The organism is Amycolatopsis circi (genome assembly GCF_003385235.1).
GTDB lineage: Bacteria > Actinomycetota > Actinomycetes > Mycobacteriales > Pseudonocardiaceae > Amycolatopsis > Amycolatopsis circi.
This window is the reverse complement of the sequence record NZ_PQIA01000076.1, coordinates 1-45,804: the sequence shown is the minus strand read 5'-3', so window position 1 is coordinate 45,804 and position 45,804 is coordinate 1. Positions and strand designations below refer to the sequence as shown.

40 protein-coding genes and 1 tRNA gene are annotated in these 45,804 nt (G+C 67.8%); 26 read left to right on the top strand and 15 right to left on the bottom strand.

The genetic code is table 11. The features are described 5' to 3' along the window. Positions 1 to 497, bottom strand: a 497-nt coding sequence (locus D0D37_RS28205) for a hypothetical protein (protein WP_162834510.1), incomplete at its 3' end; no start/stop codon positions are given. A 429-nt stretch (positions 498 to 926) separates the two neighbouring features. On the opposite strand from D0D37_RS28205, the gene D0D37_RS28200 reads away from it, so the two are divergent. Together D0D37_RS28200 and D0D37_RS28195 are read left to right on the top strand one after the other, a co-directional pair. Then, entirely contained in the window at positions 927 to 1,898 is a 972-nt protein-coding gene (locus tag D0D37_RS28200; protein WP_425266976.1) for a lytic transglycosylase domain-containing protein, read from the top strand. Positions 1,899 to 1,968: 70 nt separating this feature from the next. Then, positions 1,969 to 2,862, top strand: a complete 894-nt coding sequence (locus D0D37_RS28195) for a LysR family transcriptional regulator (RefSeq protein WP_116203614.1) — start codon at positions 1,969 to 1,971, stop codon at positions 2,860 to 2,862. 4 nt (positions 2,863 to 2,866) lie between these two features. Here the strand turns inward: D0D37_RS28195 and D0D37_RS28190 are convergent, their stop codons facing one another. Continuing rightward, positions 2,867 to 3,601 (bottom strand): SDR family oxidoreductase, encoded by a 735-nt coding sequence (locus tag D0D37_RS28190; RefSeq protein WP_116203613.1) that lies wholly within the window; start codon positions 3,599 to 3,601, stop codon positions 2,867 to 2,869. Further along, on the bottom strand, positions 3,598 to 4,338 hold the full coding sequence (locus tag D0D37_RS28185) for an SDR family oxidoreductase (RefSeq protein WP_116203612.1): 741 nt from the start codon (positions 4,336 to 4,338) through the stop codon (positions 3,598 to 3,600). Before D0D37_RS28185 ends, D0D37_RS28190 begins: the two co-directional genes overlap by 4 nt. Before the next feature lie 180 nt (positions 4,339 to 4,518). Here D0D37_RS28185 and D0D37_RS28180 point away from each other — a divergent pair, with 180 nt between their 5' ends. The 7 genes from D0D37_RS28180 to D0D37_RS28150 all read left to right on the top strand — a co-directional run bounded on the left by D0D37_RS28180 (position 4,519) and on the right by D0D37_RS28150 (position 13,151). Then, complete coding sequence (locus tag D0D37_RS28180; protein WP_116203611.1) at positions 4,519 to 5,472, top strand: Ppx/GppA phosphatase family protein; 954 nt, start codon at positions 4,519 to 4,521, stop codon at positions 5,470 to 5,472. 205 nt (positions 5,473 to 5,677) lie between these two features. Then, positions 5,678 to 7,306 (top strand): peptide ABC transporter substrate-binding protein, encoded by a 1,629-nt coding sequence (locus D0D37_RS28175; protein WP_116203610.1) that lies wholly within the window; start codon positions 5,678 to 5,680, stop codon positions 7,304 to 7,306. Between the two features lie 103 nt (positions 7,307 to 7,409). Beyond that, positions 7,410 to 8,336 (top strand): ABC transporter permease, encoded by a 927-nt coding sequence (locus D0D37_RS28170; RefSeq protein WP_116203609.1) that lies wholly within the window; start codon positions 7,410 to 7,412, stop codon positions 8,334 to 8,336. Then, a complete protein-coding gene (locus D0D37_RS28165) occupies positions 8,329 to 9,285 on the top strand; it encodes an ABC transporter permease (RefSeq protein WP_116203608.1) in 957 nt (318 codons plus the stop codon). The genes D0D37_RS28170 and D0D37_RS28165 overlap by 8 nt, the downstream gene beginning before the upstream one ends. 5 nt (positions 9,286 to 9,290) lie before the next feature. Further along, complete coding sequence (locus D0D37_RS28160; protein WP_116203607.1) at positions 9,291 to 10,316, top strand: ABC transporter ATP-binding protein; 1,026 nt, start codon at positions 9,291 to 9,293, stop codon at positions 10,314 to 10,316. Next, positions 10,309 to 11,307 carry an ABC transporter ATP-binding protein gene (locus D0D37_RS28155; protein ID WP_116203606.1) on the top strand — a complete coding sequence of 333 codons (999 nt, stop codon included), beginning with the start codon at positions 10,309 to 10,311 and terminating at the stop codon, positions 11,305 to 11,307. The genes D0D37_RS28160 and D0D37_RS28155 overlap by 8 nt, the downstream gene beginning before the upstream one ends. Positions 11,308 to 11,435: 128 nt before the next feature. Next, positions 11,436 to 13,151 carry a S8 family serine peptidase gene (locus D0D37_RS28150; protein WP_116203605.1) on the top strand — a complete coding sequence of 572 codons (1,716 nt, stop codon included), beginning with the start codon at positions 11,436 to 11,438 and terminating at the stop codon, positions 13,149 to 13,151. Between the two features lie 48 nt (positions 13,152 to 13,199). On the opposite strand, the gene D0D37_RS28145 is transcribed toward D0D37_RS28150, so the two are convergent. From D0D37_RS28145 to D0D37_RS28125, 5 genes are all read right to left on the bottom strand, one after another. Beyond that, a complete protein-coding gene (locus D0D37_RS28145) occupies positions 13,200 to 14,723 on the bottom strand; it encodes an alpha/beta hydrolase (RefSeq protein WP_116203604.1) in 1,524 nt (507 codons plus the stop codon). A 69-nt stretch (positions 14,724 to 14,792) separates the two neighbouring features. Then, positions 14,793 to 16,313, bottom strand: a complete 1,521-nt coding sequence (locus D0D37_RS28140) for an alpha/beta hydrolase (RefSeq protein WP_425266975.1) — start codon at positions 16,311 to 16,313, stop codon at positions 14,793 to 14,795. Between the two features lie 156 nt (positions 16,314 to 16,469). After that, on the bottom strand, positions 16,470 to 17,990 hold the full coding sequence (locus D0D37_RS28135) for an alpha/beta hydrolase (protein ID WP_208720174.1): 1,521 nt from the start codon (positions 17,988 to 17,990) through the stop codon (positions 16,470 to 16,472). A 193-nt stretch (positions 17,991 to 18,183) separates the two neighbouring features. Then, positions 18,184 to 18,903 (bottom strand): ABC transporter permease, encoded by a 720-nt coding sequence (locus tag D0D37_RS28130; RefSeq protein WP_116203603.1) that lies wholly within the window; start codon positions 18,901 to 18,903, stop codon positions 18,184 to 18,186. A gap of 22 nt (positions 18,904 to 18,925) precedes the next feature. Continuing rightward, positions 18,926 to 19,810, bottom strand: a complete 885-nt coding sequence (locus D0D37_RS28125; RefSeq protein WP_116203602.1) for an ABC transporter ATP-binding protein — start codon at positions 19,808 to 19,810, stop codon at positions 18,926 to 18,928. Between the two features lie 135 nt (positions 19,811 to 19,945). Between D0D37_RS28125 and D0D37_RS28120 the strand changes: the two genes are divergently transcribed. Together D0D37_RS28120 and D0D37_RS28115 are read left to right on the top strand one after the other, a co-directional pair. Beyond that, complete coding sequence (locus D0D37_RS28120; protein WP_116203601.1) at positions 19,946 to 21,085, top strand: sensor histidine kinase; 1,140 nt, start codon at positions 19,946 to 19,948, stop codon at positions 21,083 to 21,085. Next, positions 21,082 to 21,684, top strand: a complete 603-nt coding sequence (locus D0D37_RS28115; protein WP_116203600.1) for a response regulator transcription factor — start codon at positions 21,082 to 21,084, stop codon at positions 21,682 to 21,684. Before D0D37_RS28120 ends, D0D37_RS28115 begins: the two co-directional genes overlap by 4 nt. A 40-nt stretch (positions 21,685 to 21,724) precedes the next feature. Here the strand turns inward: D0D37_RS28115 and D0D37_RS28110 are convergent, their stop codons facing one another. Continuing rightward, positions 21,725 to 23,215, bottom strand: coding sequence for a S10 family peptidase (locus tag D0D37_RS28110; RefSeq protein ID WP_116203599.1), 1,491 nt, complete (start codon positions 23,213 to 23,215; stop codon positions 21,725 to 21,727). A gap of 52 nt (positions 23,216 to 23,267) precedes the next feature. Here D0D37_RS28110 and D0D37_RS28105 point away from each other — a divergent pair, with 52 nt between their 5' ends. The 3 genes from D0D37_RS28105 to D0D37_RS28095 all read left to right on the top strand — a co-directional run bounded on the left by D0D37_RS28105 (position 23,268) and on the right by D0D37_RS28095 (position 25,522). Continuing rightward, complete coding sequence (locus D0D37_RS28105; protein WP_116203598.1) at positions 23,268 to 23,951, top strand: uracil-DNA glycosylase; 684 nt, start codon at positions 23,268 to 23,270, stop codon at positions 23,949 to 23,951. An 84-nt stretch (positions 23,952 to 24,035) separates the two neighbouring features. Further along, a complete protein-coding gene (locus D0D37_RS28100) occupies positions 24,036 to 25,364 on the top strand; it encodes an NAD(P)/FAD-dependent oxidoreductase (RefSeq protein WP_043836597.1) in 1,329 nt (442 codons plus the stop codon). Positions 25,365 to 25,448: 84 nt separating this feature from the next. Continuing rightward, positions 25,449 to 25,522 (top strand) — tRNA-Leu (locus D0D37_RS28095). Positions 25,523 to 25,825: 303 nt separating this feature from the next. Here D0D37_RS28095 and D0D37_RS28090 read toward each other — a convergent pair. The 5 genes from D0D37_RS28090 to D0D37_RS28070 form a co-directional block, all read right to left on the bottom strand. After that, on the bottom strand, positions 25,826 to 26,182 hold the full coding sequence (locus D0D37_RS28090; RefSeq protein WP_116203597.1) for a hypothetical protein: 357 nt from the start codon (positions 26,180 to 26,182) through the stop codon (positions 25,826 to 25,828). A 375-nt stretch (positions 26,183 to 26,557) separates the two neighbouring features. Next, positions 26,558 to 27,460, bottom strand: coding sequence for a hypothetical protein (locus D0D37_RS28085; protein WP_116203596.1), 903 nt, complete (start codon positions 27,458 to 27,460; stop codon positions 26,558 to 26,560). A gap of 180 nt (positions 27,461 to 27,640) precedes the next feature. Further along, positions 27,641 to 28,477 carry a hypothetical protein gene (locus D0D37_RS28080; RefSeq protein WP_116203595.1) on the bottom strand — a complete coding sequence of 279 codons (837 nt, stop codon included), beginning with the start codon at positions 28,475 to 28,477 and terminating at the stop codon, positions 27,641 to 27,643. 1,029 nt (positions 28,478 to 29,506) lie between these two features. Then, positions 29,507 to 31,225 carry a GMC oxidoreductase gene (locus D0D37_RS28075; protein ID WP_116203594.1) on the bottom strand — a complete coding sequence of 573 codons (1,719 nt, stop codon included), beginning with the start codon at positions 31,223 to 31,225 and terminating at the stop codon, positions 29,507 to 29,509. A gap of 146 nt (positions 31,226 to 31,371) precedes the next feature. Continuing rightward, positions 31,372 to 32,613: a PucR family transcriptional regulator gene (locus D0D37_RS28070; RefSeq protein WP_244223703.1), complete on the bottom strand. Its 1,242-nt coding sequence runs from the start codon at positions 32,611 to 32,613 to the stop codon at positions 31,372 to 31,374. A gap of 127 nt (positions 32,614 to 32,740) precedes the next feature. On the opposite strand from D0D37_RS28070, the gene D0D37_RS28065 reads away from it, so the two are divergent. From D0D37_RS28065 to D0D37_RS28035, 7 genes are all read left to right on the top strand, one after another. Next, on the top strand, positions 32,741 to 34,150 hold the full coding sequence (locus tag D0D37_RS28065) for a fatty acid desaturase (RefSeq protein WP_116203592.1): 1,410 nt from the start codon (positions 32,741 to 32,743) through the stop codon (positions 34,148 to 34,150). Beyond that, positions 34,147 to 34,338: a ferredoxin gene (locus D0D37_RS28060; RefSeq protein ID WP_116203591.1), complete on the top strand. Its 192-nt coding sequence runs from the start codon at positions 34,147 to 34,149 to the stop codon at positions 34,336 to 34,338. The genes D0D37_RS28065 and D0D37_RS28060 overlap by 4 nt, the downstream gene beginning before the upstream one ends. Positions 34,339 to 34,344: 6 nt before the next feature. Further along, positions 34,345 to 34,887 (top strand): RNA polymerase sigma factor, encoded by a 543-nt coding sequence (locus D0D37_RS28055; RefSeq protein WP_116203590.1) that lies wholly within the window; start codon positions 34,345 to 34,347, stop codon positions 34,885 to 34,887. Positions 34,888 to 34,894: 7 nt separating this feature from the next. Next, entirely contained in the window at positions 34,895 to 35,095 is a 201-nt protein-coding gene (locus D0D37_RS28050; protein ID WP_116203589.1) for a hypothetical protein, read from the top strand. A 243-nt stretch (positions 35,096 to 35,338) separates the two neighbouring features. After that, a complete protein-coding gene (locus tag D0D37_RS28045; RefSeq protein ID WP_116203588.1) occupies positions 35,339 to 36,586 on the top strand; it encodes a carboxylesterase family protein in 1,248 nt (415 codons plus the stop codon). Next, positions 36,583 to 37,809, top strand: a complete 1,227-nt coding sequence (locus D0D37_RS28040; RefSeq protein ID WP_116203587.1) for an MFS transporter — start codon at positions 36,583 to 36,585, stop codon at positions 37,807 to 37,809. Before D0D37_RS28045 ends, D0D37_RS28040 begins: the two co-directional genes overlap by 4 nt. Then, positions 37,784 to 38,686, top strand: a complete 903-nt coding sequence (locus tag D0D37_RS28035) for an MBL fold metallo-hydrolase (protein WP_116203586.1) — start codon at positions 37,784 to 37,786, stop codon at positions 38,684 to 38,686. The genes D0D37_RS28040 and D0D37_RS28035 overlap by 26 nt, the downstream gene beginning before the upstream one ends. A gap of 56 nt (positions 38,687 to 38,742) precedes the next feature. Here D0D37_RS28035 and D0D37_RS28030 read toward each other — a convergent pair whose 3' ends face one another. Continuing rightward, positions 38,743 to 39,138, bottom strand: a complete 396-nt coding sequence (locus D0D37_RS28030) for a VOC family protein (RefSeq protein ID WP_116203585.1) — start codon at positions 39,136 to 39,138, stop codon at positions 38,743 to 38,745. Positions 39,139 to 39,289: 151 nt separating this feature from the next. Between D0D37_RS28030 and D0D37_RS28025 the strand changes: the two genes are divergently transcribed. From D0D37_RS28025 to D0D37_RS28005, 5 genes are all read left to right on the top strand, one after another. Continuing rightward, a complete protein-coding gene (locus tag D0D37_RS28025) occupies positions 39,290 to 40,765 on the top strand; it encodes an amidohydrolase family protein (protein ID WP_116203584.1) in 1,476 nt (491 codons plus the stop codon). Continuing rightward, the gene (locus D0D37_RS28020; RefSeq protein WP_244223702.1) at positions 40,762 to 41,919 is read left to right on the top strand and encodes a M20 family metallopeptidase; all 1,158 of its coding nucleotides are present in this window, start codon (positions 40,762 to 40,764) and stop codon (positions 41,917 to 41,919) included. The genes D0D37_RS28025 and D0D37_RS28020 overlap by 4 nt, the downstream gene beginning before the upstream one ends. A gap of 47 nt (positions 41,920 to 41,966) precedes the next feature. After that, positions 41,967 to 42,845, top strand: a complete 879-nt coding sequence (locus tag D0D37_RS28015; protein ID WP_208720176.1) for a GNAT family N-acetyltransferase — start codon at positions 41,967 to 41,969, stop codon at positions 42,843 to 42,845. Continuing rightward, positions 42,842 to 43,948, top strand: a complete 1,107-nt coding sequence (menC, locus tag D0D37_RS28010) for an o-succinylbenzoate synthase (RefSeq protein WP_116203582.1) — start codon at positions 42,842 to 42,844, stop codon at positions 43,946 to 43,948. Before D0D37_RS28015 ends, menC begins: the two co-directional genes overlap by 4 nt. A 77-nt stretch (positions 43,949 to 44,025) precedes the next feature. Continuing rightward, positions 44,026 to 45,681, top strand: a complete 1,656-nt coding sequence (locus D0D37_RS28005) for a PucR family transcriptional regulator (RefSeq protein WP_116203581.1) — start codon at positions 44,026 to 44,028, stop codon at positions 45,679 to 45,681. Positions 45,682 to 45,804: the final 123 nt, after the last annotated feature.

Sequence of the window (45,804 nt, the reverse complement as noted above, 5' to 3'; positions counted from 1 at the left end):
GTCAGAGTGAGCCGGTGGCGGACGGTGCGGGTGAGCCGGTCACCGGTGGCGGGCTGGATGGTGTGGAGCCTGTTGGCGAGGAAATAGCCGGTTGTTCGGGTGGCGGCGCAGCCAACGTGGGCGGCGCGGGTGGAACTGCTGATGCGGCCGATGGCGGGACTGACGGCGGGGAGGCTCGCGAGGCCAGCGCTGGTGACGAGGCGATCGACGACGGTGGCGATGCCAGCGACGCGACGGCCGGTGAGGTGGTCGGCGACGGTGGTGCTGCCGGTGGCGCGGTTACCGGTGAGGGCGGAGCCGATGGCGAAACCGCCAGTGGCGCGACGGTCGATGGAGTCAGTGGCGACGGTGAGGCGGTAGGCCGAAGCGGTGCCGGGGATGAAACTGCCAGTGGCGCGGCAGTCGGTGCTGTCGGTGAGGTGTTGGTCTCTGGCAGCGGATTGGCTAGTGGTGAGGCCGAGGACAGAGCCGCCGAGGAGACCGGCGCTGTCGGTCAAGCCGCGGGCGGTGCTCTCGACAATCGCGAGTTGGGCGGGGCGAGCAACAGCGACATCGCAAGTGGCGACGGCAGCGGTGGTGAAGTAGCGGGCGAAGAGGTTGACGCCGGTGCGGACAAGGCGGCTGGCGCTGGACTAGCGGGCGACGAATCCGCGACCGCCCCCGGTTCGGCGGAGGCGGCTGCCAAAGCGGGCGGAACCAAGCGGACCCGGAGGCTTGTTGGGCCTCAGCCGGATAAGGCTCGATGGGCGAGTCGCGCGCGGGTGCGGGTTCGGCGGGGGCGTTATCGGGCTCGACGGGTGGCGTCGCGGCATCGGACGGTTGTCGCGGTGCTCGCGGGGATTCTCGGGGTGCTTCCGGCGACCGTCGGCGCGGGAGTGGTCGTCGGGTGGGTTGGGCGGATGCCGGTGGTGCATACAGCGGACGTTATGCCTGATCAGGGATACGACCCGGGGATTCGCGGGGTCGCTGTCGACGGGCGGTTGCCTGACGCGCCTGCTCCGATTCCCTTGCCTGCGTATGACCTTCCGGAGGGGCCGCTCGGGATTCCGGCTACTGCGCTTGTCGCGTATCGGCATGCGGCTGACGTGTTGGGGAAAGAGCAGCCGGGGTGTCATATCGACTGGGCGCTCATCGCGAGCATCGGGCGGATCGAGTCGAATCACGCGCGGGGCGGGTACGTCGACGCCGCGGGGACGACACTTCAGCCGATCCTCGGGCCTCAGCTCAACGGGACCGGTCCGTACGCGGCGATTCCCGACACTGATCACGGCGTTCTCGACCACGACCCGGTCTGGGATCGCGCGGTCGGGCCGTTCCAGTTCATTCCGGCGACCTGGCGGACCTACGCGGCGGACGGCAACGGCGACGGCAAGGCCGACCCCAGCAATCTCTTCGACGCCTCGCTCGCGGCGGCTCGCTATCTCTGCTCCGGCGGGCTCGACCTGGCCAATCCGGACCAGTTGCGGACTGCGATCTATCGCTACAACAACTCCGACGCCTACGTCACCACGGTCATTCTCTGGGCGGAGGCCTATCGGAAGGGCGTCGCGCAGGTGCCGGACAGTCCGGTTCCGGTCGGGGCACCTGGGGCGACGACGTCCAGTGCCGTGCCGACGGCTAATCCGGGGAATGGACCGAGACCGCCTGGGACGCCGGGGTCGTCGTTGCCGCCGGTTTCTACGGGCGGTCCGTCGGTGACGCCTACTGGGCTGCCGCCGGGTAGTCCGTCCGTGACTCCTTCTGGGGGTCCGACTAGTGGGCCGACGACCGGGAGCAGCACTCCGACGTGTGGTGCCAGCAGCACGTCCGCGTCGACGTCGGCATCGGCTACGACGACGACTCCCACCTGCGACTCGTCGAGCAACAACCCGTCGAGCGGCGCGGCGGCTGAAGGCTGACCAGGAAAAATAGCGGCTCGATCTTCTCCGGTAGCCTTGCTTACATCATTACAAGCCCGCGGGGGAGCCGATGAGTCTTCGTCAGTTCGAGTACGCCTTGGCGGTCGCCGAGGCGGGGTCGGTGACCGCTGCGGCCGAGCTGCTGCACGTCGCTCAGCCGTCGGTGTCTCAGCAGATTCGGGGGCTTGAGCGCGAACTCGGCGTGCAGCTCTTCTCCCGCACGCCCACCGGGCTGGTGCCGACCGTCGTCGGGCGCGCGTTTCTCAAGGACGCCGAGGTAGCGGTGAGGGCGGCGCGGCGGGCGCAGGCGACCGCGAGGGCGGGCGCGGACGAGCTGGTCGGCGAGTTGCTCGTCGCGGCGCAGATGGGGTTGGGGACTCGGCAGTTGCCGGGCGCGTTGGCTGCGTTGCGAAGGCGGTTTCCGCGGCTGGCGGTGACCGTTTTCGAGGAGCCGAACCCGGCTGAGCTGGAGCAGCTGGCCCGGCGCGGGGTGCTGGATCTTGCGTTGCTGGGGTCGGCGTGCGATGAGGGGCTGTACGAGGGGCATCACCTGGGCGACGAGGAGTTCGTGGTCGTTCTCGGCACCGGACACCGGTTGTTCAAGAAGGACCGGATTGCGTTGCGGGAGCTGGAAGAAGAGCAGTGGATCAGGTTCGATCCGGACAGTGCGCTCGATGCTCACTTGACAGAAGTGTTGCGCGACAACGGGATCGAGCCGACCGCGGTCGCGCGGGTGTCGCAGACCTCGACGGCCGTGCGGTGGGCCGCGCACGGGCTGGGCGTGACGCTCGTTCCGGCGTCGGCGGTGCCGGAAGGGCATGAGCATCTCGTACGGCCGGTGTTCCCGGTCGTGGCCCAGCCCGTAGTCGCGGCGGTGCGGCCCGGAGCTGGACCCGCGGAGATGGCGTTGCTCGAGTTTCTGCGGCAGGAGTCTTGGTACCAGTCCGCGGCTCCGGCTGCCTGAAGCGTCAGAGTTGCGTGTCGCCTCCGTCTACGACCAGTTCGATGCCGGTGGTGAAGGTGGCGTCGAAGGCCAGGAAGGCGACGGCACGGGCGATTTCAAAAGGGGTGCCCAGCCGTTTCATGGGGTTCGCCGCGGCCCGGGCGGCCTTGAACTGCGCGGCTTCCTCGTCCGACATTCCGGCTTCCAGGATCTCGGTGTCGATCGGGCCGGGGCTGATCGCGTTGACCCGGATGCCACGCGGGAGCAGTTCGACAGCGAGAGTGCGGGCCATCGATCGCAGTGCGGCCTTGCCTGCGGAGTAGACGCTGGTTTCGGCAAGGCCCATGACGTTCGCGGTCGAGGTGGTCAGGACGACGCCCGCGCCGGAGCGCAGCAGCGGCGCGAGCTTCTGCACGGTGAAGTACGCGCCCTTGACGTTGACCGCGAACTGCTCGTCGAACTGCTCCTCGGTCACCGATTCGAACGGTGCCGTCCGGGCGATCCCGGCGTTGACGAACAGGGCGTCGACCGGGCCGGGTACCTGGGCTGCCAGCGCGTCCAGGTCGGAGAGCGACGCCACATCGCCGCGGACGGCTGTCGCACCGGCACCGAGTTGGGCCAAGGCCGCGTCGAGGCGAGCCTGCGAACGGCCGGTGATGATTACGCGGGCGCCGCCGTCGGCGAACAATTTCGCGGTGGCGAAACCCATTCCGGTGCTGCCGCCGGTGATTACGGCAGTTTTGCCCTGATAAGCATTCATCGCGGGTATTCGCCTCCGTCGACGGACAGACCGCTTCCGGTCAGCCAGTTCGCTTGGTCGGACAACAGGAAGAGCACGGCGTTGGCGATGTCGTCGGGGTCGCCGTCTCGGCCCAGCGGGACCCCGGGGAGATCGAGACTGCCGGACGACAGGCTCGCCCACTGCTCCCGCGTCGCCACGCCGCCGGGGGTGGCGGTCCGGCCGGGGGACACGGAGTTCACCCGGACCCCGGACGGAGCCAGTTCGACGGCCAGGCCTCGGCTGTACGCCTCCAGCGCCGTCTTCGCGGCGACGTAGTGCAGGAAGGGCGGGAACGGCGGGCGGATCGCGGCGGTGGAGATGTGCACGATCGAGCCTGATCGGCGGTCTCGCATGCCGGGAGCCAGCAGCGCGTCCAGGCGGACCGCGGCCAGGAGGTTGACCGACAGCGCGTCCTGCCATTCGTCGTCGGGGATCGCCAGGGCGCTGGGGTGCGGACGCGCGCCGCCCGCGTTGTGGACCAGCAGGTCGACGCCGCCGAGGGCCTCTTGCGCGGCGGAGGCGATCGTCTGGGCGCCCTCCTGCGTGCGGACGTCGGCCTCGACGAAGGACGCGCCTTCCGGCACCGGGCCGGTCGAACGGGCCGTGGTGAGCACCGTCGCGCCGGCGGCCAGCAATTGCGCCACGATTGCCGCGCCGATTCCGCGGGAACCGCCGGTGACGACCGCGCGCTTTCCCGCTATCCCGTAATCGGGCATGCCAATAAACCTCTCGATAAAAGAAGGAGAAAAACCGCCGCGCAAGGAAAGGCGGCGAACACGTCAACCGTACGTTCGGAAAAGAGGGAAAGGCAAAGACCAAATGTCGACGAAGGGGCATAGGACCCGCCTATGGCCGCGTTGCCTGCGAAGCGCCGGAGACCAAGTAAAGTCGGAGCCATGCCTCGGGTAGCTGCGATCGACTGTGGGACCAACTCCATCCGTCTGCTCGTCGCCGAGTTGACGCCGCGCCACGACGGCACGGTCGACCTGCGCGACCTGCACCGCGAGATGCGCATCGTGCGGCTCGGCCAGGGCGTCGACGCCACCGGCAGGCTCGCGCCGGAAGCGCTCGAACGCACCCGCGCCGCGCTCGCGGACTACACCGTCGCCGCGCGGCGCAAGGGCGTCGAGAAGGTGCGCATGGTCGCCACCTCGGCGACCCGCGACGCGAGCAACCGCGACGAGTTCTTCGCGATGACGCGCGAGACGCTCGGCGTCGAGGCCGAGGTGATCAGCGGCGACGAGGAAGCCCGGCTGTCCTTCACCGGCGCGGTCGGCGAGCAGGACCCCGAAGACGGGCCGTTCGTGGTCGTCGACGTGGGCGGCGGCTCCACCGAACTCGTCCTCGGCACCTGGAACGGCCGCGAGGCCGAGGTGACCGCCGCGAAATCCGTCGACATCGGCTGCGTCCGGATCACCGAGCGCGCGCTGAAGGGCGACCCGCCGACCGCCGACGAGGTCGCCGCCGCCCGTGAACTCGCCCGCGGCATCCTCGCCGAGGCGTTCGACGTCGTGGACGTCGCGAAGGCCCGCACCTGGATCGGCGTCGCCGGCACCGTGACCACGTTGTCAGCGGTTTCGCTGGCGCTGCCCGAGTACGACTCCGAGCGCATCCACCTGTCGAAGCTGTCGCACGGCGAGATCGACCGGGTCGCGCAGAACCTCCTCGCGGCCGACCGCGAGACCCGCGCCGCGAACCCGGTCATCCACCCCGGCCGGGTCGACGTGATCGGCGGCGGCGCGGTCGTCGTCCAGGTGCTCGCCGAGGAACTCGCCGCGCGCGGTGGTCCGGACCAGTTGGTCGTCAGCGAGCACGACATCCTGGACGGCATCGCTTTGGCGCTCGCCTGAACGCTCCGCAGCGCCCCGGTGACCACGCGCGAACCCCGCGTCGGGAGCCGTAGCAAAATGACCGAAAGTCATCTACCTCACTTCGTTGTGGGCTGACTGGGTGACGGTCGGCGTTGTTATTCATGTGCAACCCGGTGATCCGGTGACGAAGGGCCGATCACGCTAGCCTCCATCTCGCTATTCGGACGCTAGAAACGGAGGGGACATGCGGGGTTCATCCAAACTCTGGAGCGCGGCCGCTGTCGTGACAACCTTGTCACTGCTCCTGACCGCCTGTGGGGGCGGCGGATCCAGCAGCGGGTCGTCAGGAGAGGCGGATCCGAACGGGACCTTCACGGTCTACGGCACGGAGCCGCAGAACACGCTGATCCCCACGAATACCAACGAACTCGGCGGTTCCAAGGCCGTCGACCCGATGTTCGCCGGACTCGTCGTGTACAAGGGGGAGAACGGCGAGCCGTCGAACTTGATGGCGGACTCGATCACCACGACCGATTCCAAGGTCTACGACATCAAGATCAAGCACGGCTGGAAGTTCCACGACGGCACCGAGGTCAAGGCGAAGAACTTCGTCGACGCCTGGAACTACGGGGCCAACTCGGCGAACGGCCAGATCAACAGCACGTTCTTCGAGAACATCCAGGGCTACTCCGACGTCCACCCCGCCGACAAGACGGCGAAGCCGACCAAGGACACGATGTCCGGCCTGGTCGTCAAGGGCGACTACGAGTTCCAGGTGACGCTGGAAGCGCCGTTCTCCGTTTTCGCCACCAAGATCGGCTACACCGCCTTCGATCCGCTGCCGGACTCCTTCTTCAAGGACCCCGCGGCCTTCGCGAAGCACCCGATCGGCAACGGCCCGATGAAGTTCGTCAGCCGCACGCCGAACGTCGACATCAAGCTGACCCGTTTCGACGACTACCAGGGCCCGGACAAGGTCAAGTTCAAGGACCTGGACGTCAAGATCTACGCCAGCCAGGAAACCGCCTACCAGGACCTGCTGAGCAACAAGCTCGACTTCATCGAGACGCTGCCGCCGTCCGCGCTCACCGCGGACAAGTACAAGACCGACCTCAAGGACAACCTGGTCACCGGGCACCTGCTGGGGATCAGCACGATCGCGGTGCCGTACTACGTCCAGGGCTACAACAACCTCGACCTGCGCCGGGCGATCTCGATGGCGATCGACCGCGACCAGATCACCAAGACGGTCATGCACGACACCTACGTTCCGGCGGACGGCTATGTGTCGCAGGGCATTCCGGGCTACCGGCCGGGCGTCTGCGGCGAGTACTGCAAGTTCGACCCGGCGAAGGCGAAGGAACTCTTCGCGAAGTCCGGTTTCAAGGGCAAGCTCACCATCGCCTCGAACGCCGACGGCGGCCGCAAGGAGCCGCTGGTGGCCGCGTGCAACAGCATCAAGAACACCCTCGGCGTCGAATGCGATTTCGTTCCGGCGACCGACTTCGGCCAGTGGCGCAGCATCGTGACCGGCCACAAGCTGACCGGCATGGGCCGTTCCGACTGGTCGGCGGACTATCCGTCCATTGAGGACTTCCTCAACCCGCTGTACCGGACCGGGGCCTCGTCGAACGACTCGACCTACTCCAACCCGCAGGTCGACGCTCTGCTGAAGCAGGCCGACTCGACGGCGGACAAGGACGCCGCGGTCAAGCTGTACCAGCAGGCCGAGGACTTGATCGCGAAGGACCTGCCCTCGATCCCGGTGTGGGACGAGAAGGGCGTCGCGGCCAAGTCGAAGCACACCAAGACCGTGGTCCTCGACTTCCGCCGCCGCGCGGACTACTCCTCGGTCGAGGTCCTCAAGAAGTGATGCGCTGACTCGTCCGTTCCCACCACGCGGCTCGTGAGTGCCTACGCCGGTCAGAACCGGCACAGGCACTCACGAGCCCGGCGCGCACTCCTAGGAACCACGCATGATTCGTTACGTCCTGCGTCGTCTGCTCCAGTTGATCCCGGTGTTCTTCGGCACCACTTTCCTGATCTACGCACTGGTGTGGGCCGTGCCGGGGGACCCGTTCTCCGGCAAATGCGGCCAGCAAGCCTGTCCGCAGGCCTATATCGACCTGATGACCGAAAAGTTCCACCTGAACGACAACCTGATCGTCCAGTACTTCAAATACCTCGGGAGCCTGTTCAGCGGCGACTGGGGCGAGACGTTCAACGGCTCCTCGGTCGGTGAACTGATCTCCACCTCCTACCCGATCACGCTGCGCCTCGCGCTCGTCGCGGTGCTCATCGAAGCGGTCATCGGCCTCTCCGCCGGCGTGCTGACCGGCTTGCGCGGCAAGGGTTTCCTCGACAACCTGGTGCTGGTCTCGACCACGTTCCTGATCTCGCTTCCGGTGTTCGTCACCGCGATCGTGCTGCAGATCGTGCTCGGCGTGAACCTGGGCATCATCGACGCCAGCGTCTCGGACAATCCGGGGTTCGGCGAGCTGATCGTGCCCGGCATCGCGCTCGGCAGCCTCTCGATGGCTTATGTCGCAAGGCTGACGAGAACGTCGATCGCGGAGAACCGGCACGCCGACTACATCCGCACCGCCATCGCCAAGGGACAGCCCAACAGCCGCGTCATCGGCATTCACCTGCTGCGCAACTCGGTGATCCCGGTGCTGACCTTCCTCGGCACCGACCTCGGCTCGCTGATGGGCGGTGCGATCGTGACCGAGGGCGTGTTCAACATCAACGGTCTCGGCGGCCTGATCTTCCGCGGCCTCCAGAACCGGGAAAGCGCGACCGTCGTCGGCGTCGTCGTGCTGCTGGTGCTGGTGTACCTGCTGATGAGCCTGATCGTGGACCTGCTCTACGCCGTTCTCGACCCGAGGATCCGTTATGACTGACCCGAATCTCGTCGGCGGCGGAGGAGTCGACGCGGCAGAGCTGTCGCATGTGGACAGCTCGGCCGACGTCGGTCCGAAGAAACCGCGCAGCCTGTGGGGCGACGCGTGGCGGCAGTTGCGCCGCAAGCCGACGTTCGTGATCTCCGCGCTGATCATCCTGCTGATCGTGCTGATCGCGATCGCGCCGGGGCTGTTCTCGCACCGCGCCGCCGGTTACAGCGATCTGACGCACGCCAACGAAGGCCCGTCCGCGGACGCCTGGTTCGGCTACGACAACCAGGGCTACGACGTCTACGCGCGGACCATCTACGGGGCCAGGGCTTCGCTGCTGGTCGGTGTTTTCGCGACGCTGCTGACCGTCGTTTTCGGATCGTTGATCGGCATTGTCGCGGGCTACTACGGCCGGATCGTCGACAGCCTGCTGTCCCGGCTCGGCGACATTTTCGCCGGGCTTCCGTTCGTGCTCGGCGCGATCGTCATCCTCACCACGTTCAACGCGCCCGGCACGAATCCCGGACAGGTCACCATCATCGTGCAGGTGGTGTGCTCGATCGCGGTGCTGACGTGGCCGGTGGCGATGCGCATCATGCGGTCTGCGACGCTGGTGGCCAAGCAGCTGGACTACGTGAAGGCGGCCCGCGCGCTCGGTGCGAGCACGCCGCGGATCGTGTTCCGGCACCTGCTGCCGAACACGATCGCGCCGGTGCTGGTGTACGCCACCATCGCGCTCGGTGCGGCCATCGGCGCCGAGGCGACGCTGGCGTACCTCGGCATCGGGGTGCGGCCGCCGGTGGTGTCGTGGGGCGTCATGATCAGCGACGCGCGCGACTATTTCCGCGCGGTCCCGCACATGCTCCTGTTCCCCGGTGCGTTCGTCACCGTCACCGTGCTCGCGTTCGTGATGCTCGGCGACGGAATCCGCGACGCGCTCGACCCGAAGTCGAGGTAGCCGCAATGTCCACAGTGTCCAGTGCGCCTGGTCCGACGGCGGAGAACGAGCTGCTGCTCGAGGTCGAAGACCTGCACGTGGAGTTCCGCACCTCCGACGGCGTGGCCAACGTGCTCAACGGCGTCGGGTATTCGGTGCACGCCGGGGAAACGCTTGCCGTGCTCGGCGAATCCGGATCCGGCAAGAGCGTCACGGCGCAGACCATCATGGGAATCCTCGACACTCCGCCGGGCGTGATCACCGGCGGGTCGATCCGCTATCGCGGCGAGGATCTGCTCACCGCGTCAGAGGACCGGCGGCGGCAAGTGCGCGGCGCGGAGATCGCGATGATCTTCCAGGACGCGCTTTCGGCGCTGAACCCGGTGTTCACCGTCGGGTTCCAGATCGAAGAGCAGCTGCGCGTCCGGCTGGGAATGTCCAAAAAGGACGCGCGCAAGCGGGCGGTCGAACTGCTCGACCTGGTGCGGATTCCGGCGGCGGAACGGCGGGTCAAGGATTATCCGCACCAGTTCTCCGGCGGGATGCGGCAGCGCGCGATGATCGCGATGTCCCTCGCGCTCGACCCGGATCTGCTGATCGCGGACGAGCCGACGACCGCGCTGGACGTGACCGTGCAGGCGCAGATCATGGACCTGCTCGCGGACATCCAGCGGGAACGGCGGATGGGGCTCGTGCTCATCACGCACGACCTCGGCGTGGTCGCGGAGGTCGCGGACCGGATCGCGGTGATGTACGCCGGGCGGATCGTGGAACAGGCCGACGTGCGGGAGTTGTTCAGCTCGCCGGGGCATCCCTACACCTCCGCGCTGATGGATTCGCTGCCCCGGCTGGACCTCAAAGGACAGACCCTGGAGACCATCAAGGGCCTGCCGCCGAGCCTGCTCGACATCCCGGCCGGATGCCCGTTCCATCCGCGCTGCAAGCGGGCCGTGGGGCGGTGCCGCGACGAGCGGCCGTCCTCGCACGCGCTCGGGTTCGGCCGGGTCAGTGCGTGTCACTTCGCCGAGGAGGTGGTGGAGAGCCGTGGGTGAGCCGATTCTCAGCGTGCGCGGACTGGTCAAGCATTTCCCGGTGCGCACCGGCGTGCTGTTCAAGCGGACGATCGGGCAGGTGAAGGCCGTCGACGGCGTGTCCTTCGAGCTGCAGCCCGGCGAAACCCTTGGGGTGGTCGGCGAATCCGGCTGCGGCAAGTCGACGCTCGCCCAGGTGCTGATGCGCCTGGAGGAGCCGACCAGCGGGGCGGCGACGTTCGAGGGCCGTGATCTGTTCAAGCTGCGCGGCGCGGAACTGCGACGAATGCGTCGCGAGATCCAGATCGTGCTGCAGGACCCGTACACGTCGCTGAATCCGCGGATGACGGTCGGCGACATCGTCGGCGAGCCCTTCGAGATCCACACCGATGTCGCGCCGAAGGGTTCGCGGGCGAAGAAGGTGCAGGAATTGCTGGAGGTGGTCGGGCTCAATCCCGAGCACGTCAACCGGTATCCGCACCAGTTCTCCGGCGGACAGCGCCAGCGCATCGGCATCGCGCGGGCGCTGGCGTTGCGGCCCAAGGTGATCATCTGCGACGAGCCGGTGTCCGCTTTGGACGTTTCGATCCAGGCGCAGGTGATGAACCTGCTCGGGGAACTGCAGGGCGAGTTCGGACTGTCCTATGTGTTCATCGCGCACGACCTGTCGGTGGTGCGGCACCTGTCCACCCGGGTCGCGGTGATGTACCTGGGCAAAATTGTCGAAATCGGTACCGAGGACGAGATTTACGAGCGACCGTCTCATCCCTACACGCAGGCGCTGCTGTCCGCAGTGCCGGTGGCGGACCCGGCGGTGCGCGGGCAGCGGCAGGTGATCCGGCTGGAAGGCGACGTGCCGAGCCCGATCGATCCGCCGTCCGGCTGCCGTTTCCGTACGAGGTGCTGGAAAGCCGCGGACATTTGCGCGACCGAGGTGCCGAAGCTGGAACCTCGGACGGACGGGCATCTGTCGGCTTGTCACTTCGCCGAGGTGAAGTCGGTGGTTCCGTAACAGCCTCGTGAGTGCCTAGGCCGGTTCTAACCGGCTCAGGCACTCACGAGCGATTCCTCCGGTTTGCCGATTGCCGTACGCAGTGTCCGCTATGTACGTTGCATTGTCGGTTTTCCTGAGGAGGACTCGTGAAAAGACCAAGGTTGCTCGCTGCGGTACTCGCGGTGCCGTTGTTCGGTGCGGTGTCCGTCGTCGCCCTTCCGGCGGCGTCGGCACAACCGGCCGGGCCGGTAACGGAATTCAGCGTTCTGGCGCGGGATGGCCAGAGCGTCGCCGCCGCGCAGCAGGCCGTGCGCGACGCCGGCGGTACGGTCGTCGCGACCAATACCGCCGTCGGGCTCATCACCGCCACTGCGCCCGCTACTGGCTTCACCGAGCGGGTTTCGGCCAACCGCGCGGTGTTCGGTGCGGCTAAGGCGAAAGCGATTGGCAGCGCGCCGAAGGCGGGCAAGAAGGAGAAGCCGGACGCGGTCGAGAAGGAAGGCCGCGGCAGTGTGTCGCGCAAGGCCGCGGCGAACAAGGCGGTCGGCACCGATCCGCTGGACGACCAGCTCTGGGGCCTCAAATCGACCCGCTCCGACCTCGCGCGCACCAAGCAGGCGGGCGACAAGCGGGTGAAGGTCGGCATCATCGACACCGGCGTTGACGGCAGTCATCCGGACATCGCCCCGAACTTCGACAAGGCCGATTCGCGCAACTTCACCAAGGACATCGTCGCGGACGTCAACGGCACCGTGGTCGACGGGCCGTGCGAGTTTCGCGGCTGCGTCGACCCGGTGGACCACGACGACAACGGTCACGGAACGCACGTCGCGGGCACGATTGCCGCTGCTGCCAACGGATTCGGCGTGTCCGGCGTGGCACCGAACGTGACGCTGGTGAACATCCGTGCCGGACAGGACGCCGGATTCTTCTTCCTCCAGCCGACTGTCGACGCGCTGACGTATTCCGGCGACGCGGGCATCGACGTCGTCAATATGAGCTTCTACGTCGACCCGTGGCTGTACAACTGCCGTTCGAACCCGGCGGATTCTGCTGCGGAACAAGCGGAACAGCGCACGATAATCGAAGCGACCACGCGGGCGTTGAATTACGCGCACCGCAAGGGCGTGACAATGGTGGTCGCACTCGGCAACCAGCACGACGAACTGGCCGCGCCGCACGATGACGTCACAAGCCCGGACTACCCGGCGAACGGGCCGCATCCGCGCAAGATCGACAACGCTTCGTGCTTCTCGCTGCCCGTCGAAGGCCCGCACACCATCGGTGTCGGCTCGTTCGGTCCGACACAGGCGAAGGCGGACTACTCGAACTACGGCACTGAGCAGATCTCTGTTTCCGCGCCTGGCGGTTACTTCCGCGATGGCTACGGCACGCCTTGGTATCGGACGGTCGAAAACGAAATCCTGTCCACGTACCCGCGCAACGTGGGTGTGGCGGCTGGAAACATTGACGCAGCAGGCAATGTGACACCGGCTGGGGTCGCGCTTGGCGTGCAGAAGGCGACTGCGGCTGACGGCCGGGTCGGCTATTACCAGTGGCTGCAAGGGACTTCGATGGCCGCTCCGCACGCGACCGGCGTCGCGGCGTTGATCATTTCCCAGTACGGCAAGAAGACCGGGCATTCGGTTTCGATGGATCCGGATGCGGTGCAGCGGGTGCTGGAAGGCACGGCAGCGCCGATCGCGTGCCCGGTGCCGCGGACGGTCGATTACCTGAAGGAGGGCCGAGATGCTTCGTTCACGGCTACCTGCTCGGGTGACGCGTCGTTCAACGGGTTCTATGGACATGGTTCGGTGGACGCTTATTCCGCGGTGACGCGGGGTTCGGCGTTCCTGCGCTGAACGGGCGGCGGTGGGGCGGGAAGTCCGCCCCACCGCTTCAGTGTCGTTTCAGTACTGCCGCAGCCGGTTCATGATCTTGCCGGCTGCCTGTTGTTGTTGCGGGGTAAGCGGTCGTGCGGCATTCGCCTCGGCTCCGCAGAATTTGTCCGTCGCGGGACGGGTGCCGTGCACGAGGTAGTCGATGACGGCGTTGAAGCCGCAGCTGTTCAGGGACGGGAGAGCGACGCCGTGGCCGCCTTGGTCCGCAGTGACCATTCGGGCCCGGTCGCCGAACCGCGCGCGGGTTTCCAGCGCGCCGGACAGCGGGGTTGCAGGATCGCGCAGGTTCTGCACCAACAGCAGATTCGATGGCCCTCGGTCGCTGAATTGCACTGCTGGTTCGACCGGCTGGTACGACCAGGCCGCGCAGGGCCAAACGTTCGCCGTCGCGCCGCCGAGCATCGGGTACTCGGCTCGGTCGTGCGCGACGTTTCGCTGATACGTCGAAATCTGCCGGGGCCACGCGTGGTCGCCGCACACCACCGAGAGCATCGTGCTCACCTGGCTCTGGATCGGACCGGTGGTGCTCGGCAGCGAATCGTCCGGGGGTGCCTGGCCCGTGCGGAAGGCCTGCCAGAGCTGTGCCAGCAGGGGGAATGCTGAGGTCTGGTAGATCAGGCTGTGCGTTGCCGACCGGAAGAGCGAACCGTCGTATCCGCCGGTGGGATGCTGGTCGAGTTTGTCCGCGAGCTGGAAGAAAGTCGCGGTGACTTCGGCGGGGGTGGCACCGAGGCCGTAACTCGAATCGCGCACGGCGGCCCACTTTGCAAAATCAGGGAAGCGGTCTTGCATTCCTTCGGCGAACCGACGTGATGCGGTGATGTCGTACCCGTCCGGCCCGAGAACACTGTCGAGTACTACGCGGTCGGTCCGGTCCGGGAACAGCGAGGCGTACACCCCGCCGAGGTAGGTGCCGTAGGACAAGCCGTAATAGGAGATCTTGGACTCGCCGAGTGCTGACCGGATCTGGTCCAGGTCGCGCGCGGTGTTCGCGGTAGTGATGTACGGCAGGATCGACGCGGACGTCGACGAGGCGCATTGCTGTGAAATCTGTTTGGCGGATACCGCGGCCGCGGTGACTTCGGCGGGGTTGTGCGCGTAGCTGGGCACGATGGTGAGGAGTTGTGCCGGTTTCAGGTCGCAGGTCAGCGGGCTGCTGTGGACGACTCCTCGCGGGTCGAAGCCGATCAGGTCGTACTCGGCGAGCAGGCTCGTCGGCAGGCCGAGTTGAGCCATTTCCAGCGGGTACGTGAGACCGGTACCGCCGGGGCCGCCCGGGTTGAACAGCAGAACTCCGCGTCGTTTCGCTGGGTCGCTGCTGGGCAGCCGGGAAATTTCGACGTTGATCTTCTTGCCGTCCGGCTTTCGGTAGTCGAGCGGTACTTCGACGGATGCGCATTGCAGTGCCGGAGACGCGACGTCTGCCGGACACTTGCCCCAATTCGCCGCGGGTCTAGCAAATGCGGCGGAGGCCGGAACCGCGGTCGCCGTCAATGCCGCGGCGGCGAGTACGGCGAGCAATTGTTTTCGCACAGTTTTCCTTTCCGCGCGGACAAACGACGGCGGGGCGAGAAGCCCGCCCCACCGTCGATCATCGTCGAGTCAGTACTGTCGCAGCTGATCCGCGATCTTGTCGGCTGCCTGTTGTTGTTGCGGGGTAAGCGATCGCGTGGCATTCGCTTCGGCGCCACAGAATTTGTCGGCTTCGGGTCGCGTGCCGTGCACGAGGTAATCGGTGACGGCCGCGAAGCCACAGCTGTTCAGATACGGGAGGCCGACGCCGTGTCCACCCTGGTCCACAGTGACCATTCGCGCCCGGCTGCCGAACGCCTCGCGGGTCTCGAGGGCGCCGGACAGCGGGGTCGCCGGATCACGCAAGTTCTGGACCAGCAGCAGGTTCGACGGTCCCTGATCGCTGAACTGCACCGGGGGTTCGAGCGGCTGCGCGGCCCAGTGCGCACAGGGCCAGACGTTCGCCTCCGCGCCGCCGAGCATCGGGAACTCGGCCCGGTCGTGCGCGACGTTTCGCTGATAGGTCGAAATTGACCGCGGCCAGGCGTTGTCCCCGCACAGTATCGAGATCATGGTGCCGCGCTGGCTCTGCTCCGAACCCGTGGCGGGCGGTTGCAACGGGCCGGGTGCCTGGTTGTCGAGGAGGGCTTGCCACGTCTGCGCCAGCTTGGGGAAGGTCAACGTCTGGTAAGTCAGGCTGTGCGTTCCCAGCCGGAAGAGCGAGCCGTCGAGGCCCGCTATCGGGTGCTGGTCAAGCCGGTCGGCGAGTTTGAAGAAGGTCGCGGTGACTTCTGCGGGAGTGGCGCCGAGACCGTAGATCGAATTGCGGACAGCGGCCCATTTCGCGAAGTCGGGGAAGCGGTCGTGCATTCCCTCGGCCAAACGCCGGGCCGTGGTGACGTCGACACCGGTCGGTCCGACGACGCTGTCGAGCACGACTCGGTCGGTCTGGTCCGGGAACAGGGACGCGTACACCCCGCCGAGATAGGTGCCATAGGACAAGCCGAAGTACGAGATTTTCGACTCGCCCAGCGCGGCACGGATCTGGTCCATGTCTCGCGCGGTGTTCGCGGTGGTGATGTACGGCAGGATCGGCGCGGAGGCCGAATTGGCGCATTTCTGCGCGATCTGCTTCGCGGCCGCCGAGGCCTGAACGACTTCCTCGCGGTTGTGCGCGTACTTCGGCGCGAGCAAAAGCTGCTCGGGACTCAGGTCGCAGCTCACCGGAGTGCTGTGGCCGACCCCGCGCGGGTCGAAGCCGATCAGGTCGTACTCCGCGAGCAGGCTTGCCGGAGCACCGAGATTCGCCCAGGTCAGCGGGAAGGCCAGGCCGGGTCCGCCGGGGCCGCCCGGGTTGAACAGCAGGACCCCGCGCCGTTTCGCCGGATCTGTGCTGGGCAGCCGGGAGATTTCGACGATGATCTTCTTGCCGTCCGGATTCCGGTAGTCCAGCGGCACTTCGAGCGAGGCGCACTGCAGTTGCGGTGGCGCGGCGACGTCGGCCGGGCACGCGCCCCAGTTCACCGCGGGTTTAGCGGAGGCGGCAGACGCCGGAACCGCGGTCGCCGTCAACGCGGCGGCGGCGAGTACGACGAGCAATTGTTTTCGCACTGTTTTCCTTCCTTTGTCGAGATCGATCGAACTCGGGGAACTCGGAGGGAAGAGGGCGCGAAGGTGATCGCCGAGGATCGGCATTCCCGCGCGGAAAAACGACGGTGGAGCGGGAAGCCCGCCCCACCGTCGATCATCGCCCCGCCCATCGTCGGTTCAGTGCCTCGTCATCCGGTCGAGGATCCTGTCGGCTGCTTGCTGTTGCTGCGGGCTGAGGCCTCGCGCGCTCGCTTCGGCAGTGCAGAACTTGTCGGTGTCCGGACGCGTTCCGTTCACCAGGAAGTCAGTGACGGTGCTGAAGCCGCAGCTGTTCAGGAACGGGAGCGCCGCGCCGTGGCCGCCCTGGTCCACGGTGACCATCCGGGCCCGGTCGCCGAACTGCGCGCGGGTTTCCAGCGCGCCGGACAGCGGGGTCGCCGGGTCGCGGGTGTTCTGGACCAGCAACAGGTTCGACGGTCCCTGGTCGCTGAACTTGACCGGCGTTTCGATCGGCTGCTTCGGCCAGTGCGCGCACGGCCAGACGTTCGCCGTCGCGCCGCCGAGCATCGGGTACGCGGCCCGGTCCCGTGCGACGTTGTCCTGATAGGTCGAAATCGTCCGCGGCCACGCGTTGTCCCCGCACAGAATCGAAATCATCGTGCCGACCTGGCTCTGTTCGGTCGGCGTCGGGGCCGGCCGCACGGTGCCCGACGGGACCTGGTTCGCGAGGAGAGCCTGCCACGCCTGCGCCAGCCTCGGGAACGACTGGTTCTGGTAGATCAGGCTGTGCGTCACCAGCCGGAAGTACGAGCCGTCGATGCCGGCCACCGGGGCCTCGTCGAGCTTGTCCGCGAGCTTGAAGAAGGTCGCGGTGACCGCGGTCGGCGTGGCGCCGAGACCGTAGGCGGAATTGCGAGCGGCCGCCCACTTCGCGAAGTCCGGGAAGCGGTCCTGCATGCCTTCGGCGAACCGCCGTGCGGCGGTGATGTCGTAACCGCCCGGCCCGAGAACGCTGTCGAGCACCACTCGGTCGGTTTGGTTCGGGAACAGCGTCGCGTACGCGCCGCCGAGGTAGGTGCCGTACGAGTAGCCGACGTAGGAGATCTTCGGCTCCCCGAGGGCGGCCCGGATCTGGTCCATGTCCCGCGCGGTGTTCGCGGTCGTCAGATACGGCAGCACGGACGCGGATTCCGAGGCCGCGCACTGCTGCGCGATGCCCTTGGCGAACGCGGAGGCGTCGACGACGTCAGCCTCGCTGTGCGCGTACTTCGGAGCGATCACTGTCTGGTCCGCGGTCAGGTTGCAGTTCACCGGACTGCTGTGGGCGACTCCGAGGGGGTCGAAGCCGATCAGGTCGTAGCGGGCGAGCACGCTCGTCGGGACGCCTGCCCGGACCAGGTCCAGCGGGAACGTCAGGCCGAGACCGCCGGGGCCTCCCGGATTGAACAGCAGCACCCCGCGCCGGGCCGCCGGATCGACGCTCCGCAGCCGGGAGATCTCGATGCCGATCTTCTTGCCGTCCGGATTCCGGTAGTCCAGCGGCACGTCGAGCGACGCGCATTGCAGTTGCGGCGGCGCGGCGACGTCGGCCGGGCACGCTCCCCAGTTCACCGCGGACTTGGCGGTAGCCGCATACGCCGGAGCGGCGGTCGCCGTCAAGGCGGCGGCAGCCAGTACGACGAACAGTCGTTTTCGCACTGTCTTCCAATCCTTTGCCGAGATCAAGCGAACTCAGGAAACTGACGGGAAAGTGCACGAAATCAAGCTGTGTTCGCGGACGCCGCGGTTCGGCCGCCGGTCGGGGCCGGCTTCCGGCCGAGTCTCCGCGCACACGTCGACGATCGAGATCGCCGCCGACGTTACTCCGATCTCCTCGGTGCCGGAAGGGGTTTCAGCGGCGCGGTTCCCAGCGGAATAGTCGGGTCGCCAGGGTGCCGCTGAGAATCAGCCACGCCGCGATCGGGCCGAGCAGGACTAGCGATTCGGTGACCGAGGCACCGCCATTCCAGGAATTCAATACGAGTTCGGTAGCCGCCCCGCCGGGGAGAAGTCGTTTCAGGAGGGAAAGCCGTTCCGTTCCGGTGATTCCGATCCAACTTGCTACCGCGAGGACGGTGAGGGTGATCGGCAGCGTGGTGACCTGGGCGTGCTCCGGCGAGTTTGTCAGACCGGCGGTGGCCAGGCCCAGCGCGAGCATCATGGCGACCGTCGCGACGACCGCGACCACCAGCAGCAGCGGGTTCTTCGGCAGTCCGGTGACCGCGCCGAGCACGGCGAGGATGACCGCGACCTGGATCGTGGTGATCACGGTGATCGGCAGGAGCAGGCCGACGAGAATGCCGGAGTCGCTCGCCGCGGTGGAACGCAATCGTTTGAGGAACAGGTTCTGCCGTCGGGCGGCGAGAGTGGTGACGGTGGTGGTGTACAGGCCGATCGCGGTGATGAAGGAAAGCGTCAGCGCCGCGATATAACCGAGGCTGCCGAGTTGTGCGAAGGTTTCGTGCTGGGAAATGAAAAATGCGCTGAATGCGATGGGCAGGATCAGCGAAGTGACCAATACCAGGCGATTTCGGAAGAGCTGGATCAGTTCGCCGCGGGCGATGGAGAACATGGGAAAGCCTTTCGGGAATGGGTTACGCGTTGCCGATGGCGCGGAAGACGTCGTCGAGGCGAGTCGGACCGGCTTCCAGTTCGGCCAGTTCCACCGCGCCGTCCTGTGCCCAGCCGAGCAGGGTGTGCAGGTCTTTCTGCAGGCCGAAGGTCTCGATGAGGAACTGGCCGTCTTCTTCGCGGGTCGCTTGCAGCGGCGGCATCGGCGCGTGCGGCGGAAGCCCGAAGCGGATGGTCGCGGGCAGCGTCCGAGTCAGTTCGGCAACGGTGCCTTCGCGGTTGAGCGTGCCCTGGTGCATCAGGCCGATGCGGTCGGCGCGCTGCTGCGCTTCTTCGAGGTAATGCGTGGTGAGGACGATCGTGGTGCCGTCCTCGCGGAGGCGGTCCACCGCGCCCCACACCGCGTCGCGCGATTGGATGTCCAGGCCAGTGGTCGGCTCGTCGAGGAAGACCAGGTCCGGCGTCCCGTACACGGCGGTGGCGAAGTCGAGTCGGCGCTTTTCGCCGCCGGACAGCTGCGACACCCTTGTCGTGGCTTTGCGGGTGAGGTCCGTGATGCCGAGCAGTCGCTCGACGTTGTCGCTGCGCTGAGTGAGACTGCCGATCAACCGGATTGATTCGCGGACGGTCAGGTCTGGCGAGAAGCCGCTCTCCTGCAGCATGATCCCCATCCGGGGACGCACGGCGGCGCGGTCGCGCGGGTCCTTGCCGAACACCCGGACCGTGCCTGAGCTGGGTGCCCGGTGGCCCTCGACGGTCTCCAGCGTCGAGGTCTTCCCGGCGCCGTTCGTGCCGAGCAGCGCGTACAGTTCGCCGCGGCCGACCTGGAACGACAGGTCGCGCACGGCCTGGAAATCGCCGTAAGTGAGGTTCAGGCGGTCGACATCGATGACTGGGCTTGTGGACATACCCCGATTCCAGCCGGTTCCGCTGGCCCGGAGTAGTGCGGTCGCGTCAGCCGAAGACATGACACTGCGTCACTGGTAGGCGCTGCGCGGCTGCGGCATGCTGGGGCCGAACCGCCCGGCCGAAACTGGAGCACCATGACCGAGATCCGTCCGCCGCGGCCCCGCCGGATGTCCTGGTCCGGCGACGCGGTCCAGGACCGGCTGCGGCGGCTCAACCTCATCACGGTGATGCCGCCGCTGCTGGTGGTCGGGGTGCTGCTGATCGTCGTCAGCAGCCGGACCTGGTGGCACGTCGGCATCCAGGCGATCGGGCTGCTGGCCGCGGCCGCCACTGCCGAACGCTGGACCGCGGGCGACTTCGTCCGCACCGCGCGCCCGAGCCTGGTGCTCACCGCGTTCGTCTGGTTCGGCGGCGCGCTGAGCAACAGCACCATGGCGTTCTACGGGCTGAGCATGGTCGGGTCGTTCCTCATCCCGCCGTTGCCGCGGCACCGGTTCGCCGCGCTGGTCGTCCTCGCCGGGCTGACCGGCGCGATCGGAGCGACGAATCTGCTGGTGCAGCACGACCATCTCGGCGCGCGGGTGCTGGCCTATGTGGTGACTCCGGCGGTCGGCTCGGCGCTGTCGACCCTGTTGATGTTCGCCAGCCAGAAGCTCTACGACCTCGTCGCGGAACTGGAAGAGTCCCGGGAGAAGGAAGCGGAACTGGCGGTGGTCCGGGAACGCGTCCGGTTCGCCAGCGAGTTGCACGACATTCAGGGCCACACGCTGCACGTAGTGAAGCTGAAGGTCGCGCTCGCGGAGAAGCTGCTGCACCGGGATCTCGAACGGGCGCGGGAAGAACTGCGCGAGGTGCACACGCTGGTCGGCGACACCATCGTGCAGACCAAGGAACTCGCTTACGCCCAGCGTCGGCTCAATCTGTCCGCGGAGCTGGAGAACGCGAAGAACCTCTTCGAGGCGGCGGGAATCCATGTGCGGATCGATCGGAACGCGGAGGTCAACTCGGGCGTGGACGAGCTGCTCGGGCAGGTGCTGCGCGAGACCACTACGAACATCCTCCGACACGCGCAAGCGCGGCAGGTGCGGATCACGTTGGCCGAAGCGGGGATCAGCATCGTCAACGACGGAGCCGCAGACGGTGAGGGTCCGGTACTAAGTGGACTGTCCACTTTGGCGGGCCGGCTGGCGGATCAGGGCGGAGAATTGACGGTGGAGCAGAAGGACGGCCGGTTCGTGACCGCCGCTTCCTTTCCGGAGAAGGTGGCGCGATGACGACGGTGGTGCTTGCCGACGACGAAGCTCTGCTCCGCAAGGCGATGGCTGCGCTGCTGCCGATGGAAGGCGAGATCACCGTGCTCGCCGAGGCGGAAGACGGCGAGGCGGCGGTGCGGGCCACTGTGGAGCATCGGCCGGACGTGCTGGTGATCGACCTGGAGATGCCCAATGTGGACGGTCTGGGCGCGGTCGCGCGGATCCGGCGGGAACGGCCGGAGCAGGTGATCCTGATGCTGACCCGGCACGCGCGGCCGGGCGTGCTGCGCAAGGCGTTGAAACTCGGCGTGCAGGGATTCGTCAGCAAATCGGCGGAACCGGCGCACATCGCGTCGGTGATCCGGACGCTGGACGAGGGCAAACGCTGGATCGACCCGGACGTCTCGGCGCTCGCGGTGGTGGACGACTGTCCGTTGACCGTGCGGGAAATCGACGTGCTGCGGGCGACTCGGGAGGGGTATTCGGTCGCGGACATCGCCGCGCAGCTGCATCTGGCGGAGGGGACTGTGCGGAATTACCTGTCCAACGCGATGCAGAAGACGCAGACGCGGACGCGGCACGAGGCGGCGCGGTATGCCCGGGAGCACGACTGGTTGTGAGTGCCTATCGCGGTTAGAACCGCGATAGGCACTCACGACGTCAGCGGTTCGACGCCTTCTTCACGAACTTGCCCAGATCCTTCGACTGCTGCACCCGCGACGGTTCGTTCACGTACATCATGTGCCCGGCCGGGTAGTAAGCCGTGTCGATGTTCTCGCGCAGTTCCTCGGGAATCTTCAGCTGCGAGAGCACGTACTCGGACGCGTAGTACGCCGTCGCGCCGTCGTAATGCCCGAACGCGACGTGGACCTGCAGGTGCGGATTCGACCGCATCGCCGCGCTCAACGTGTCCACAACGGACACCGAGCGGCCCTCGAACTCCTTGTAGGACCAGGCCTTGAACACTTCGGTGGACAAGATCTCGTACGGCAGGTCGTTCTGGTAGCCCAGTTCGGCGCGCACGTAGTGGTTGAACCCGGCCGAGTAGGCGCCGATGATCCGCGACACCGACGGGTCGTCGCTCATGTGCTCGACGCCGCCGTCCGGCTCCCACGTGGTGAACCGGCCGTCCATCCGGCCGACGGTCTTCCCCTGGTCGCGCAGCAGTTCAGTGAAGAACCGGACGTGCTCGATCCGCAGATTCACCCGGTCCACATAGGACTCGCTGAGCCCGGTGAGCGACGCGAGCGTCTGCACCGCCTCGGTGCGGTCCTGAGTGGACAGTCGCGCGCCGCGGGAAAGCGCCCACGGCAGTTCCTTCGAGGCGAAGTCCTCGGCGTCGGCGAGCACGTCGTCGAGCGGACGGTCGCCGTGGTGCCCGTGGTAGTGCGCGATCGCCGCGTACGTGGGCAGATACAGCGAGTACGGCAGGTCGTTGCCCTCGTCGAAGCGCAGCGTGCCGAGGTCCAGAACGGACGAGATGAGCATCAAGCCGTTGAGGTACAGGCCGTAGCGCTCCTGCAGGTGCCCGGCCAGCGCGGCGGCGCGCAGCGTGCCGTACGACTCGCCGGCGAGGAACTTCGGCGACAGCCAGCGCTCGTTGCGCGAAACCCACAGCCGGATGATCTCCGCGATCGATTCGACGTCGCCCTGGAATCCGGTGTACGGCTGGGATTCGCCGCCCTCGGTCACCCGCGAGTAGCCGGTCTGGACCGGGTCGATGAACACCAGGTCGCTGTGCGCGAGCAGGCTTTCCGGGTTGTCCTCGAGCCCGTACGGCGGCGGCACCGGGTCGTCGACGTCGCCGGACAGCACGCGGCGCGGTCCGAGCAGGCCCATGTGGAGCCAGATGCTGGAGGAACCGGGGCCGCCGTTGAAGGCGAAGGTGACCGGGCGCGTGCCGGGGTCGGCGTCGTCCAGGGTGTAGGCGGTGAGGAAGACCTCGGCCTTGGCCTGGTGGCCCTCGGACTTGCCGTCCTTCTTGACCTCTTGGCGGAGCACGATCCGGCCGGTCTGGGCGGTGTAGGCGAGCTTGCGCCGCTTGACGGTGAGGGTGTGCTGCGTCGTGACGAGGTCGTCGGCGGGCTCGGCCGCCTTCGTCTCCTCGTCCTTGGTCTTCTCGGCGGTCTCGTCCGCGGTGGTGTCGGCCATGGTCCCAACCTATCCCGCGTTACCGTGGCAGCACACCAAGCGGAGGAGATCGATGGGCACGTTCGCCGACCTCGACGCGGAGCTGGTGCGGTGCCGCGCGTGCCCGCGGCTGGTCGAATGGCGCGAGGGTGTGGCCGGGACGAAGGCTGCCTTCGCGGGCGAGCGGTATTGGTCGCGCCCAGTCCCCGGTTTCGGCGCGGAGGACGCCGCGCTGGCCGTGGTCGGGCTCGCGCCGTCCGCGCACGGGGCCAACCGCACCGGGCGGATGTTCACCGGAGATCCGTCGGGAGACTTCCTTTTCCGCGTGCTGTACGAGGTCGGTCTCGCGTCGCAGCCGGTCTCGACGGCCATCGGCGACGGCCTCACGCTGCGCGGCACCCGGCTCATGTCGCCGGTCCGCTGCGCGCCGCCGGAAAACCGGCCGACCCCCGGTGAACGAGACAACTGCCGGCACTGGCTGGCCGATGAACTGGACCTGTTGCGGCCGACCCTGCGCGCGATCGTCGTGCTCGGCGCGTTCGGCTGGCAGGCATTGCTGCCGGTGCTGTCCGCCGCGGGCTGGCCGGTGCCGAAACCGCGGCCGGCCTTCGCGCACGGCGCCCGGCTGCAGCTCGGCGACCTAGCGGTGTTCGGCTGCTACCACGTGTCGCCGCGCAATGTCCAGACCGGACGTGTGACACAGCCCATGGTGGTGACCGCGTTCACCGCCGCCGCCTCGGCGGCCGGGCTCATCTGAATCGTGACAACCTGCGTGGCGATGCTGGTCACAGCGGGGTGGGGTACCCGAGCGGAGCCGCTTCGGAAGTGCGACTATAGGTACATGGCTGCTGCGAAGTCGGAACCGACTCGGATCCTCGTCCTCGGTGGTGGATACGTCGGCCTGTACACCGCGTACGGGCTTCAGAAGATGCTGCGTGCCAACGAGGCCTCCGTGACCGTCGTTGACCCGCAGCCGCATATGACCTATGCCCCGTTCCTGCCCGAGGCGGCGGCCGGCGCGATCGAGCCGCGGCACGTGGTCGTGCCGCTGCGCCGCGTGCTGAAGCGCTGCCACGTGCTGACCGCGCGGGTCACGAAGATCGAGAACGAGCGCAAGGCCGTCACGGTCGAGGCGGCCGACGGCCACATCGAGACGCTGAACTACGACGTGCTCGTGGTCGCGCTCGGCGCCGTCGCGCGGATCCTGCCGATCCCCGGCCTCGCCGAGGAGGGCATCGCCTTCAAGACCATCGGCGAAGCGATCTACCTGCGCAACCACATCATGACCAAGCTGGACGAGGCCGCCAGCACGCTCGACCCCGAGCTGCGCAAGCGCCTGCTCACGTTCACCGTGGTCGGCGGCGGATTCGCGGGCATCGAGGCGCTGGCCGAACTCGAGGACATGACCCGCTTCGCGGTCGAGAACTACTACCCGAACATCAAGCCGGCGGACATCCGCTGGGTGATGGTCGAGGCGGCCGGGCGGATCCTGCCCGAGGTGCGTGAGACGCTGGGCGTGTACACGGTGCAGCAGCTGGAGAAGCGCGGCATCGAGGTCTACCTGTCGACGGCGGCGAAGTCGTTCGAAAACGGCCACGTGGTGCTCTCGGACGGCACCGAGTTCGACACCGACACGATCATCTGGACCGCGGGCGTGAAGGCCAACCCGGTCCTCGCCGGCTCGGACCTGCCGCTCGACAAGCGCGGCCGCGTCGAAGCGACCGCGGCGATGCAGGTCGTGGGCCACCCGGACGTCTGGACCGCGGGCGACAACGCGGCGATCCCGGACCTGTCGCGCACCGAACAGGACCCGACGGCGACCTGCCCGCCGAACGCGCAGCACGCGGTCCGCCAGGCCCGCCTGCTGGCGAAGAACATCATCAAGGTGATCCGCGGCGGACAGCCGAAGGACTACTTCCACAAGAACCTGGGCGCGGTCGCGAGCCTCGGCCTGCACAAGGGTGTGGCCGACGCGCTGAACCTGAAGATCAAGGGTTTCCCGGCGTGGCTGTTCCACCGCGCGTACCACCTCAAGGCGATGCCGACGTGGAACCGCAAGATCCGCATCCTGTTCGACTGGATGCTGGGCGGGCTGTTCCGGCGTGAGGTCATCTCGCTGGGGCAGATCAACAACCCGAAGGAAGAGTTCAACCGGGCCAGCAAGGGCTGAGTTCTCTCTGTTTTGGTGAAGCCGGGTCGTCTTGGGGCGGCCCGGCTTTGTCGTGTGCTGGGGCGGGTTCGCTAGGGTGGGTGGGCCCCCGTAGCCCAATTGGCAGAGGCAGTCGACTTAAAATCGACCCAGTGCGGGTTCGAACCCCGTCGGGGGCACGTACAGCATCCTCACGAGCCCGCTCCGGTTGTGAGCTTCGGCTTTCCGCGACTGCTCGGATTGCTCGACGTCGTCGCGCCAACGTCGCAATGAAGAGTCGCTGGTCAGGTCCGTTTCCATCCCTTGGCAAGCCCGGTGGGTCCGGCACTGCTGTTCATCTGTCTGTTCGAACGCACCCGCGACCAACACTGGCTCGGGTACGACGCTTGATCAGCAGACAGGCCCAGGAGCGGGTGCGCTCCTGGGCCTGCCATAACTGCATCAGGTGGTGCTCGGTTCAGCGTTGGGCGCTGGCTTGGCGGTCAGTTGCGCTGGGCGCTGCCGCCGTCGACCACGCTGCCCGCGGCGCAGTTGTACGGAGACGCGCCGGTCGCCTTGTTCTCGCCCGGCGACAGGATCGGCACGCCGATGCCGTCCAGCGAGTCGCGGATCGGGACCTGCACACCGAGCACGTTGACGTCGTTGCCGCACACGCCCAGGGTGCCGTTGACGTTGTGCAGCACGTCGGTGTTGTTCAAGTTCGCCAGGCCGACCTGGCCGGGCCGGTCCCGGTCGCCGTGGTGGTGATGCCCGCCCTGGGTGGCAGCCGAGGCCATTCCGCCGAACAGCAGGGCGCCGGCCGCCACCGCGGCGGTGAGGAAACCGATCTTCTTCAGCATGGAAAACTCCTGTGGTCAGTGAGAATTGTGTCTACGCGGGTGTTTCGGAACACCCGCGTACTGCGAGGAAGCTGCTGTCATTCAGCAGCGAATTCCGCTTCGTTCCGCTGTTGTGTCAGATGTGGTTCTCTGACCAATCAATCCCGCAGCCTGCCGAGGATCTCTCAGCATGCTTCCTTTGCGGAAACGGAGGGAAGGAACCAACGTCCTGTGCCGGTCCGGCACGCGGGCGCCGGGTTGCCCGATATCGAGCGCGGCATCCGGCAATCAAAGGCGGTGCGATACACCGCTCCGCTCACGCGGCCTGAAGTGGCGTCGCGAAGCCGGGAGAAAATGGAGGCAACTGTTTCCGTTCCTCCCGGCTCCGCGGCGAGGCTACTTGCGGACGAGCCCGCTCACCCGCGATGCGAGTTTCTGCGCTGCCGACACCGGCGACGCGTCGCCGCCGGTGAATGGAGAGATGCCGCCGTCGACCGGCATCCGCTCGAGTTGCGGCACTAGCGGCAGGTCGGCACCGGTCAGCCGGCTCGGCAACTGCGCGGGCAGGGTCGAGGCGCCGAGAGGCAACGAGTCTTGCAACGGCAGGCCGGCGAGTGCCGACGGCTGGGCCGGGATGTCCCCGCGTTCACCGTGACCGGGTACCGCGGCGGTGTCCGGCATCTGGGGCGGGACGGGCGGCACTGGCGCGATTGTGGTCACCGCAGCGGGGGTGGTGTTGTGCACGTCCGCGAGGGCATCGGTGTCAGAAGCGCCGGACGGGGTGCTCACGTGTCCGTTCATCGGAAGCGGCAGGGTCGGGACTTCACCGTTGACCGGCGTGCTCGCGGCCTGCCCGATCAGCGGCACCGTGTTCTGACCGGTTCCGAGAAGGGGCAGGGCGGGAAGGGACGGCAGGTCGGCGACACCCAGTTCGCGGCCGTCCGGGACGTTGATCTGCGGTTCGTCGTGGTTGCCGACGACGGCGGCGGTGGGCAGCGGCGAGTGCCGCAGCAACTGCGCCGGCACGGTGAACACCGACGGCTTGGGCTGCGAGGCCGGCACCGGGCTGACCGCGGGCACGGACGATGCGGCATCCGGCACCTTGAGGTCCGTGGGGGTCGCGTGCTGCAGTCGTTCGGCGAGATCGGACACCCCAGGCGTGCTGGCGTGCACGTCCAGCGGCGAGGCGGGAAGGTCGGGATTGACGTTCTCGTCCGCCGATGCGATGCCGGTGCCCAGCATCAACAGGCCACCGGTGACCAGGGCCGTCTGCAGGCCGTGCTTCGTCCAGTTGCGCATGGCAAATACTCCTTGGGTATCAGGGGAATCGCTATGAGAACGGCGTCGTCGCACGCCACGACAGAGACGTGCGCACCGCGAGAAAGAGGAACAAGCATCGAGGCCCGGAATTTTCGGGCTGTGAGCGCCAATAGCGGGCGTGGCCGTGTCCGGGGGACACGGCAACAGGCCGAGCGCGCGTCAGTCGGGCGTGACGCCAGGCTGGCAGGCGGTATCCGCTACTGCTCGATGCGACGCAGGGCACCGCGTTTCGCCGATCCTCCGGTGACGCATCGTGCATCCCGGCAAGATGGCACCCCAGCCGTCATTGCCACCGTGGGCGGAGAACAGGATCGCGGCCGGGCCGAGGACCGAAGCCGGCAGCGAGGGCGGGAGTTTCCGACCACCGCTGCCGCGCTCGATTCCCCGGGTCGGCCATGCGCGCCGAGGGGCGGCGGAGACAGCCGCACGCGGGGAGCGCTCAGGAGCCTCCGCGATACGCACCGCGCCGCTGCGGTCGTCGAACGCCGTGACCGTAGTCGTAACGACATCCTTGCGCACGACGGATTTGTCGCCGGAGAGCGGGCCGGCCGGAGCCGAGCTGCTTTCCGTGGCAGGGTGGCCGCTCACCGAGGCGGCTCCCTTGCCGAGAAGGTGTTTGCCAGTCTCCGGCAGTACGCCGCCTGATGCGAGGACCTGGCCGAGAGGGTCTCGGGATGCCCGGGGCAGCCGCGCGTGTCCGGCGGTCGCGAGCAAATGTCGCACCGGCTGGGTAACGTCGTGGACGACACCGTCGATCCGGTCCGCTCCATTCGCCGGCAGAGCCGACTCGGCAGCAGGCCGCACCGCGTCCGCCAGTGATCCATCGGCATCCGACCCGAGCACACCGTGTGGTGCCAAGGTGTCCGCACCAGCCGTGCCGCTGGTGACCGCCCACGCCGCAGCGGTGGCCGCGACCGCGCCGCCGGCGATTACCAGCGCGCGCAGCAGGAAGCGGCCGACGCCCGTGGCACCGCGCTCCTGGTCTCGCACACTCATCGTCGCACCGAATCTGATTACCCGCGCCCTTCCGGACGCACTCTCGTCGAACCGGTGCGAACGGCACCGGAAATCCGCTGGTGCCGCAGATGCAACCACACGCCCTTCTCGCCGAGCGCACGCACCCCGCGTATTTCCGCCTTTGCGTAAACGGTGTCCGAGTAGCGGTTCCGAGCCCGATTCACCGCGGTGAGCAGGGATTACGCCGGTGAAGAGCAACGGAGCAAAGTGTCAACAAGTGTCGTGCCGAAAAATGCGTGCAAGAATCCAGGCGAAATCGTGGGCCACCCATCTTGACTACCGGATGCGCGGAAAACGGCGATTAGGCCGACACGATAGGCGTACTTCATCGGGGAAAGACGAGCAGACCCACTGCGGGTAGCGGCGCGTCTCAGCCCGTCTCTGAGCCATCTCACCCACGGGGCCGTGCCCTTGGCTGAACTCCAGCTGGTTGCGGCAGGCGATACTCGATCCCGTGCCGCTGGGCGGCCACACGGTGGCAGCTCGCCGACGAGATCCGGCGTGATCGCCGGTCTTGGGGAGAGGCGCAGGCAGGAGCAACGCGAACGTCAGCTTCAGCTCGCACGCGCGCTGTCCGGGATGCCGGACTTGGCAACCTCGGATTCCGAACCGGCGACGGCGTCGTCGCCAAAGACGCCAAAGCCATCGAAGTCGACCCCACCGGCCCTGGGGCCTCGCCGCTGGCCGTACCCGCGCCGATCTCGCCTACGAGATCGCCACCGACGTCCTCGGCTGCTGGACCGGCGACTGATCCGCGCCGCGACCACGGCGATCTCCTGCAGTTGCGCGGGCTCCGCCTCTGGTCGAGAGGCAGCGATCGAGGACCGGAGTGCGCGTGGCGAACGCGGCCGCGCCGAAATATTTGCAGGACGGGCCCACCGCTGCCTTCCTCGCACCACGACACCGGGCCGTCGAACCTCGGTGCCGTCGGTCAGCCGTTGCCGCTCGGCCGACGAGCGCAGCCGAGAACCAGTGCTGCTCGGTGCCGTGCCCGTGCCTATGGTGCGGTCAGGGAATGCCGGTCTCCTGGCGGGAACTGGTGAGCGCGCCGGGAGCGTCGGCCGGTACCGCGGGATTTCGCGGGGTCACCGGGGTGATGCGTTCGTACGGTGCGCCTAGCGGAGGCCGTCGGTCTTCCTCGCCGTGGTTGGGCCAGAGGGCCATCGCGCGCTCGGCTTGGGCGGTGATCGTCAGGGAAGGGTTGACGCCCAGGTTCGCGGAGATCGCCGAGCCGTCGACGACGTGCAGGCCGGGGTGGCCGTGGACGCGCTGGTACGGGTCGAGGACACCGCTTTCCGGATCGTCGGAAATGGCGCAGCCGCCAATGAAATGCGCGGTCATCGGGATGTTCAGGATCTCGCCGGTGGTGCCGCCGGCGATGCCGTCGATTTTCTCCGCGACGCGGCGGGCGGCGTCGTTTCCGGCGGGGATCCACGTCGGATTCGGTTCGCCGTGGCCGGGGGCGGACGTCAGTTTGTGCCGACCGGTGCGGGTGCGTTTGCCGGAGACGGTGATGGAATTGTCGAGCGTTTGCATCACCAGCAGGATGATGGTGCGCTCGGACCAGCGGCGCGGCGAGAACCAGGTGAGGTTCCGCGGATTTCGCGCGAACGCGCCGAGCCAGGTCAGCCAGCGCGGGACGGGCTTGCCGCCGTCGGTGAGCGCGGTTTGCAGCAGCGACATGGCATTGCTGCCCTTGCCGTAGCGGCACGGTTCGATGTGCGTGTGCTCGTCCGGGTGGATGGACGAGGTGATCGCGACGCCGTGGGTGAAGTCGACGTCTTTGCGTTTCGATTTCGCGCCGAGGATGGATTCCGAGTTGGTACGGGTCAGGCGGCCCAGGCTGGCGGAAATTCGGGGCAGCGCACCGGTTTCGCGGGCTCGGTGGAGCAGTTTTTGCGTGTTGTAGGTGCCAGCGCTGAAGATGACGTCGCGGGCGAAGAAGGTGCGCACGTTTTTGCAGCGACGGGGCGACTTTCCGGTGCGGACGGCGGTGACGGTGTAGCCGCCGTCGGCTGGGCGCACGTCGAGCACTGTGGTCATGGGGATGACGTTCGCGCCGCGTTGTTCGGCGAGGTAGAGGTAGTTGCGGTCCAACGTGTTCTTGGCGCCGACGCGGCAGCCGGTCATGCAAGACCCGCATTCGGTACAGGTTCGGCGGGCTGGTCCGGCACCGCCGAAGTACGGGTCTGGCACGACGGTTCCGGCGGGAGTGTTCTTGTCGCCGAAGAAAACGCCGACTGGGGTGAGTTGGAAGGAGGACCCGACGCCCAGATCGTCGGCGACTTCCCGGAGCACCTCGTCCGCGGTCGTGACGGTCGGGTTCTGGGTGACGCCCAGCATTCGGCGAGCCTGGTCGTAGTGCGGTTTCAGTTCGGCTTGCCAGTCGGTGACGTGCGCCCACTGCGGGTCCGCGAAGAACGGTGCGGGCGGTTCGTAGAGGGTGTTGGCGTAGTTGAGGGAACCGCCGCCCACGCCTGCGCCGCCGAGGATGACGACGTCGCGGAGCAGGTGGATGCGCTGGATGCCGTAGCAGCCGAGGCGCGGTGCCCACAGGAAATTCCGGACATCCCAAGAGGTTTTGGGCAGCGTCTCTTCGGTACGGCGGGGTCCGGCTTCCAGCACCGTGACGCGGTAGTCCTTTTCGGACAGTCGGAGTGCGCTCACGGAACCGCCGAAACCGGATCCGATCACGAGGACGTCGGTCTCTTCGCGGGTTGGAGTCATCGGGTCCTCGCCTTGGGTCTGGGGACGCCGCCGGACGGAGATTGGGCACCGTCCGGCGACGTGGCCCGAAGTCTTCTCCCCAGGTCAGGCGCGGGCATCGGTCTGTGGACCGGGAAGGTGGGACCTGACTGGTCCCACGGCACAAATCAGTCGACCGGCCGGAGCACGGCGGGACCCAGCAGGCGGCACGCCAACAGCGCCACCTCGACGTCGATCCGCCCCTCGGACAGCGGACGGCCGCGTTCCTGTTCGGCCTTCCGCAGCCGGTACTGGATGGTGTTCTTGTGCAGGTGCAGCTCCTGCGCGGCGACCATCAGGCTGCTCCCGCTGGACAGGTACGCCCAGACCGTCTCGCGCATCCGGTGGTGTCCCTCGTCGTCGTCGGCCAGCGCGCCGAGCACCGACTGGACCCAGCCCGCGACCGCCGACGGATCTGCTGCGACCAGCGCCAACGGGCCGAGCTGCGCCGCTGCGGTGACTGGTCGCGGCTGGGTTCGCTCGGTCATCTGCGCCACGGCCTCGGCTTGCCGGGCCTGCTGGTGGGTAGTGCGGAACCCAGCCAGGCCGCTCGCCGGGTCGCCCAGCGCGACGCGGACCGGATCGGGTGAGCCGGCGAGAGCGGCGGACACCGCGTCGAGGTCGAGCGTCGAGGTCGGGAACCAGGCCCAGACGGTCGAGGCGTCCGGGGCCACGACCAGCGGCGTGGTGCCGAGGGCGGTCGCGAGCAGGGCCGCGTGGCGTTCGAGGGTGGTCAGGCGGGCGCTTTCGTCCAGCTCAGGGCCGCACCACAGCACCGCGCCGACGTGTCGGTCGGATAGCGCGTAGCCGAGGGTTTTCTCGACGTCGGCGGTGTCGACGGGCTTGCCGGACAGCGCGGCCTGCACTTTCGCGAGTCGGGCGGCGTTGCGGTGGCGCAACCAGGTGTCGCGTTCCAGCTGGTAGGCCTCGACGACCTCTTCGGAGATCTTGTCGATGTAGGTGAAGGCAACCTGCGACAGCTCGGTGGCGGCAACCGCGACGTCGGCGGCCTCCACTGGCTCGACGGCGATCCGGGCGATCATCTCCTGCTGGAAGGCCGCCTGGCCGAGGCGGTACGCGCGCAGCATCGCGGTGATCGGCACCCGGCGCTGGGCCAGCCGCCGCGCGAACTCCAGCGCGACCGGCGGCGCTCCGACGTCCACCGGCTCCGTCGCGCCGCCCAGCACGCCCAGCGCGGCGACCAGGTTCTCCCGGACCGTGCTGTCCAGCAGCTCAGCGGCCTGCGCGTCGGGCGCGAGCGAAGGCAGTTCGGCGGAGATTTCCTCCACGATCCGCGCGCAGAGCAGCGCGATCTCGGCCAGGACCGAGTCCGCGACCTTGGCCAGCGTGGCGGCAGCCGTCGACGTCACAGGCAGCACCGTACGCCCGGTTCGTGCCCGAGACCCAACGCAGCCGAGCGTTTCGGTTTCGCGCACAGTGTCCCGCCGCCGGCGAATTCCTACCTTCAGGAAAACGACAGACCGCGTGGAGGCCGCCATGAAGAAGTACCGCCTCGCCGGAGCTAACGGCGAGACCGCCTGGCACGACCGGAAGCGGCACTTGTGGCTGCTCGGGCTGGTGGTGCCGCTGCTGCCGTTCGCCGCGATCGGGCTGCGCGCCGCGACCGGATCCGACGCCGTGCTGTGGCTCGGACCGCTCGTCGTGCTGGTTCTCGTGCCGCTGATCGACCTCGTCGCCGGTTACGACCACACCAATCCGCCGGACGAGGTGATGGAGGCGCTGGAGGAGGACCGCTACTACCGCTGGATCACCTACCTGTTCCTGCCGTTGCAGTACGCCGGTTTCATTGTGGGAGCGTGGATGCTCGCACGGGGTGAGCTGTCGGTCGGCGGGAAGATCGGCCTCGCGATCACGCTGGGCACGGTCGCCGGTATCGCGATCAACACCGCGCACGAACTCGGCCACAAACGGGAAGACACGGAACGCTGGGCGGCGAAAATCGCGCTGGCGCAGTGTTTCTACGGGCATTTCTACATCGAGCACAACCGCGGGCACCACGTCCGCGTCGCCACTCCGGAGGACCCGGCGTCGAGCCGGTTGGGCGAGAGCTTCTACCGGTTCTGGCCGCGTACGGTCTTCGGTTCGCTGCGCAGCGCCTGGGGTGTCGAGCGGAAACGCTATGCGCGCAAGGGAAGTCACCCATTCCACCTCGGCAATGACGTGCTCAACGCGTGGTTGATGAGCGTGGTGTTGTGGGGCGGTCTGATTGCCTGGCTGGGCGTCGGGATCCTGCCGTATCTGGTGGTGCAGGCCGTGTTCGGGTTCTCGCTGCTGGAGATCGTGAATTACATGGAGCACTACGGGATGCTGCGCAAGCAGGTCAAACATGGTGCGAAGACTCGCTACGAACGGGTCACTCCGGCGCATTCCTGGAACTCCAACAACGTCGCGACGAACGTGCTGCTGTACCACTTGCAGCGGCACAGCGACCACCACGCGAACCCGACGCGCCGGTTCCAGACTTTGCGTGACTTCAAGGAAAGCCCCGTTCTGCCGACCGGCTACACCGGGATGATGGTCGTCGCACTGGTCCCGGCGTGGTTCCGGAAGGTGATGGACCCGCGGGTCTACCGGCATTTCGACGGCGACATCCGGCAGGCGAACGTGCAGCCGGGCAAACTGCCGTCGCTGCTGAAGAAATACCCGGTGGCCGCTGCTGCTGCGGAGGAACCCGCCGCGGACACTCGGTCGAAGCTGGCCGACGACGTGGATGCCGCGCGGTGCCCCGGTTGTGGCTACGTCTACCGCGTCGCCGAAGGCAATGAGCTGGAGGGCTTCGCCGCTGGGACCGCGTGGTCGGAGATTCCGGACGACTGGACGTGCCCCGATTGCGGCGTGCGCGACAAGGTCGACTTCGTGCCGGTGGTTCGGGAGGCGGCGTTATGAAGATCGTTGCGGACCACGGCAAATGCGAAGGCCTCGGCATGTGCGAGGCGATGGCCGACCAGTTCTTCGAGGTCGGGGACGACGGACTGGTGCAGGTTCTCGACGAAACCCCGCCCGAGGAGGACCGGCAGTTCGTCGACGCGGCGGTGCGCGCGTGCCCGGTCGCGGCGTTGCGGCTGCGGGATTGAGGCCCGGTGGAGACGGAGCTGCTGGGGCGAGCGCGGTCTGGCGACCAGGCCGCGTTCGCCGTCATCTACCAGGAACACGCGTCGCCGGTCTTCCGCTACCTGCGGATGCGGGTGCCGACGGCGACGGTCGCCGAAGACCTGACGAGCGAGGCGTTCCTGCGCGCGTGGCGGAAACTGCCGGACTTCCGCCCGGACGTCGGCTCGTTCACCGGCTGGCTGTACACGATCGCCGACAACCTGCTGCGCGACCACCGGAAATCGGCCCGCTACCGGCGTGAACTCCTCGACGGGAAGGATCACGACGGACCGGACGTCCGAGGCGGAGCCGACCGGCTCGCGCTGGCCCGGATCGAGGCCGCCGCGCTCCGGCGGTGTCTTGCCGACCTCAGCGAACCGCAGCGCGAGTGCGTCCGGTTGCGGTTTTTCGCCGGACTTTCCGTCGCCGAGGTCGCCGAAACGATGAACAAGAACCCCAACAGCGTCCGGGCGCTGCAGCACCGCGCGGTGCGCACGCTCGCGACGCTGCTGGCCGAGACCGAGAAGGCGTGAGGCTGTTATGCACGGATTCCTGGAGATTTTCAAGATCATCGGGCCGCTGCTGGTGCTGATGCTGTGCCCGATCTGGCTTCCGCTGCTGGGGATGCTGATCGGGAAGCTCGCGGAGATCTTTTCCGGCGGCAAGCGGACCGAGCCCGCGCGCGTGTCTCGGCCGGTGCGCGCCGAACCAGCTGAGGCGGGGAGCCGCGTTTCGCGGTGAACCTTCCTCCGCGAAGGCGGTGCCGACCGGCGAAAGTCCGTGAAGGGCTCCTTGAGGGAATCAGATTCCCTCAAGGAGCCCTTCACGGACCTCCACGGGAGCGGACCAGAAGCCGCGGTGGGCATCAGGGTATAGCTGGGCAAGCATGTCTCGGGCGGCAAAGAGCATTGGTCAGGCATTCCGGACTTTCTTAGCCTGACTGCGGGTCGAAGGTGCCGGACACCCGCTCAAAGGAGAGCCGCGATGACCGAATGCCAGCCTGTCACTGCTCAGCCGCCGTCCGGTCCGGTCATCGGCGTCCACGACGGCGTCCTGCGTTTCCGCGGCGTGCGGTACGGCACCGCCGAGCGGTTCCAGTTGCCGCGTCCAGCCGAGCCCCGTTCCGACGCCGTGCTGCCCGGGCCGATCTGCCCGCAGCTCGGCTCGCGCCTGGAAGCCGCGATGGGGCCGCCGCAGGAGGAACCGCCCCAGTCCGAGGACTGCCTCAACCTTGCCGTCGCGACGCCCGCGCTGACCGGTGCCCGCCCGGTGCTGGTGTGGCTGCACGGCGGCGGTTTCCTGAGCGGTGGAGGCACGCTTCCCTGGTACGACGGCGGACGGCTCGCCGCTGACGGCGACGTGGTTGTCGTGTCGGTCAACTACCGGCTGGGGGCGTTCGGATACCTGGTCCACGACGGCGTTAGCGAGGGCAATCTCGGCCTGGCGGATCAGACGCTCGCGCTGGAATGGGTGCGCGACAACATCGCGGCGTTCGGCGGCGACCCGGGCAATGTCACCGTCTTCGGCCAGTCCGCGGGCGCGCTTTCGACGCTCGCCTTGCTGTCCAAGCCGGACAGCCGTCGGCTCATCCGGCGGGCGATCGTCCAGAGTTCCCCGGATCCCGCGATCATCCAGGATCGCGCGAAAGCATTGGAGATCGGCCGGTATTTCGTGGACGCGGTCGGCGGAGATCCGGTTACCGCTTCCGTCGACCAGTTGCTTGCCGCGCAACAGCGCACTCTCCGGTGGAACGCGGCGAAAGACCCGACGTCGACCCGGCCGCCGTTCGGGATCGTCGACCTCGACGTGCGGCTGTCCGATCCGTTGCCGGACTTGATGATCGGATATACCACGCAGGAGTGCGAGGCGTTCGCGATCGGAGTGCGGGACGACGAGATCCGGCAGGCGATCGTGGACCAGACCGAGCCGCTTTTCGGTCGCCCGGCGCGTGACTTGGCACAGCAGTACGGCGCGTACTCCTACGAGTTCGCCTGGACTCCGGAACACGGCGGATACGGCGCGATCCATTGCCTGGAACTGCCTTTCCTCCTGGGCACCTCGGAATCCTGGCGCGGAAGCCCGATGTTGGGCGACACGAGCTGGGCTGACGTCGAACGCCTTGGTGCTCAAATGCGCTTGTGGTGGACCGAATTCGCACGGTCTGGTTCTCCAGGCCCGCGGAACGGCTTCCGGATCGGGAATTCCCCTCAGACACTGGAGAACACGCCATGAGCAAGACAATCCATTGGCCCGTAGTCCTGCTCTGCTTCCTCGCGGTTCTCCTGGACGGCTTCGACACCGCCGCCCTGTCGTTCACGATCCCGACGCTGTCGCACGAATGGGGTTCCGCGCCCGCCGCCTTCACCTTGCCGTTGGTGTTGACCAACATCGGCGTCGTCATGGGATATCTGGCCGCGGGTTACGTCGGAGCCCGGATGAAGGCACGGTCAGTAATCCTCACCGGCGTCCTCATCTTCGCGGGCGCGACGGTGCTGACCGCCGCGATCCTGCACCTGAAATCCATGCCGGTCTTCGCCGCGACCCGCCTGGTCACCGGGCTCGGTCTCGGGCTGGTCCTTCCGGCCGGGGTCTCGCTTGCGACGAAACACAGCGCGGAGAGCCGTCGGGAGCTGGTCTCCGTGGCGGTGACCCTCGGCCTCGCTTCCGGGAGCAGTCTCGGCGGGTTCTTCGGCGGCAAACTCCTGCACAGCGTGGGGTCCGCCGGGGTCTTCTACGTCGCCGGGCTGGCACCGTTGGTGCTGGCCGCGGTCATGGCGGCGGTGCTGCCCGCTCGCGAGCCCGCGGTCGCGACCACCGCGAAGCAGGAGGCCAAGGTCAGCCGGCTGTTCGGCGAGGGGTTGCGCCTGCCGACGTCGCTCATCTGGGCGTTCTCGTTCCTCATCTTCATCACCGCGTACGTCCTGATCTCCTGGGTTCCGACGCTTCTCACCGGATACGGTTTCGCGGCGGGCAAGGCCCCGCTGGGACTCGCGTTCCTCACCCTCGGCGGCATCGCGGGCGGCCTCGTGCTCATCCCGTTGGCCGCGCGGATCGGGATCACCCGTGCGCTGATCTTGATGCCCGCCATCGGAGCGGTGTGCATGGTGCTCGTCGCGACGGTGCCGCTCGGCGAGACTCTGCTGTTCCTGCTGCTGGCCGGGGCTGGTTTCGGGGTCACAGCCGGGCAGATCGGGCAGCTGACTCTCGCGGTCTCGATCTATCCCGCGAGCACTCGGACCACCGGGGTCGGCTGGGCCGCGGCGCTCGGGCGGATCGGGTCGATCGTCGGCCCCGGTGTCGCGGGCTTGCTGCTCGCGCTGGCGTTGTCGGCTCAGACGATCGTGCTGGCGACCGCGGTTCCGGTGCTGGTGGCAATCGCTTGCGCGGTGGGGCTGAGCCGGGTGCGGTCGCGGGCTAGGAGGGAGCGCGATGGCGCACTGGTTCGATCTCGGTGACGTCGCGGTCGTTCCCCTGGTCGAGGACGACCGGCTGCTGATCGAGCCCGGGGAGTTCTTCCCGGGACTCGAACCGGACCTCGGCGACTGGTACGCGCAGGAGCAGTGGTTCGACCGGGCGGCGGGAAAGCTGGTCTTCGTCATCCAGTCGTTCCTCGTCTGCTCGGCGGACGAGGTGCTGGTGGTCGACGCGTGTGTCGGGGCCGGAAAGGACCGTCAGCGCGCGGAGTTCGACCAGTTGCCGGATCGGTGGATGCAGCAGTTCCTCGCGACCGGGCTGCGGCCTTCGGAGGTCGATGCGGTGGTGTTCACCCACTTGCACACCGATCACGTCAGGGCCGCGACTGCGCAGCGGGAGCTGGTTTTTCCGGACGCGCCGCACTTCGTGGTCGAAGAGGAGTTGCGGTACTGGTCGAGTGCGGCTGGCGGGGCGGCCATGCGCCGGACCGGTGATTACCTGGCCGACAGTGTCCGGCCGATCGAGGAGGCCGGACAGCTGAGCTTTGTGGCTCCGGACGCGGTGCTGGGCAAGCATGCTCAGCTTGTTCCCGCTGCTGGGCATACGCCTGGGAACGTGTGCGTGCGGGTTCGTGGCAGTGCGGGGACCGTCCTGCTCGCCGGGGACACGATGCATCACGGGGTGCAGGTGCGGCATCCGGAGCTGAGCACTCGGTACTGCGTTGAGCCGGGGGCCGCAGCGGAGGTGCGCAGTCGCCTGCTTGAGGAAGCGGCCGCGAGTGGATCCGTGCTGCTCCCGACGCATTTCCCCGCGCCGTCCGCCGGTCGGGTGCGGCGTGGTCAGGCCGGGTACGTCTTCGAGTTCGCCGACGACCTGCTCCGGACCGGGCAGTTCCGGTATCGGGAGTGGCTCGCGTAGCTGGCCAAAGTCCGTGAGGGGAACCCTAGGGGAATCAGAGTCCCTCAGGGTTCCCCTCACGGACCGTCGACAGTAACCGGGGCGACCCGGCGGCGGAGCAGGCAAAATACGTTCCCCTCCGGGTCGGCGAGCACGTGCCACGACTCCTCGCCGGTCTGGCCCACGTCCGCGGGTCGCGCCCCGGCCGCGAGCAGGCGTTCCAGTTCCGCGTCCTGGTCCCGGTCCGTCGGGTTCACGTCCAGGTGCAGCGGCAGTTTCGCCGGTTTCGGGTCGCTGCTGCGGCTGAGGATCAACGTCGGCTGCGGGCCGCCGAAACCGGCCTCGGGAGGGCCGATCTCCAGGTCTTCCCCGTCCCAGCCGAGTTCGACATAGCCGAGCACTTCGCACCAGAAATCGCCCATCCGTTGCGGGTCGGCGCAGTCGAGGACGAGTTCGGTGATCCGGCAGGCCATGCGCGCGAGCTTAGGGCCCGCGCGCACCCCAGCCCAGCGAATTCCGGTTTGTGCGCGCGGATAGATCTGCCGCCCCGGATTCGTCCGCGCGCACGAACGTACTGCCCGGGAAACCTCCTAGGGTCGCCAGCAGCGAGGCGAGGAGGCAAGCATGCGGACACTGCTGCGTGGCGGTCGCGTCATCGACCCGGCTACGGGCTTCGACGGCACAGCTGACGTGCTGGTATCCGACGGCGAGGTGATCGCGGTCGGACCGGGACTGCCGAGTGCGGACGACCAGGTGGAGATCGACGTCGCCGGGTACGTCGTCGGGCCGGGGTTCATCGATCTGCACAGCCACGTGCACACGATCGCGGGACAGCGGCTGCAGGCGATGGACGGCGTCACGACGGCGCTCGACCTGGAGGCCGGGCTGATGCCGGTCGAACGGGCCTACGCCGAGGCCGCCGCGGCGGGGCGTCCGCTGCACTACGGCTTCTCGGCCTCGTGGGGTTCCGCGCGGGCGAAGGTGCTCGCCGGCATCGAGCCGGACGCGAACATCAACACCGGGCTTTCCGTGCTCGGCAATCCGGCCTGGCAGCGGTCCTCGTCGAAGACCGAACTGGCCGCTTGGCTGTCCCTTGTGGAGGGTGAGCTGGCGGCGGGCGCGCTCGGCGTCGGCGTGCTGCTCGGGTACGCGCCGGCCAGCGATCCGGCCGAGTTCCTGGCGTTGGCGAAGCTGGCCAAACAGGCTGAGGCGCCGACCTACACGCACGTCCGCGAGCTGGTCGAGGTCGATCCGGGCACGCCGGTCGACGGGTCCGAGGAGATCGCGATCGTCGCGGCCGAGACCGGCGCGGCGATGCACCACTGTCACGTCAACAGCACCTCCATCCGGCACACCGACCGCGTGCTCGGCGCGCTGGACTCGAGTCGTGCCGCCGGGTCGCGGGTGACGGTCGAGGCCTATCCGTACGGCGCGGGCAGCACCGCGGTCGGCGCGGCTTTCATCTCGCCGGAGCGGCTGAAGATGAAGGGCCTCAACCCGTCGCGGGTGATCCTGCTGGAGACCGGCGAGCGGATCGCGGACGAGGGACGGTTGTTGCAGGTCCGCGCCGAGACGCCGGGTGCGCCGTGCATTCTGGAGTTCTTCGACGAGGAGGACCCGGTCGACCGCGCTCTGCTGCACCAGGCGCTCGCCTTCCCGGACTCGATCGTCGCGAGCGACGCGATGCCGGTGTACTGGCAAAACGGGGCCAACGAATCCACCGAGTGGCCGCTGCCGCCGGGCGGCGCGACGCATCCGCGTACTGCGGGGACGTTCTCCAAGTCGCTGCGGCTGATGGTGCGCGAGGCCGGTGTCTGGACCTGGCTGGAGGCGTTCCGGCGTTGTTCTTACCTCCCGGCGCGGGTGCTCGACGAGGTCGCACCCGGTGCGCGGACCAAGGGCCGGTTGAACGTCGGCGCGGACGCGGACATCGTCGTCCTCGATCCGGCCACGATCACTGACACCGCAACGTATTTCGACGCTACCCGGCCCGCGGTCGGCGTCCGGCACCTGTTCGTCGCGGGCACTCCGGTGGTGCGCGACGGGCAGCTGCTCACCGACGCGTTCCCCGGCCAGCCGCTGCGAGGAGAACCGCGATGACCGAGTTCAAGGTGGACGCCCTGCTCGCCGACATCGAAACGTTGGTGTGCTGCGAATCCCCGTCGTCCGACCTGGATGCGGTCGCGCACAGCGCCGACGTGGTGACTGAAGTCGGCAAGGCGTTGCTGGGCGTGGAGCCGGAGCGGATTGTCCTGGATGGACGGACGCATCTGCGGTGGCGGTTCGGTGCCGGTCCGGCGCGCGTGCTGCTGCTCGGGCACCACGACACGGTCTGGCCGATGGGTTCGCTGGAGACACATCCGTTTTCCGTGCAGGACGGGGTTTTGCGCGGTCCGGGCTGTTTCGACATGAAGACTGGTGTCGTGATGGCATTGCACGTCGCGGCTTCGCTGGCAGACCGCAATGGGCTGTCCATTTTGGTCACTGGCGACGAGGAGCTGGGCTCGCCGTCGTCGCGTGGGCTGATCGAGGAAGAGGCACAGGGCTGCGCGGCGGCGTTCGTGCTGGAAGCCTCGGCGGACGGCGGTGCGATCAAGACCCGGCGCAAAGGCGTTTCCCACTACCGGATCGAGGTGACGGGACGCGCCTCGCACGCTGGTCTCGAACCGGAGAAGGGCATCAACGCAGGGATCGAGATCGCGCATCAGGTGCTCGCGGTCGCCGCGCTTGCCAGTCCGGAGCGTGGGACCAGCGTTGTGCCGACAGTGCTTTCGGCTGGCACCACAGTGAATACCGTGCCCGCCGCAGCTGCGGTTGAGGTCGACGTGCGCGTGTGGGACGAGGAAGAACAGCTCCGCATCGACCGAGAAGTCCGCGCGTTGCAATCGGTCCTCGACGAAGCGCAGGTGCGAGTCACCGGCGGGATCAACCGTCCGCCGCTGGACGCCGTTTCTTCGGCCGCGTTGTACGGGCTGGCAAAGGAACTGGCCGCAGAACTGGGATTGCCGGAAATGACCGAGGCGGCCGTCGGCGGTGCTTCGGACGGCAATTACACCGCAGGTCTCGGTGTGCCGACTCTCGACGGCCTCGGCGCGGTCGGCGGCGGCGCGCACGCGGATCATGAACATGTCCTGGTCGAGGAATTGCCGAAGCGGACCGCGTTGCTGGCCGCGCTGGTGGAGAACGTGCTGACGAAGGGGAGTCCGTCGGTTCCGACGAATCCGGCCGGCGATTCTGGTCGAGCACGACGGTGACGTCGGTGGGGAAGCCGGGAAAGGATCATCCCGTGACGAATCTTGCGATGAACACGGAAAGACCCGTCGCGGCGGGAGCGTGCGACGAGGCGGTCGCGGCCGCTCAAGCGGCGGCTGCCGCCTCGGGGGTCGAAGTCCGCGAAATCACCGAGATCGCGGAAATGACCGCGGTCGGAGTGCTGTTCGAGACGATCTGGCGGTCCGCGCCGGGTACCCGTCCGGTGACTACGGAACTGCTGCGCGCGCTGTCGTCGGCGGGGAATTACGTGGCAGGTGCGTTTGCAGACGGAGAAATGCTCGGCGCGTGTGTCGGCTTTTTCGGAAACCCCGGAAAGGGCAGTCTGCACAGTCACATCGCCGGAGTTTCAAAAGCTGGCGCGGGTCGCGGAATCGGATACGCGCTGAAATTGCATCAGCGCGGCTGGGCGCTGGCGCAGGACGTCTCGACAATCAAATGGACGTTCGACCCGCTGGTGCGCCGCAACGGCTATTTCAACCTCGGCAAACTCGGCGCGCTCCCGGTGCGGTATCTGCGGGATTTCTACGGGCCGATGGCGGACGGCATCAACGGTTCGGGCGACACCGACCGGCTGATGGTGTCCTGGGATCTGGCCAGTCCGTCAGTGCGGACCGCCGCGTTCGGCGAACCGGTCCGCACCGACGCGAAGACGTTGCTTGACCAGGGCGCGGCGGTGGCCCTCGAAGTGGCCGCGGACGGCGGTCCGGCCACCGGTTCGGCGGACGCGCCGGTGGTGCTCGTCGCGGTCCCGTCCGACATCGAAGGCTTGCGTACCACCGATCCCGGCAAGGCGGACGCGTGGCGGGCCGCGCTGCGCGAATCGCTCGGCGGGCTGATGGGCGCCGGCGGCCGGGTGACCGGTTTCGACCGAGCCGGCTACTACGTGATCTCCAAGGAGGAGCAGTGAAACTCAGCGGTGTGGAACTGCGCCGGGTGCAGATGCCGCTCGTCGCCCCGTTCCGGACTTCGTTCGGCACCCAGTCCGTCCGCGAACTCTTGCTGCTGCGCGCGGTCACGCCGACCGGCGAAGGCTGGGGCGAATGCGTGACGATGGCCGGGCCGGTGTACTCGTCGGAGTACAACGACGGCGCGGAACACGTGCTGCAGCACCACTTGATCCCGGCGCTGCTGGCCGCGGAAGACCTCACCGCGGCGAAGGTGACGCCGCTGCTGGCGAAGTTCAAGGGCCACCGGATGGCCAAGGGCGCGCTGGAGATGGCCGTGCTCGACGCCGAACTCCGCGCGCATGAGCGGTCTTTCGCCGCCGAACTCGGGTCGGTGCGCGATTCCGTGCCGTGCGGCGTTTCGGTCGGGATCATGGACACGATTCCGCAGCTGCTCGACGTCGTGGGCGGATATCTCGACGAGGGCTACGTCCGGATCAAGCTGAAGATCGAACCCGGCTGGGACGTCGAACCGGTGCGCGCGGTCCGCGAACGCTTCGGTGACGAAGTGCTGCTGCAGGTCGACGCGAACACCGCCTACACCCTCGGCGACGCGCCGCAGCTGGCCCGGCTCGACCCGTTCGGCCTGCTGCTGATCGAGCAGCCGCTCGAAGAGGAGGACGTGCTCGGCCACGCCGAACTGGCGCGCCGGATCCAGACGCCGATCTGCCTCGACGAGTCCATCGTGTCCGCGCGCTCGGCGGCGGACGCGATCAAACTGGGCGCGGTCCAGATCGTGAACATCAAACCGGGCCGCGTCGGCGGTTACCTGGAAGCGCGGCGGGTGCACGACGTGTGCGCGGCGCACGGGATCCCGGTGTGGTGCGGCGGGATGATCGAGACCGGTCTCGGCCGGGCGGCGAACGTCGCGCTGGCCTCGCTGCCGAACTTCACCCTGCCCGGCGACACCTCGGCGTCGGACCGGTTCTACCGGACCGACATCACCGAGCCGTTCGTGCTGTCCGACGGCCACCTGCCGGTGCCGACCGGACCGGGCCTCGGCGTAGCACCGATTCCGGAGCTGCTGGACGAGGTGACGACGGCAAAGGTGTGGATCGGTTCGTAGCCCGCTACGAATTCCGGAGGTAGATTTGGTCGGATCGGACCAGCCGGTCCGCACGAGGCCGGATCTACCTTCGGGGGGTGCTGACACCGGTGCCGAGCAAACCGCACACGAGTCTGGGACGCGTCCTCGAAGCGCTCGGGGACGTGCTCCTCGAACCGGTCGCCGTCGGTCGCGACACGCGACGGCAGCTCGGCGGGGTGGTGATTCACGACCCGCACGACGACGCGGAGTTCCCGGCTCAGGCGGTGGTCCTCGGCGTCGGGGTGCGCGAATCCGGCGAGATCGTGCGACTCCTGCACACTGTCGCCGCGCGCGGGGCGACCGCGCTGGTCGTCCGAGCGCCGGTAGCTGCCTCGACAGAACTCGTGCGGGCGGCCAATTCCTCCGGGGTCGCGCTGCTCGGGCTCGCCAGCGGCGCGTCGTGGGCGCAGTTGGCCGCCATGCTCCGCACGCTGCTGGCGGAGGGCGACGTCGGCGACGTTTCCCCGCAGACGCTCGGCGGGATGCCGTCCGGTGATCTTTTCGCCCTCGCCAACGCCATCGCGGCGCTGCTCGACGCACCGGTCACCATCGAGGACCGCAACTCGCGCGTCCTCGCGTTCTCCGGCCGCCAAGACGAAGCCGACCCCTCGCGCGTCGAGACGATTCTCGGCCGCCAGGTGCCGGAGCGGTTCACTCGCGAGCTGGAGAAGGACGGCGTTTTCGAGCGGCTCTACCGCGATCAGGGCCCGGTTTATGTGTATCCGGGAGACGGCTACGACAAGAAGATCGTCATGCCCCGCGCCGCGCTTGCCGTCCGGGCCGGAGACGAGGTCCTCGGGTCGATTTGGGCCGCTGTCGACAAAGAGCTAAGCAAAGAACGTACGGCGGCCTTGATCGATGCGTCGAAAATCGTTGCGCTGCATATGCTTCGGTTGCGTGCAGGTGCCGACGTCGAACGCCGGCTGCGCGCCGATCTGGTCAGCACCGCGCTCGAAGGCGGCTCCGGCGCGCAGGAGGCCATCGCGCGCCTCGGGTTGCTGGGGCAGCCCACGATCGTCCTCGCCATGGGACTGATCGAGGCACCCGATGACGACCTCCGGCTGGTCACGGAACGCCAACGGGTCGCCGACGCGTTCGCCATGCACCTCAGCGCCGTCCAGCCCCGATCGGCGGTGGCGTTGGTCGGCGACGTCGCGTACGGCATCGTCCCGATGCCCGGGAACCACGGCGATTGCCGCGAACGCTCGGTGCGCGTCGCGTCGACCTTCCTGGAACGCACCGGCCGTCGGGTCGCCGCGGCGATCGGCATCGGTCCGCTGGCCCTCGACGGATCCGGATTGCGCGCGTCCCGCGACGGGGCCGACCGCGCCCTGCGGGTGTTGCTCGCCAACGGCGGCTCGAAGCGGGTGATCACCGCCGAGGACGCGCACATCGAAGCGTTGATGTTGGAATTGGCCGACCTGTCCGTGGCGCGTGGCGACGTCGCGACCGGGCCGATCGCGCGGCTGCTGGAGTACGACACCAAACATCAGTCCCAGCTGGTGCACACGTTGCGGTGCTGGCTCGATTCGTTCGGGGACATCAGCGCGGCGTCGGCTGCGGCGTACGTGCATCCGAGCACGTTCCGGTACCGGTTGCGTCGGCTGGCGGAGGTCGGCGGGATCGATCTGGACGACCCGGGGGACCGGTTCGCGGCGATGGTGCAGCTGCACTTGCTGCCGCGGGTGGAAAGGGCCGACGAGACGTCGTGAGTGTTGATCACGGTTAGAACCGTGATGAACACTCACGAGCCCTCCGCCCCCCGCCCCCACACAGCTCGTCTCTCACTAGCATTACCGAACCCACGTAACCCATCTTCTTCTCGAAAGACACCA

What these genes read in the sequence shown, in the direction of transcription:
- D0D37_RS28200 (WP_425266976.1), top strand. Translation starts at nt 927, where the DNA reads ATGCCTGATCAGGGATACGACCCGGGGATTCGCGGGGTCGCTGTCGAC.
- D0D37_RS28195 (WP_116203614.1), top strand. Translation starts at nt 1,969, where the DNA reads ATGAGTCTTCGTCAGTTCGAGTACGCCTTGGCGGTCGCCGAGGCGGGG.
- D0D37_RS28190 (WP_116203613.1), bottom strand. Translation starts at nt 3,601, where the DNA reads ATGAATGCTTATCAGGGCAAAACTGCCGTAATCACCGGCGGCAGCACC.
- D0D37_RS28185 (WP_116203612.1), bottom strand. Translation starts at nt 4,338, where the DNA reads ATGCCCGATTACGGGATAGCGGGAAAGCGCGCGGTCGTCACCGGCGGT.
- D0D37_RS28180 (WP_116203611.1), top strand. Translation starts at nt 4,519, where the DNA reads ATGCCTCGGGTAGCTGCGATCGACTGTGGGACCAACTCCATCCGTCTG.
- D0D37_RS28175 (WP_116203610.1), top strand. Translation starts at nt 5,678, where the DNA reads ATGCGGGGTTCATCCAAACTCTGGAGCGCGGCCGCTGTCGTGACAACC.
- D0D37_RS28170 (WP_116203609.1), top strand. Translation starts at nt 7,410, where the DNA reads ATGATTCGTTACGTCCTGCGTCGTCTGCTCCAGTTGATCCCGGTGTTC.
- D0D37_RS28165 (WP_116203608.1), top strand. Translation starts at nt 8,329, where the DNA reads ATGACTGACCCGAATCTCGTCGGCGGCGGAGGAGTCGACGCGGCAGAG.
- D0D37_RS28160 (WP_116203607.1), top strand. Translation starts at nt 9,291, where the DNA reads ATGTCCACAGTGTCCAGTGCGCCTGGTCCGACGGCGGAGAACGAGCTG.
- D0D37_RS28130 (WP_116203603.1), bottom strand. Translation starts at nt 18,903, where the DNA reads ATGTTCTCCATCGCCCGCGGCGAACTGATCCAGCTCTTCCGAAATCGC.
- D0D37_RS28125 (WP_116203602.1), bottom strand. Translation starts at nt 19,810, where the DNA reads ATGTCCACAAGCCCAGTCATCGATGTCGACCGCCTGAACCTCACTTAC.
- D0D37_RS28120 (WP_116203601.1), top strand. Translation starts at nt 19,946, where the DNA reads ATGACCGAGATCCGTCCGCCGCGGCCCCGCCGGATGTCCTGGTCCGGC.
- D0D37_RS28115 (WP_116203600.1), top strand. Translation starts at nt 21,082, where the DNA reads ATGACGACGGTGGTGCTTGCCGACGACGAAGCTCTGCTCCGCAAGGCG.
- D0D37_RS28110 (WP_116203599.1), bottom strand. Translation starts at nt 23,215, where the DNA reads ATGGCCGACACCACCGCGGACGAGACCGCCGAGAAGACCAAGGACGAG.
- D0D37_RS28105 (WP_116203598.1), top strand. Translation starts at nt 23,268, where the DNA reads ATGGGCACGTTCGCCGACCTCGACGCGGAGCTGGTGCGGTGCCGCGCG.
- D0D37_RS28100 (WP_043836597.1), top strand. Translation starts at nt 24,036, where the DNA reads ATGGCTGCTGCGAAGTCGGAACCGACTCGGATCCTCGTCCTCGGTGGT.
- D0D37_RS28090 (WP_116203597.1), bottom strand. Translation starts at nt 26,182, where the DNA reads ATGCTGAAGAAGATCGGTTTCCTCACCGCCGCGGTGGCGGCCGGCGCC.
- D0D37_RS28085 (WP_116203596.1), bottom strand. Translation starts at nt 27,460, where the DNA reads ATGCGCAACTGGACGAAGCACGGCCTGCAGACGGCCCTGGTCACCGGT.
- D0D37_RS28080 (WP_116203595.1), bottom strand. Translation starts at nt 28,477, where the DNA reads ATGAGTGTGCGAGACCAGGAGCGCGGTGCCACGGGCGTCGGCCGCTTC.
- D0D37_RS28075 (WP_116203594.1), bottom strand. Translation starts at nt 31,225, where the DNA reads ATGACTCCAACCCGCGAAGAGACCGACGTCCTCGTGATCGGATCCGGT.
- D0D37_RS28065 (WP_116203592.1), top strand. Translation starts at nt 32,741, where the DNA reads ATGAAGAAGTACCGCCTCGCCGGAGCTAACGGCGAGACCGCCTGGCAC.
- D0D37_RS28060 (WP_116203591.1), top strand. Translation starts at nt 34,147, where the DNA reads ATGAAGATCGTTGCGGACCACGGCAAATGCGAAGGCCTCGGCATGTGC.
- D0D37_RS28050 (WP_116203589.1), top strand. Translation starts at nt 34,895, where the DNA reads ATGCACGGATTCCTGGAGATTTTCAAGATCATCGGGCCGCTGCTGGTG.
- D0D37_RS28045 (WP_116203588.1), top strand. Translation starts at nt 35,339, where the DNA reads ATGACCGAATGCCAGCCTGTCACTGCTCAGCCGCCGTCCGGTCCGGTC.
- D0D37_RS28040 (WP_116203587.1), top strand. Translation starts at nt 36,583, where the DNA reads ATGAGCAAGACAATCCATTGGCCCGTAGTCCTGCTCTGCTTCCTCGCG.
- D0D37_RS28035 (WP_116203586.1), top strand. Translation starts at nt 37,784, where the DNA reads ATGGCGCACTGGTTCGATCTCGGTGACGTCGCGGTCGTTCCCCTGGTC.
- D0D37_RS28030 (WP_116203585.1), bottom strand. Translation starts at nt 39,138, where the DNA reads ATGGCCTGCCGGATCACCGAACTCGTCCTCGACTGCGCCGACCCGCAA.
- D0D37_RS28025 (WP_116203584.1), top strand. Translation starts at nt 39,290, where the DNA reads ATGCGGACACTGCTGCGTGGCGGTCGCGTCATCGACCCGGCTACGGGC.
- D0D37_RS28020 (WP_244223702.1), top strand. Translation starts at nt 40,762, where the DNA reads ATGACCGAGTTCAAGGTGGACGCCCTGCTCGCCGACATCGAAACGTTG.
- D0D37_RS28015 (WP_208720176.1), top strand. Translation starts at nt 41,967, where the DNA reads ATGAACACGGAAAGACCCGTCGCGGCGGGAGCGTGCGACGAGGCGGTC.